General features: G+C 39.6%; 56 protein-coding genes, 1 tRNA gene, 1 riboswitch and 1 other annotated feature (2 of these 59 cut by a window edge). Of the genes, 9 read left to right on the top strand and 48 right to left on the bottom strand.

Features of this window, described 5'->3' with window-relative positions:
* Positions 1–907 carry the 5' portion of a glycosyltransferase gene (locus CD33_RS05085; protein ID WP_036198763.1) on the bottom strand. 176 nt of this gene lie to the left of the window's left edge, so the window shows 907 of its 1083 coding nt (coding positions 1–907); the start codon lies at positions 905–907; its stop codon lies off the left edge, out of view.
* 381 nt (positions 908–1288) lie between these two features.
* On the opposite strand from CD33_RS05085, the gene CD33_RS19375 reads away from it, so the two are divergent.
* Positions 1289–2155 (top strand): copper amine oxidase N-terminal domain-containing protein, encoded by an 867-nt coding sequence (locus CD33_RS19375; protein ID WP_052130005.1) that lies wholly within the window; start codon positions 1289–1291, stop codon positions 2153–2155.
* Positions 2156–2537: 382 nt separating this feature from the next.
* Here CD33_RS19375 and CD33_RS05075 read toward each other — a convergent pair.
* From CD33_RS05075 to CD33_RS05025, 11 genes are all read right to left on the bottom strand, one after another.
* Positions 2538–2611: transfer RNA gene (locus CD33_RS05075), tRNA-Arg, on the bottom strand.
* 118 nt (positions 2612–2729) lie between these two features.
* A complete protein-coding gene (locus tag CD33_RS05070; protein WP_036198762.1) occupies positions 2730–3236 on the bottom strand; it encodes a metallophosphoesterase in 507 nt (168 codons plus the stop codon).
* A 221-nt stretch (positions 3237–3457) separates the two neighbouring features.
* Positions 3458–4051, bottom strand: a complete 594-nt coding sequence (locus tag CD33_RS05065) for an XTP/dITP diphosphatase (protein ID WP_036198761.1) — start codon at positions 4049–4051, stop codon at positions 3458–3460.
* On the bottom strand, positions 4051–4809 hold the full coding sequence (gene rph, locus CD33_RS05060) for a ribonuclease PH (protein WP_036198760.1): 759 nt from the start codon (positions 4807–4809) through the stop codon (positions 4051–4053). The genes CD33_RS05065 and rph overlap by 1 nt, the downstream gene beginning before the upstream one ends.
* A gap of 239 nt (positions 4810–5048) precedes the next feature.
* Entirely contained in the window at positions 5049–5843 is a 795-nt protein-coding gene (racE, locus tag CD33_RS05055; protein ID WP_036198759.1) for a glutamate racemase, read from the bottom strand.
* Positions 5844–5862: 19 nt separating this feature from the next.
* Positions 5863–6303, bottom strand: a complete 441-nt coding sequence (locus tag CD33_RS05050) for a MarR family winged helix-turn-helix transcriptional regulator (protein WP_036198758.1) — start codon at positions 6301–6303, stop codon at positions 5863–5865.
* A gap of 143 nt (positions 6304–6446) precedes the next feature.
* Positions 6447–6668 carry a helix-turn-helix domain-containing protein gene (locus CD33_RS05045; RefSeq protein WP_036198757.1) on the bottom strand — a complete coding sequence of 74 codons (222 nt, stop codon included), beginning with the start codon at positions 6666–6668 and terminating at the stop codon, positions 6447–6449.
* Positions 6669–6740: 72 nt separating this feature from the next.
* Positions 6741–7184 carry an acyl-CoA thioesterase gene (locus CD33_RS05040; RefSeq protein ID WP_036198756.1) on the bottom strand — a complete coding sequence of 148 codons (444 nt, stop codon included), beginning with the start codon at positions 7182–7184 and terminating at the stop codon, positions 6741–6743.
* A gap of 476 nt (positions 7185–7660) precedes the next feature.
* On the bottom strand, positions 7661–8440 hold the full coding sequence (sdhB, locus tag CD33_RS05035) for a succinate dehydrogenase iron-sulfur subunit (protein ID WP_036198755.1): 780 nt from the start codon (positions 8438–8440) through the stop codon (positions 7661–7663).
* A 21-nt stretch (positions 8441–8461) separates the two neighbouring features.
* Complete coding sequence (gene sdhA / locus CD33_RS05030) at positions 8462–10207, bottom strand: succinate dehydrogenase flavoprotein subunit (protein ID WP_036198754.1); 1746 nt, start codon at positions 10205–10207, stop codon at positions 8462–8464.
* A 58-nt stretch (positions 10208–10265) separates the two neighbouring features.
* Positions 10266–10880 (bottom strand): succinate dehydrogenase cytochrome b558 subunit, encoded by a 615-nt coding sequence (locus CD33_RS05025; RefSeq protein ID WP_036198753.1) that lies wholly within the window; start codon positions 10878–10880, stop codon positions 10266–10268.
* A 269-nt stretch (positions 10881–11149) separates the two neighbouring features.
* Between CD33_RS05025 and CD33_RS05020 the strand changes: the two genes are divergently transcribed.
* On the top strand, positions 11150–11566 hold the full coding sequence (locus CD33_RS05020; protein ID WP_036198752.1) for a YslB family protein: 417 nt from the start codon (positions 11150–11152) through the stop codon (positions 11564–11566).
* Between the two features lie 116 nt (positions 11567–11682).
* Here the strand turns inward: CD33_RS05020 and CD33_RS05015 are convergent, their stop codons facing one another.
* The 13 genes from CD33_RS05015 to zapA form a co-directional block, all read right to left on the bottom strand.
* Entirely contained in the window at positions 11683–12906 is a 1224-nt protein-coding gene (locus tag CD33_RS05015) for an aspartate kinase (protein WP_036198751.1), read from the bottom strand.
* Between the two features lie 142 nt (positions 12907–13048).
* Positions 13049–13233, bottom strand: a riboswitch (Lysine riboswitch).
* 29 nt (positions 13234–13262) lie between these two features.
* Positions 13263–15053 (bottom strand): excinuclease ABC subunit UvrC, encoded by a 1791-nt coding sequence (gene uvrC, locus CD33_RS05010; protein WP_036198750.1) that lies wholly within the window; start codon positions 15051–15053, stop codon positions 13263–13265.
* Between the two features lie 371 nt (positions 15054–15424).
* Positions 15425–15739: a thioredoxin gene (trxA, locus tag CD33_RS05005; protein WP_036198749.1), complete on the bottom strand. Its 315-nt coding sequence runs from the start codon at positions 15737–15739 to the stop codon at positions 15425–15427.
* Between the two features lie 215 nt (positions 15740–15954).
* A complete protein-coding gene (locus tag CD33_RS05000) occupies positions 15955–16932 on the bottom strand; it encodes an electron transfer flavoprotein subunit alpha/FixB family protein (RefSeq protein WP_036198748.1) in 978 nt (325 codons plus the stop codon).
* A gap of 117 nt (positions 16933–17049) precedes the next feature.
* The gene (locus CD33_RS04995) at positions 17050–17823 is read right to left on the bottom strand and encodes an electron transfer flavoprotein subunit beta/FixA family protein (RefSeq protein ID WP_036198747.1); all 774 of its coding nucleotides are present in this window, start codon (positions 17821–17823) and stop codon (positions 17050–17052) included.
* Between the two features lie 79 nt (positions 17824–17902).
* Entirely contained in the window at positions 17903–18676 is a 774-nt protein-coding gene (locus CD33_RS04990; RefSeq protein WP_036198746.1) for an enoyl-CoA hydratase, read from the bottom strand.
* A gap of 171 nt (positions 18677–18847) precedes the next feature.
* On the bottom strand, positions 18848–19429 hold the full coding sequence (gene fadR, locus CD33_RS04985) for a fatty acid metabolism transcriptional regulator FadR (protein WP_036198745.1): 582 nt from the start codon (positions 19427–19429) through the stop codon (positions 18848–18850).
* Between the two features lie 175 nt (positions 19430–19604).
* On the bottom strand, positions 19605–21299 hold the full coding sequence (locus CD33_RS04980; protein ID WP_036198744.1) for a long-chain-fatty-acid--CoA ligase: 1695 nt from the start codon (positions 21297–21299) through the stop codon (positions 19605–19607).
* A 338-nt stretch (positions 21300–21637) separates the two neighbouring features.
* A complete protein-coding gene (locus CD33_RS04975) occupies positions 21638–22051 on the bottom strand; it encodes a DUF350 domain-containing protein (protein ID WP_036198743.1) in 414 nt (137 codons plus the stop codon).
* A gap of 144 nt (positions 22052–22195) precedes the next feature.
* Positions 22196–24562 (bottom strand): endonuclease MutS2, encoded by a 2367-nt coding sequence (locus CD33_RS04970; RefSeq protein WP_036198742.1) that lies wholly within the window; start codon positions 24560–24562, stop codon positions 22196–22198.
* Between the two features lie 39 nt (positions 24563–24601).
* Positions 24602–26311, bottom strand: a complete 1710-nt coding sequence (gene polX / locus CD33_RS04965; protein WP_036198741.1) for a DNA polymerase/3'-5' exonuclease PolX — start codon at positions 26309–26311, stop codon at positions 24602–24604.
* A 141-nt stretch (positions 26312–26452) separates the two neighbouring features.
* Entirely contained in the window at positions 26453–26995 is a 543-nt protein-coding gene (locus CD33_RS04960; protein WP_036198740.1) for a CvpA family protein, read from the bottom strand.
* Between the two features lie 5 nt (positions 26996–27000).
* Positions 27001–27261, bottom strand: coding sequence for a cell division protein ZapA (zapA, locus tag CD33_RS04955; protein ID WP_036198739.1), 261 nt, complete (start codon positions 27259–27261; stop codon positions 27001–27003).
* A 454-nt stretch (positions 27262–27715) separates the two neighbouring features.
* On the opposite strand from zapA, the gene rnhC reads away from it, so the two are divergent.
* On the top strand, positions 27716–28672 hold the full coding sequence (rnhC, locus tag CD33_RS04950) for a ribonuclease HIII (RefSeq protein ID WP_036198738.1): 957 nt from the start codon (positions 27716–27718) through the stop codon (positions 28670–28672).
* Between the two features lie 45 nt (positions 28673–28717).
* Here rnhC and CD33_RS04945 read toward each other — a convergent pair whose 3' ends face one another.
* Together CD33_RS04945 and CD33_RS04940 are read right to left on the bottom strand one after the other, a co-directional pair.
* Positions 28718–30151: a sodium:solute symporter family protein gene (locus CD33_RS04945; protein WP_036198737.1), complete on the bottom strand. Its 1434-nt coding sequence runs from the start codon at positions 30149–30151 to the stop codon at positions 28718–28720.
* A gap of 126 nt (positions 30152–30277) precedes the next feature.
* Positions 30278–30817, bottom strand: a complete 540-nt coding sequence (locus tag CD33_RS04940) for a hydrolase (protein WP_036198736.1) — start codon at positions 30815–30817, stop codon at positions 30278–30280.
* Positions 30818–30991: 174 nt separating this feature from the next.
* Between CD33_RS04940 and CD33_RS20125 the strand changes: the two genes are divergently transcribed.
* Positions 30992–31468, top strand: a complete 477-nt coding sequence (locus CD33_RS20125; RefSeq protein ID WP_036198735.1) for a hypothetical protein — start codon at positions 30992–30994, stop codon at positions 31466–31468.
* A gap of 33 nt (positions 31469–31501) precedes the next feature.
* Here the strand turns inward: CD33_RS20125 and pheT are convergent, their stop codons facing one another.
* The 3 genes from pheT to CD33_RS04920 all read right to left on the bottom strand — a co-directional run bounded on the left by pheT (position 31502) and on the right by CD33_RS04920 (position 36242).
* Positions 31502–33907 carry a phenylalanine--tRNA ligase subunit beta gene (gene pheT, locus CD33_RS04930; protein WP_036198734.1) on the bottom strand — a complete coding sequence of 802 codons (2406 nt, stop codon included), beginning with the start codon at positions 33905–33907 and terminating at the stop codon, positions 31502–31504.
* 12 nt (positions 33908–33919) lie between these two features.
* Positions 33920–34957, bottom strand: a complete 1038-nt coding sequence (pheS, locus tag CD33_RS04925) for a phenylalanine--tRNA ligase subunit alpha (RefSeq protein ID WP_036198733.1) — start codon at positions 34955–34957, stop codon at positions 33920–33922.
* Between the two features lie 210 nt (positions 34958–35167).
* Positions 35168–35401, bottom strand: a binding site (T-box leader).
* Between the two features lie 73 nt (positions 35402–35474).
* The gene (locus CD33_RS04920) at positions 35475–36242 is read right to left on the bottom strand and encodes a TrmH family RNA methyltransferase (RefSeq protein WP_036198732.1); all 768 of its coding nucleotides are present in this window, start codon (positions 36240–36242) and stop codon (positions 35475–35477) included.
* Between the two features lie 294 nt (positions 36243–36536).
* Here CD33_RS04920 and sspI point away from each other — a divergent pair, with 294 nt between their 5' ends.
* Positions 36537–36746, top strand: a complete 210-nt coding sequence (sspI, locus tag CD33_RS04915; protein ID WP_036198730.1) for a small acid-soluble spore protein SspI — start codon at positions 36537–36539, stop codon at positions 36744–36746.
* Between the two features lie 51 nt (positions 36747–36797).
* On the opposite strand, the gene CD33_RS04910 is transcribed toward sspI, so the two are convergent.
* Complete coding sequence (locus CD33_RS04910; RefSeq protein WP_235863384.1) at positions 36798–37250, bottom strand: MarR family winged helix-turn-helix transcriptional regulator; 453 nt, start codon at positions 37248–37250, stop codon at positions 36798–36800.
* Between the two features lie 93 nt (positions 37251–37343).
* On the opposite strand from CD33_RS04910, the gene CD33_RS04905 reads away from it, so the two are divergent.
* A complete protein-coding gene (locus CD33_RS04905) occupies positions 37344–37859 on the top strand; it encodes a CarD family transcriptional regulator (protein WP_036198728.1) in 516 nt (171 codons plus the stop codon).
* Between the two features lie 225 nt (positions 37860–38084).
* Here CD33_RS04905 and argF read toward each other — a convergent pair whose 3' ends face one another.
* From argF to CD33_RS04890, 3 genes are all read right to left on the bottom strand, one after another.
* Positions 38085–39050 (bottom strand): ornithine carbamoyltransferase, encoded by a 966-nt coding sequence (gene argF, locus CD33_RS04900; RefSeq protein ID WP_036198726.1) that lies wholly within the window; start codon positions 39048–39050, stop codon positions 38085–38087.
* 325 nt (positions 39051–39375) lie between these two features.
* A complete protein-coding gene (locus CD33_RS04895) occupies positions 39376–40464 on the bottom strand; it encodes a M42 family metallopeptidase (RefSeq protein WP_036198725.1) in 1089 nt (362 codons plus the stop codon).
* Between the two features lie 115 nt (positions 40465–40579).
* Positions 40580–41062, bottom strand: a complete 483-nt coding sequence (locus tag CD33_RS04890) for a dUTP diphosphatase (RefSeq protein ID WP_036198723.1) — start codon at positions 41060–41062, stop codon at positions 40580–40582.
* A 93-nt stretch (positions 41063–41155) separates the two neighbouring features.
* Here CD33_RS04890 and CD33_RS04885 point away from each other — a divergent pair, with 93 nt between their 5' ends.
* The gene (locus CD33_RS04885) at positions 41156–41554 is read left to right on the top strand and encodes a hypothetical protein (protein ID WP_036198721.1); all 399 of its coding nucleotides are present in this window, start codon (positions 41156–41158) and stop codon (positions 41552–41554) included.
* Between the two features lie 119 nt (positions 41555–41673).
* Here the strand turns inward: CD33_RS04885 and CD33_RS04880 are convergent, their stop codons facing one another.
* The 5 genes from CD33_RS04880 to infC form a co-directional block, all read right to left on the bottom strand.
* The gene (locus tag CD33_RS04880; RefSeq protein ID WP_036198719.1) at positions 41674–41937 is read right to left on the bottom strand and encodes a hypothetical protein; all 264 of its coding nucleotides are present in this window, start codon (positions 41935–41937) and stop codon (positions 41674–41676) included.
* A gap of 115 nt (positions 41938–42052) precedes the next feature.
* On the bottom strand, positions 42053–42322 hold the full coding sequence (locus CD33_RS04875; protein WP_036198717.1) for a DUF1294 domain-containing protein: 270 nt from the start codon (positions 42320–42322) through the stop codon (positions 42053–42055).
* Positions 42323–42583: 261 nt separating this feature from the next.
* Positions 42584–42943 (bottom strand): 50S ribosomal protein L20, encoded by a 360-nt coding sequence (rplT, locus tag CD33_RS04870; protein WP_036198715.1) that lies wholly within the window; start codon positions 42941–42943, stop codon positions 42584–42586.
* Positions 42944–43003: 60 nt separating this feature from the next.
* Positions 43004–43204: a 50S ribosomal protein L35 gene (gene rpmI, locus CD33_RS04865; RefSeq protein WP_036198714.1), complete on the bottom strand. Its 201-nt coding sequence runs from the start codon at positions 43202–43204 to the stop codon at positions 43004–43006.
* 33 nt (positions 43205–43237) lie between these two features.
* Positions 43238–43741, bottom strand: coding sequence for a translation initiation factor IF-3 (gene infC, locus CD33_RS04860; RefSeq protein WP_036198712.1), 504 nt, complete (start codon positions 43739–43741; stop codon positions 43238–43240).
* Positions 43742–44349: 608 nt separating this feature from the next.
* On the opposite strand from infC, the gene CD33_RS04855 reads away from it, so the two are divergent.
* Positions 44350–45558 carry a glycosyltransferase gene (locus tag CD33_RS04855; protein WP_052130011.1) on the top strand — a complete coding sequence of 403 codons (1209 nt, stop codon included), beginning with the start codon at positions 44350–44352 and terminating at the stop codon, positions 45556–45558.
* On the top strand, positions 45542–46273 hold the full coding sequence (locus CD33_RS04850; RefSeq protein WP_036198710.1) for an HAD-IIB family hydrolase: 732 nt from the start codon (positions 45542–45544) through the stop codon (positions 46271–46273). Before CD33_RS04855 ends, CD33_RS04850 begins: the two co-directional genes overlap by 17 nt.
* Positions 46274–46316: 43 nt before the next feature.
* On the opposite strand, the gene thrS is transcribed toward CD33_RS04850, so the two are convergent.
* The 9 genes from thrS to CD33_RS04800 form a co-directional block, all read right to left on the bottom strand.
* Entirely contained in the window at positions 46317–48248 is a 1932-nt protein-coding gene (gene thrS / locus CD33_RS04845; protein WP_036198709.1) for a threonine--tRNA ligase, read from the bottom strand.
* Between the two features lie 477 nt (positions 48249–48725).
* Positions 48726–49622, bottom strand: coding sequence for a primosomal protein DnaI (dnaI, locus tag CD33_RS04835; protein ID WP_235863381.1), 897 nt, complete (start codon positions 49620–49622; stop codon positions 48726–48728).
* 40 nt (positions 49623–49662) lie between these two features.
* Complete coding sequence (locus tag CD33_RS04830) at positions 49663–51048, bottom strand: replication initiation and membrane attachment family protein (RefSeq protein ID WP_036198704.1); 1386 nt, start codon at positions 51046–51048, stop codon at positions 49663–49665.
* Positions 51049–51066: 18 nt separating this feature from the next.
* Positions 51067–51537 (bottom strand): transcriptional regulator NrdR, encoded by a 471-nt coding sequence (gene nrdR, locus CD33_RS04825; RefSeq protein ID WP_036198703.1) that lies wholly within the window; start codon positions 51535–51537, stop codon positions 51067–51069.
* Positions 51538–51975: 438 nt separating this feature from the next.
* The gene (locus CD33_RS04820; RefSeq protein WP_036198701.1) at positions 51976–52995 is read right to left on the bottom strand and encodes a glyceraldehyde-3-phosphate dehydrogenase; all 1020 of its coding nucleotides are present in this window, start codon (positions 52993–52995) and stop codon (positions 51976–51978) included.
* A gap of 312 nt (positions 52996–53307) precedes the next feature.
* Positions 53308–53901 (bottom strand): dephospho-CoA kinase, encoded by a 594-nt coding sequence (gene coaE / locus CD33_RS04815; protein WP_036198699.1) that lies wholly within the window; start codon positions 53899–53901, stop codon positions 53308–53310.
* A 16-nt stretch (positions 53902–53917) separates the two neighbouring features.
* The gene (gene mutM, locus CD33_RS04810; protein WP_036198697.1) at positions 53918–54790 is read right to left on the bottom strand and encodes a bifunctional DNA-formamidopyrimidine glycosylase/DNA-(apurinic or apyrimidinic site) lyase; all 873 of its coding nucleotides are present in this window, start codon (positions 54788–54790) and stop codon (positions 53918–53920) included.
* A gap of 12 nt (positions 54791–54802) precedes the next feature.
* A complete protein-coding gene (gene polA, locus CD33_RS04805; protein ID WP_036198695.1) occupies positions 54803–57430 on the bottom strand; it encodes a DNA polymerase I in 2628 nt (875 codons plus the stop codon).
* Between the two features lie 176 nt (positions 57431–57606).
* On the bottom strand, positions 57607–57671 hold the end of the coding sequence (locus CD33_RS04800; RefSeq protein ID WP_036198693.1) for a hypothetical protein. 361 nt of this gene lie beyond the right edge of the window; the window shows 65 of its 426 coding nt (coding positions 362–426); the start codon falls outside the window, past its right edge; it ends in the stop codon at positions 57607–57609.

Genomic DNA, 57671 nt, shown 5'->3' with positions numbered 1-57671 from the left:
CTTGAATATTTTCGGTATTAACCTGAACAGCAAGCTGGTACCATAAAATCGCTTTATTATATAATTTTCTCTCTTTATATAAATCACCTATGCGGCATGAAACTTCTGGTCTAGGCACATCATATAAAATAGATTTTACTAATGCATCTATTTCCCTTTCAGTATCGCCCAAACTTCTATAGCAGGCAGCCATATTGATACACGCTCTAATTTTGTCTTCTTCCCATCCTTTATCTAGATCTAAAAACTTATTATAATATTGAATTGCCTTTTCAAATTGTCCATGATCTTTTAATTCATTACTATAGTAAAATATATCTCTTGGACTAAAAATTTCTCCATTACCTAACCGTTTCTCATAGATTTTTAAATTTCTGTCACTTTGTATCGTGTCATTTTTTTTATTTTTCTTTCTATGTGTTATTGCTATGTCGGATGATAATATATACCCACCAACATCAAGAAATTCATGGACTGCCCCTTTCCAGATGAACTTCCTTTCCCTTTTTACAAGTCGGTTTCTCCTAAAGCTAAAGGTAGGATTATCGTATTCATCGAACGCAATATGGTATAGCATTGATACTGCATCCACCTTAAACGTAATTTCTTCTTTTAATTTCATGAACTTTTTTCGATCTTCTTCTAATAAAACATCATCTGCGTCCATCCAAAAAATATAATCCATTGTAGCTTTATTAAACGAAAAATTTCTAGCTGCTGAAAAATCATCATTCCATTCATAATCAAATACTTTTTCAGTAAATTCTTTTGCTATATCTTTCGTTCTATCTGAAGAACCAGTATCGACAATTACAATTTCATCAACAATATCCTTTACACTGCTTAAACTATGACGTAACACTTCTTCTTCATTTTTAACAATCATACATAAACTGATTTTAAACATGTGCTAATTTCACCACCAAATTATAAATTCATATTAGTATATGTATATACCTATTTTAGTGAACTAAAAAAAGTTAAAAGGGTTAATTTATTGGCTTACCAGGTTCAGTGGTTCATTGTAGTAGATTGTTCTATTTAAAGAAGATATTATTATCAATATGAATAATGTTAGTTTACTCACTAATTCCAAACTTACAGGACTTAACAAAAGGAATTTTGTTGTGTGTAGCTTTTTGTTACTTTATGCATGTAAAAGAACATTAGAGAATAAATACATTTAAATAACTAATGGAACAGACAACTATTTTCGGTTGTCTGTTTTTTTATTATAGATTTATCCCAATAATACCAATAAAATGGAATAAAAAGGAGGTTGATAGGTTTGAAAAAAATTAAAGTTATTTTAAGTGTAGTATTATTTGCTTTTGCTTTTTCGTATTTAACAGCAAATAACGCTAACGCAGCTGGTAATATTTCTATCGACATTAACGGAGAAAAACAATCTTTTAGTAATAAAGCAATTGTTGAAAATGGCAATACATTAGTTCCGCTTAGAGGAATATTTGAAGAATTAGGGGCTACAGTATACTGGAATCCTGAAACACAAACAATTAACGCTAAAAAAGGTAATACAGATGTTTGGCTCAAGATTGGTTCAAAACAAACTAAAGTGAACGGTGTTGTTAATTATATCTCAGTACCCGCTAAAGTAAAAAATGGTTCCACATTAGTTCCTTTACGTTTCATTAGTGAATCTTTAGGTGCAACAGTTGATTGGAATCAAAAAGCTAAATCAATAAAAATCACTCAAGGCGGTTCTAACTCAAATAGTGGAAGTGGAAGTACTGTCGGTTATATTAGTTCAATTAAATCTTTAAATCCAACGGAAGTAGAGAAAAAAATCAAAACTAACGCTACGAATAAGTGGCCAAGTGATTACACGATGCAAGCTTATGTAATCGAAAACCATACGGAAGCTTACGAGGAATTAGTTAATCTAAGTATTACTTCTGATGATCAATATAACATTCTTGAGCAAGCTTTTAAAAAATGGAACTACGAGTTTGAAATGGTTCAATACACTTACGAAAACCAGTTAGAAGCTTATAAATGGATGAAAAGTCTAAATCCGAACACGGATACAAAGAAGAAAATCCTTCAAGATGCTATTTCTAAATGGGGAACAGATTATGAAATGGTCCGTTATACTTATGAAACACAACTAAAAGCATATGACAGCTTGAACTAAGTCACTCATCGGAGTGGCTTTTATTTTTGTCCAGATTCATTTGGTATTCCTAACAATCTTTCTTTTTACTTCACCCTCAGTACTCAAGGTGTAAATATTCAATCTGTTTCAAGACGTCTGGGACATGCAGACATCCAAACAACATTAGACCACTATGCACACGTATTAAAAGAAATGGAAGAACGTGATGAAAGTATATCTACCAAAGTTTTTGCCGATATGCGTATAGGGTAAAATTGTGTTGTGCAATGTCTTGTGTAGCACATCATTTAGCTCCATTTATTATGATTTCGAAAAAAATGAAGAAGTCTTAAAACCTTTATATAACAAGGTTTCAGACTTCTTCTAGGTCGGTTAAATCAAAGCAAATTTAACCTATTGACGTCCCAGGAGGGATTCGAACCCCCGACCGTACGCTTAGAAGGCGTATGCTCTATCCGGCTGAGCTACTGAGACATTTTGCAATCAAGTTAATTACCTGAAAGACAATTATTATTATAGGCTTAAAAAAAGAAAATGTCAACGATATTTATAAAAATAAATTTGTATATCTTATAAATTTTTCCGTCATACATTACTCGGTTAATTCATAAGTATTTGCAAAGATTTCCACACCCTTATCAGTATATGCTGTGACTTTCCAATTATGATTCGCATATTCCACGATGACATAACTTTTTTCGGCAATGCCACGCGGTTTTTGCAAACTTCCTGGGTTCACGAATAATATGTTGTCCACTAACTCTGCGCCCAATAGATGGGAATGTCCAAAAAACACTATATTTGCTTCGACTTCTTTTGAACGGTAAAGTAGATTCATGATTGTGGATTTTACATTTAATAAATGTCCATGGACAGCGAATACTTTGAAGCCTTCTACTTCGAACAACTCCTCATTCGGGAATCGGTCATCTTGATCGCAATTGCCTCGCACTTTTCTAACCCCTTCCAAATAGGGATGGTCATATGCAAGTTCACTGTCCCCGCAATGGATTATGACATCTGCATCATGATTCGATTCACGCACCTGTTTAATCACCTCGGCATTCCCGTGGGTGTCACTCATTACCAATAGTTTCATCCTCCACACCTCCAATAAAAAAAGTCCAGTATCTGTAAGAAAATTGGATATTAATATAGACTACCATCCTTTTCTGTCATACTGGACTGGATCAATATATAAATGTTTATGCCCGCTGTCAAATTTAAGTAAAGAGCGCTATGAAAAGTAGCTTATTAAGACCAACTTGACCGTTGTATTCCGATTACACTCTATGAAAAGCCGGGAAGCTATTAAGAGCCCTATTTCATCAATTTCGGCAACACTTCAGCCAATTTACGTATTGCATTGCCTCGGTGGGAAATGGTACCTTTTTCATCCGGCGTTAATTCGGCCATTGCACGATCTAATTGAGGCACAAAGAAGATTGGGTCGTATCCAAATCCGTTTGTCCCACGTTTCTCATGCAAAATTTCCCCTTCACATGTACCGAATACTGTATGGGTTTCCATCTCCGGACCCGCGATGGCTAATGCACAGCAAAAGCGTGCCGTACGCTCGGATTCAGGAACACCATTTAATTTTTCCAATACTTTTATGATGTTTGCTTCATCGTCGTGGTCGCCTGCATAACGGGCCGAATATACGCCTGGTTCGCCGCCAAGAGCGTCCACCGCTAGGCCACTATCATCCGCAATGACTACTTGTCCCAGTTCACGGGAAAGCGTTTCTGCCTTCAAGATGGCGTTTTCCTCAAAAGTCTTTCCTGTCTCTTCGATTTCCATATCTGGCGCCACTTCAAACATTGTCACGACTTCATAGCCTAATGGTGAAAAAAGCGCTTCGAAATCTTTTGCTTTCCCCTTATTTTTTGTTGCAATGACGACTTGTTTCATTATGCTTCCTCCTTCTCATTTCTGACCAGTGTTGCCGCTTCACCAAGCACAGATGTTTGGATAGCAATTAATTCACGGATCCCCTTTTCCCCCAAATCCAATAACTCATTTAGTTCGCTTCGGGAGAATGTTGCTTCTTCGCCTGTTCCCTGAATTTCTACAAAACGGCCGCTGCCTGTCATGACCAGATTCATGTCCACCGCTGCTGAGGAATCTTCAATATAATCCAGGTCCAGGACGGCGCCAATCTCATCCACAAAACCAACACTTGTTGCTGCCAAGTAGTCGATGATCGGGAACTTGGCAAATGGTTTGGCTTCGTGAATTTTCGCAAGTGCTTGTGTCAAGGCCACGAATGCTCCTGTAATCGAAGCTGTTCGTGTACCACCATCTGCTTGGATTACATCACAATCGATCCAGATTGTTTTTTCCCCAAGTGCCTCTAAATCGACGACAGCTCGCAAAGCCCGTCCGATTAAGCGCTGGATTTCCATCGTACGTCCATTTATTTTCCCTCGTGAAGAGTCACGTTGTGTGCGTTCTGCTGTTGCTCTCGGAAGCATAGAATATTCAGCAGTAATCCATCCTTTCCCTTGTCCACGCAGGAAGCCGGGAACGCGATCATCTACTGTAGCCGTACAAATGACCTTTGTGTTGCCCACCTGGATTAATACGGAGCCTTCAGGATGCATTAAATAATTTGGTTCAATTGAAATAGGCCGTAATTGTTCTACAGCTCGTCCATCATGTCTTGTCATTTATATCCTCCTCGTTGTTTCGCGCTACCCATCTTACCACAATTTATGACTCATTTCGAGTGTGTGCCAGGCACACAAACAACTCGAAAACAATTCAGAATATTATGAATGGTATATCGTATATTTTGTTGTTAGAAGAAGCAAGCATTAAAAAGCTCAAGAGCAGGGATGGCCTACTTTTGAGCTTTTTATAGTTTGCTTAACAATTAACAATAAGAGATATTACAGAAAAATAAACACTACAAATTGATACGCCGTATATCCAACTCTTTCGATTGCAACCAATTGTTTGCAATCATTCGAAAGATCGGTACCGAACCCGTTGTAAAGAATACATGGCGGGGATTGTTTTTAGAAGTGGAAAGCTCATGATTATATTCGAGTATATCCTTCACTTCTTTGGCTGTTTCCTCTGCAGAGGATAGAACCGTTACATGCGACCCAACAACCTTTTCGATATGATGTTGGATAATTGGATAATGCGTACAACCTAAAATCACTGTGTCAAACTTTTTGTCGGCTAGCGGCTTTAACCCTTTTGCAACTAAGTCGAATGCAAACTGTCCCTCATATTCCCCACTTTCTACAAGCGGGACAAATGTCGGACACGCAAGAGGAATTATTTTCGCCTTCGTACTTAAAGAAAGTAGAGCACTTTCATATGCTCCACTTTTTATTGTACCTTCTGTTGCAAGTACGACAATTTCATTACTTCTTGTTTTCTTCTCTGCAGCACGCGCCCCTGCATTGATCACCCCGACGACAGGAATCGACAGATGCTTCTGCAGACTATCTAGCGCAACCGCAGTTGCTGTATTACATGCCACGACGAGCATTTTAATATTCATCTTTTCCAATGCTTTGGCCATTTGCCATGTAAAGTGTAAAACTTCGCGTCTGTTGCGCGGTCCATATGGACATCTTGCTGTATCACCAATATAGTAAATCGTTTCTTCCGGTAATAATTTCATCATTTGTTTTGCAACCGTTAAGCCGCCAACACCTGAATCAATAACGCCTATAGGGGCATTCACAAAAACCGCCTCAATCCTATTACATTTGTTGATGGAGTTTATTCAGCAATCTTGACAAGCTTTCTACTTCGGCTTCATCAAAATCTACTAAAACATCTTGTAAGTAATTCTGTCTTTTTTCGATTACTTCCTCGATAATTCTTTCGCCTTCTTCAAGTAAATGAATGTGTACAACCCGGCGGTCTTGCTCATCACGAATACGCACTACCAATTCATTTTTTTCCATACGATCAACTAAATCCGTTGTCGTACTGAAAGCTAAATACATTTTATTCGATAATTCACCAATTGTCATATCGCCCGATTCATGTAACCATTGAAGCGCTACAAATTGTGGAGGTGTTATCGTATAGTTGCTTAATATCTCTCTACCTTTTTGTTTAATTAAATGTGAGATATAACGTAGTTCTTTTTCTAAATATGCTACTGTTTCGTGGCTGTGCTTTTCGTCCTTCCTCATTCTAGTGCAGTCACTCCTCAAGAATCAATTCAGTCTTTAGCGACTTTGAAATCCGCGTATACCACCCGGAACAAAATATCTGTGCTAGACACTAATATATAACTCTATTTTGAAGTGTTTTTGGCGAAATAGCAAGCATCCAATCAGTGCAATGATAATTCTTCTAGCCTCAGCAATTCAATTAAAGCTTGTGATCTACTGGATACGCCCAGTTTCTGAATCGTGTTTGAAATATGATTACGCACCGTTTTTTCGCTAATGCCCAACTTCTGCGAAATATCCTTAGTTGAATAATCTAAGATAAGTAACTGGAAAATTTCCCGTTCTCGTTTCGTCAAAAGTGAACGATGCTGCGGGCTATTCATAAGGCAACACCCTCCTATCTCCTCTTCTATGTAAAGTATGTTAAGAGTTGAAAGGCTGTGAGGGCATTTTCACTATTTCTCCTGTAATATTAATTTTTCTTTTTCATCCCAGGGAATGGCTTTACCAGTAGCTTTATCGATTTGAACAATCGTCCCTCTACCGGTAAACACAGGTTCATTTTTATCGTTTCTGGCTAGATAATGAATGTCGATTGAAGAATTTCCAATTCGTGCCGCCTTTACATAGATTCGGAGAGTCTCATCAAAGTAAACTTGTTTTAAAAAATCACATTGCAAATCGGCCACAACAGAAATTGTGTTCTTTGCTTCCGCAGAAAAATTTGTAAAACCGATATGTTTCATAAATTCGATACGTGCATATTCAAAGTAAACAAATGGTACAGTGTTGTTCAAATGGCCATACATATCCGTCTCTGAAAATCGGACGGTCACCTCGACATAGAACTTGAAATCTTCCTCCCATTTTATTGGATCTTCAATATAATTTGCCTTCATGTTCAATAACCCCTTCCCTTTTCTTCTCCCTATCCCATAATCATTTTCCGTTGCAGTTTATACATTTGCCTTTTCTTAAAGTTGCTACTGCAACAGGCTCTTGCTCCCCTTTTAATGACGCTATCATAAGGGGTAGCTCGAAAATGAATAATGGTTCATTAATTATACCAAACTTACCAGCGGAGGATAAAGGGATTGCATTACTTGGTTTGTACAGGTAGGAAGAATTCCCTCTCATAAAACAGATCGACACTGGATTGACCAGCACTGGCGTGTAAGGCTACCTCTATCCCTTTTACTTGAAGAATAGAAATTATTGTGGAAGAGCATTTGCGTCGAAAAAACATGAAGAACTTTATATCGCCCTATTTTATGCACATGACATAAAAAGGGTATCTAAAAGTCAAATAAATGACTTAGATACCCTTTTCTATAGGAAGAAACAAATCGCTTCTTATTATTAAGTTAATAATATATTAGTCAACCATGTTGTCTGAACCGAAGAAGTTACGGAACATTTGAACAGTTGTTGAACGGTTAAGAGCTGCGATTGAAGTTGTTAGTGGAATACCTTTTGGACATGCAGCTACACAGTTTTGTGAGTTACCGCAGTTCGCAAGACCACCATCTCCCATAATCTCTGCAAGACGCTCATCTTTATTCATTGCACCAGTTGGGTGTGTGTTGAATAAACGTACTTGTGATAATGGAGCTGGTCCGATAAATGAAGCACCTTCAGATACGTTTGGACATGCTTCCATACATACACCACAAGTCATACATTTAGATAATTCGTAAGCCCATTGACGTTTACGCTCAGGCATGCGTGGACCTTCACCTAGGTCGTAACTTCCATCGATTGGAACCCATGCTTTTACTTTTTTAAGTGCGTTAAACATACGGCTACGATCAACTTGTAAATCACGTACTACAGGGAAAGTTTTCATTGGCTCTAAACGTATGGGTTGTTCTAATTGGTCAATCAGTGTAGAACATGATTGACGCGGACGACCATTAATAACCATCGAACATGCGCCACATACTTCTTCAAGACAGTTCATATCCCAAGTTACTGGAGACGTTTTTTGGCCATCTGAAGTAACTGGGTTTTGTTGAATCCCCATTAAAGCCGAGATCACGTTCATACCAGGGCGATAAGGCACTTCGAATTTTTCCCAGCGAGTTGCGCCACCTTCAGTATCTTGACGAAGGATTTCCAATTTAACAGTTCTTCCAGTTTCTACTGGTGTTGTCATGATTAATGACCTCCCTTAAGTTTATGAAGAATAGTCACGTTTACGTGGCGGGATTAGGGAAACGTCTACTTCTGCATAAGAAATTTCAGGTTCACCAGTTTGTGGATTGAACTTCGCCATTGTAGTTTTTAAGAAGTTCTCATCGTCACGTTCTGGGAAATCTGGTTTGTAGTGCGCTCCACGAGACTCGTTACGTAAAAGTGCGCCTTTAGTAATTACACGAGCAAGGTATAACATATTTTTCAATTGACGAGTGAAGTGAGCACCTTGGTTACTCCATTTTTGCGTGTCATTGATATTGATGTTTTCCCAACGTTGCAGTAATTCCGTAAGTTTATTGTAAGTAGCTTCAAGTCGATCATTGTAACGTACAACCGTTACATTGTCAGTCATTAATTCACCAAGTTCTTTGTGAATTAAGTATGCGTTTTCAGTTCCATCCAACTTAAGGATTGCATCCCATTTTTCTTGTTCTTCTTTTACGCGAGCGTCGAAGATAGATTGTGGAAGGTCTTCAGCATGTTTCTTTAAACTCTTAACATATTTAACAGCGTTTGGTCCAGCTACGCTACCACCATAAATCGCTGAAAGTAGTGAATTTGCTCCTAGACGGTTTGCACCATGTTGTGAGTAATCACATTCACCTGCTGCAAATAGACCAGGAATTTCTGTCATTTGATCGTAATCTACCCATAAACCACCCATTGAGTAATGAACAGCCGGGAAGATTTTCATCGGTAATTTACGTGGGTCATCACCTACGAATTTTTCGTAGATCTCGATGATGCCGCCAAGTTTAACATCTAATTCATGTGGATCTTTGTGAGAAAGATCTAGGTATACTACGTTTTCTCCGTTTACACCTAATTTTTGGTTCACACATACGTCGAAGATTTCGCGAGTTGCGATATCACGAGGCACCAAGTTCCCATAAGCTGGGTACTTTTCTTCTAGGAAGTACCAAGGCTTACCGTCTTTGTAAGTCCAAATACGTCCACCTTCACCACGTGCAGATTCTGACATTAGACGGTTTTTGTCGTCCCCAGGAATCGCAGTTGGGTGAATTTGAATCATTTCACCGTTTGCATACGTTGCACCTTGTTGGTAAACAATAGATGCTGCAGAACCAGTGTTAATGATTGAGTTTGTAGATTTACCAAAGATAATACCAGGACCACCTGTTGCCATAATAACAGCATCAGCGCGGAATGATTTAATTTCTTCAGTTTTCATATCTTGTGCAACGATACCACGGCAATGGCCTTCGTCATCAAGAACAGCACCTAGGAATTCCCAGTGTTCGTATTTTGTAACCAAACCATCCACTTCATAACGGCGGACTTGCTCGTCCAACGCATAAAGTAATTGTTGTCCAGTTGTTGCACCAGAGAAAGCAGTACGGTGCATTAATGTACCACCGAAACGGCGGAAATCAATTAGACCTTCTGGTGTACGGTTAAACATAACCCCCATGCGGTCAAATAAGTGAATGATACCAGGAGCGGCATCACACATTGCTTTTACAGGTGGTTGGTTTGCAAGGAAATCCCCACCATATACAGTATCATCAAAGTGAATCCAAGGAGAATCCCCTTCACCTTTTGTATTTACAGCACCATTAATTCCGCCTTGCGCACATACGGAGTGTGAACGTTTTACGGGAACTAATGAGAATAATTCAACTTCAGTGCCTTCTTCGGCAGCTTTCATCGTAGCCATTAAACCGGCTAAACCGCCACCTACGACGATAATTTTGCTTTTCGCCATGATTACTTTTCACTCCTCTTTATTTGCTCTGTAATCTATTCGGATTCTACTAATGTATTTATACGAATGCTAGAATTGCAGCAACACCAACGATACTTAATAGAACGAAGAAGATCATTGTTACGTAAGTTGCAACTTTTTGAGCGCTTGAAGATTGTGTAATTCCCCAGCTCACCAGGAATGACCATAGACCGTTTGCTAAATGGAATGTAGCAGATATAATACCTACAATATAAAATGCTAACATAAATGGATTGCTAACGATTTCTTCCATCATATTAAAGTCAACGTCTGCACCAAGCGCTTTTTGAATACGTGTTTGGAAAATATGCCATGCAATGAAGATTACAAGGAATACTCCTGTAAAACGTTGCAATACGAACATCCAGTTACGGAATGTCCCAAAGCGATTCAAGTTTGGTGTAGCAGTGAATGCAATATACAGCCCGTATAATCCATGGAATAAAATTGGTATGTAAATTACAATCCACTCAACAATTAACAATAGGTAATGAGGAACATATTCCATAATACCGATTGAATTGTTGTAATTGTCTTCTCCACCTGTAGCAGTGAAGTTCAGTGATAAGTGGAACACTAAAAACAGACCTACAGGAATTACACCTAGTAGTGAATGTAAGCGTCTCCAGTAAAACTCATGATTTTTTGACAAGACTATTACCCCCCTCAGTACTTTTAAATAACCTGACAATATCGTCACCATTTTGTAAACGATCCATCATTGACTGTGTATTTCATAATGGTACAATATTATGACATGTTCATTGTACTCTCATGTAGTACAAGCGTCAAGGTGACTACAGATTTTTTATACATCCTTTTAAAGGATATTTATTCTATTTCAAGATAAAAATTTCTAGTTATAGAAAAATTTTTGTTAATTTACACTAAAACAAGAAAAATAAGAAAGAGGTATTTTTAATGACATCAAATGAGAACAAAACTGTTCCAGTATTTGGTTATGATATTTTGCGTGACTACTTGCTTCCGACGATTCTTGGAAAACATGAAAAAGATGTGCTCTACTGGGCTGGCAAAGATTTGGCTAGACAATTCCCATGCATGGATATTCAACTGATCATCTCCTTCTTCGAGGATGCGGGCTGGGGCAATTTAACTTTAACAGAGGAAGAAAAGGACGGCTATGTTTTTCAATTAACTAATGATGTCGAATTATTAAAAATTACAGAACGCTCTTTTAGAATCGAAGCGGGATTCATCGCCCAGCAAATCCAAGCCATCAATGGCTGCCTTACCGAATGCTACGACGAAAAATTTGAAAAACAACAACGTATCACATTCACGGTAAAATGGGATCGAAAAGAGAAAATGGAATAAACACTATCGATTGGATAGAAGCACTCTGAGAGCTTTGCGAAAGTCAACATATTCCATAAAATAGAAAAGCCAATTCTTGCAAGGATGTTCACTCCAAGAATTGGCTTTCATTATTGTTATTCCGTCATTTCAGCAAGATTGAATTCATTATGGAGCACGTTCGCTGCCAGAACCATTTCTTCTTGTGGAACAACAACCGATACTTTGATCTCGGAAGTGCTGACCATTTTAACCAAGATCTTCTCTTTCCGTAAACGATCAAACATTCTGGCGGCAACACCGGGATTAGACACCATACCTGCCCCAACGATGGAAACTTTCGCCAAGCCAACCTCAAAATCCGCGAAACTAAACATTAGTGCAGCTTTATTTCTCTCCAATACTTTAATGGCTTCTGCAAAATCTTCTTTAGCAATCGAGAAAGAAATAGTTGGTTTTACTCCATCAATCACTGCCTGCACAATTATATCAACATCGATTTTATGTTCCGCAAGTGTAGTAAAGATATCAGCAAGGGACGATTGTTCATAAGAATCATAACCAACCGTTAAACGAATAATGTCTGCTTCATATGCTACACCACGAACAATTAAATTTTTCTCCATGTCTACCTCTCCCTTGATCAGAGTACCTTCGAGCTTTTCTGTACCGGAACGTACAAGTAATGGCAGTTCCACAATTTTGGCCAGCTCCACCGCGCGCGGATGAATATAGGCTGAGCCGAGATTTGCCAGTTCAAGCATTTCGTCGAAAGTAATTTGCTTCAACTTTCTTGCTTGTTTAACTATAGCGGGATCTGCTGTATAAATTCCGTCATGAAATGTCAAGATTTCGATATGTTCCGCATTGATTGCCGCCCCAATTGCAACGGCTGTCGTCTCGGGGCCACCTTCACCCATCGATAAGATGTTACGTTTCCCATCGATCCCTTGTGAACCCGCAACAATTACGACTTCATCATTGTTCAGATGTTCGATGATATATTCATGTTTAATGTCCTGAATCAAAACATTCCCCTTTGATTCAACAACTTCAATTCCTGCCTGCCAGCCGTTTAAAGAAACGGCTTTCACCCCTTTTTTTACAATTGAAGTCGCCAGCAGGCTGCTCGCAACTTGGGTATTAAGTGTACTTAATGCATGATGCTCCCTCTTCGAAGGATTTCCATTTAAGACCTGGGCAAATTGAAGCAACTTTTCCTCCAGATTTTCAATAGGAGGAACAACCGCAACTATTTTGTTCCCTGCGTTTTTTTGCTCTATTAATCTAACTGCAATTTGTTCGATTTTTTCTGGCGTTGTCAGTGTTGCACTATCTATCTTTACGACGATTGTAGACATCGGTTTCTCCCCTTTTCAAAGCATTTTTTCTATTCTGAAAACTCGTTTTGCTATGAGGGCCTACATAATCCTGGTTCATAAAAAAGACAGCTTTTCACAAAGGCATGAAAAGCTGTCTTGAGAACATCCTAATGGATCGGAACGTTTAGATAGCCCTCCAGAATCCTAATCTGATTCTGACAATCTTGCATTTCTTCAATGCAAAACCAGCAAATAAACCGAGACAATGGATTTATCACTTCGGCAAGTTACCCTTTCCCTCCCCTTCAACGGTATTGTCCATCCTCCAGAAAGTCTACTATTGCAACTTGCGCCTCTATCTTGTTCTAGCAATTTAAATTAACATTATCATACAATTACTCCATTGACAATGTGTCTTTGTGGAAATGATTGTATATCGCTTTAGCAGTTGCACTCGGAATTTGGGCTTCCATCAGCTCTTCAACGGAGGATTGTTTAATTTTCTTGATGGAACCGAAATGCTTTAATAGCTGCTGCTTTCGTTTTGGTCCAACCCCTTCGATTTCGTCCAGTACCGATTGAATCGCATGTGTTTGATGTTGCTGACGTAAAAATGTAATGGCGAAACGGTGGACTTCATCCTGAATTCTTTGCAACAGATAAAATCCATCGCTTGTTCTTTTCATTTCCACCGGTACTGGAGGTTCACCATATAACAGTTGGGAAGTATTATGCTTCTCATCTTTGGCGAGCCCGGCAATTGGTATGAATAATCCAAGTTCATCCTCAATAACTTCCCTTGCCACTTCCATCTGACCTTTCCCACCGTCGATAATGATTAAATCAGGCAGAGGCAGATCGTCTTTTAACACTCTCGTATATCTACGTCGAATTACTTCCTGCATCGCTCCGTAATCATCATGCTTTGCCGTTTCCCGCAATTTATATTTCCGGTATTCTTTCTTGGCCGGTTTACCATCAATGAAAACAACCATCGCAGAAACCGCATCTGTTCCATGCATGTGACTGTTATCGAATGCTTCTATTCGAAGAGGGGCGGCTATATCCATTGCATCCCCCAGCTCCTCGCATGCACCAACAGTTCTTTCTTCTTGTCGTTCAATTAGCTGGAATTTCTCTCGTATGCCAATCTGCGCATTTTTCATCGCTAAATCGACAAGCTCCTTTTTCGACCCACGCTTCGGGATAATCACATTTACATCAAGATACTTTTCCAGCAGCGTTTTATCAATTTGCGACGGGATGAAGATTTCTTTTGGTTTTATATGTTCCGGGATATCGTAGAACCGGCCGACAAAAGTGAGGAATTCCTCTTCCGAATCTCGGTAGATCGGAAAAATCGATACATCACGTTCAATCAATTTCCCTTGCCGTACAAAGAATACTTGAACACACATCCAACCTTTTTCAACGGCATATCCAAAAACGTCCCGGTTGGATAAGTCTCCTGTAACCATTTTCTGCTTTTGCATAACCGTTTCAATATGGGTGATCTGGTCGCGGAATTCTTTCGCACGTTCGAATTCCAGATTTTCTGCTGCCTCCAGCATTTTCTTTTCAATATCCAATTTTACATCCTCAAAACCGCCATTGAGAAACTTTGTAATTTCCTCGATCATTTCACTGTATACTTTGGGCTCAATTTCTTTGACGCATGGAGCCAAGCACTGTCCGAGATGATAATAGAGACATACCCGATCGGGAAGGCGCAAACATTTTCTTAATGGATATAAACGGTCGAGGAGTTTCCTTGTTTCATTTGCTGCAAACGCATTCGGATAAGGACCGAAATATTTCGCCTTATCTTTTTTCACCTTTCGGGTTGTTAAAATACGTGGGTACTTTTCATTGGTAATTTTGATATAAGGATACGTCTTGTCATCCTTCAACATGATATTATATTTTGGATCATGCAACTTGATAAGGTTTAATTCCAATATTAACGCTTCCAAGTCACTTGAAGTAACGATATATTCAAAGTCTACAATTTCACTAACGAGTCGTTGTGTTTTCCCATCATGCGAACTATTAAAGTAGGAACGTACGCGGTTTTTTAGCACTTTCGCTTTACCCACGTAGATGATGGTCCCTTGCCGATCTTTCATTAAATAGCAACCAGGATCATCTGGAAGAACGGCCAATTTATTTTGAATCGTTTCATTCATCTATCTCACCCTTACGAGCTTTTTTTATTATTATAATGGATTTAAAAAGGTTTAAGCGATTGAAAACTAGTATTTCAGCTCAATTGCTAACAATATATATAAGGTACACATATTGTATAGTTGCATTTAGGTGCGCCTTCATAAACACACAAGCCGCAGAGCCAACTTGTAATTGACACTGCGACTTGTTCTGTGGGATTAATAGGAAAGCCTGTTTTGGCGACAATGCGAAAACATTGCATGATTGTCCATTGCGTTTGCGAAGGACCACCTACCGCATTTATCCGCAGCTTGCATCGATGCTGCGAAATCCGGTTATATAGTTAATACAAAAAATATCCCAAAAGCACTAAAACTTTTGGGACAATTTCTTATTGGTTTTCGTTGATAAACTCGATTAAAGCTTCTTTAGGTTGGAATCCAACTGTTTTCGCTTTTAGCTCACCGTCTTTGAATAAAAGTAAAGTAGGAATCGACATTACTTGGTATTCAGCAGCTGTTGCCTGATTATTGTCGACATCAAGTTTTGCGATTTTAACTTGGTCGCCGATTTCTGAATCAATTTCTTCCAGCACAGGAGCGATCATTTTACATGGTCCACACCAAGTAGCCCAAAAATCTACTAATACAACGCCTGACGCGATTTCTTCCGAAAAGTTTTGATCTGTTACATGAACAATTGCCATTTTATTGCCTCCTTAAATCTAACATCTGAATGTAGTATATCACGATAGAAATAATTGAGGTAGTAAAGTGAACTGAAATCGATACATAAAATTTACAATTCTTTTATAATCTTAATGTTTAAAAATAGAGCAAAAGAAATTAAATTTATGTCCCATTATTCACACCATACAAAAACCTCACCAATAGTATGGCGAGGTTTTTCATCCTTTATTGATTAAGAATTTACTTTTAGCGCTTTAAATTCTTCAATTAACATTGGAATTACTTCAAATAAATCACCGACAATTCCATAGTCCGCTACTTTAAAGATGTTTGCTTCCGGATCTTTATTGATCGCAACAATTACTTTCGAATTGGACATCCCAGCCAAGTGCTGGATCGCACCGGAAATTCCTGCTGCAATATACAGGTCCGGAGTTACAACTTTACCAGTTTGTCCGATTTGAAGTGAATAGTCGCAGTAATCAGCGTCACATGCGCCCCGTGATGCACCGACAGCCCCACCAAGTAGGTTGGCGAGTTCTTTTAATGGCTCGAAACCTTCCGCTGATTTGACGCCACGTCCACCGGCAACCACAATTTTTGCTTCCGATAAATCCACACCAGTTGTTGCTTTACGTACAACGTCTTTAATGATTGTACGTAAATTTTGGACATCAACTGAAATGGATGCTACATCACCAGTTCGGCTTGCATTTTTCTCCAATGGTTTAATATTGTTTGGACGGATCGTTACAAATACTATCCCATCTTTCACCTTTACTTTTTCAAACGCTTTGCCGGAATAAATTGGGCGGATGTAAACTGCCCCTTCCCCCGAGCCTTCGATTTCGGTTACATCCGAAATGAGGCCGGATGACAATCTTGAAGCTAATTTAGGCGATAAATCTTTCCCCAAAGATGTATGGCCGAAAATGATGCCTTCCGGTTTTTCCTGTTCGCATACTGCCAAAAATGCCTGGCTATAGCCATCCGATGTATATGATTTTAAATGTGGGTGTTCAACGGTTACAACTCGATCTGCACCATAAGCGATTAACTCGCTGGCCAAGTTTGCAACACTATCTCCTAGCAATACCCCTACAACTTCGCCACCGTCAGCAATTTGCTTTGCAGCAGCGATTGCTTCAAATGAAACATTACGTAATACACCCTCACGAACTTCGCCCAATACCAATACTTTGTTTGCCATATGAAAACCCCTCCGTTACCGTCTTTGTTTGCGGATGGAAAATTATAACCTAATCTATCCGCCTAAGTGCGTCTAGGTAATCGCCATAAAATTTGCGATTAGCCAGTTTTCCAATCATTAGATTACTTTTGCCTCTGAATGAAGTAAGTTCACAAGTTCCTTCACTTGTTGTGAAAGTTCACCTTCTAAAACACGACCAGCTGCTTTTTGAGGTGGCAGATAAATATCCACAACTTCAATTTTCACTTCTACATCTTCCTCATCAATATCTAAATCATCGAGTTCCAGCTCTGCAAGCGGTTTCTTTTTCGCTTTCATTATCCCTGGCAGAGATGGGTAGCGCGGTTCGTTCAACCCTTGTTGAGCTGTCACTAATAACGGTAAAGCAGTTTCGATAATCTCCGAATCCCCTTCTATATCTCGCACTATCTTTACATTTGTTCCGTCAATTTCCAAATCGGTAATGGTTGTAACATAATTGATGCCCAGTAAATCCGCAACACGTGGCCCAACTTGCCCAGTACCGCCATCAATAGCCACATTACCTGCTAAAATTAAATCAACCTCTTTATCTTTTAAATATTCCGCTAGAATATATGCGGCAGAATACTGATCTAATTTATCTAAATCGTCTTCTGTATTAATGAGGACCGCTTCGTCGGCACCCATCGCAAGGGCCGTTCTAAGCTGCTTCTCGGCGTCTTCTCCACCGATTGTCACGACTGTCACTTTTCCACCCTTTGCATCGCGGATTTGAATGGCTTCTTCGATTGCATACTCATCATAAGGGTTGATGATGAATTCAGCTCCATCATCTTGAATCTTCCCATTTGAAATAACAATTTTTTCCTCTGTGTCAAAAGTGCGCTTAACTAATACAAAAATATTCATTTACAATAACCTCCCAATGCGATTATCAGATTGCTTGTACAATCTATGTTTTATTTTGCCAAGCTATGAAACTAACAAATTATTTACCTGTAAATGTAGCCTTCCGTTTTTCAAGAAATGCTTGAATCCCCTCTTTTGCATCCTCTGATTCAAATACTGTTCCAAAACTTTCAGCTTCCGCCTTCACACCATCGTAATAGGCTTGGTGTTTTCCATATTGGAGCATTTCAATTGTTGCTTTTAAGGTAACAGGGCTTTTGAGAGCAATCTTCTTGGCGATTTCAATAGATTTTGGCAGAAGCTCTTCCGCTTCAAATGCCCGCGTTGCAAGACCTGATTGAACCGCTTCTGTTCCTGTTATCGGCTCACTGGTAAAGAGCATTTCTGCCGCTTTTGCAACACCGACATAACGCGGCAATCGCTGTGTCCCCGCAAAACCTGGAATCAACCCCAGTTGCAACTCAGGCAACCCCAATTTGGCATCATGGGAGACATACCGAATATGGCACGCCATCGCGAGCTCTAAGCCGCCACCTAAAGCAGCTCCATGAATGGCCGCGATCACCGGTTTCGTGAAACTCTCCAATCGCTCAAACACCTTCTGGCCACTGGTAGACAATTGGGTGAATTCCTCACCCGAAGAAACTTCTGTAAATTCTTTTATGTCCGCCCCGGCAGAGAAGAATCGCCCCTCACCATGAAGAACTATTACACGAATAGCATCATCATTTTCTGCAGCATTCAGCATTTCATCAACTTCCAAAATCAAGCCACGTGATAATGCATTGGCAGGAGGACGTTGAATTGTTACAATTGCTACCCCTTCTTCAACTTTCCAACTTAGAAATTCCATTCTCCCACTCCCTTTAAATAAACCGGCCAATCGCTATCCCTTATTAGTGATTAGCCTTCATTTCGCTATCCAGTCAGATGATTGGATTATCTAAAAAGTCATTGCCCCTTATTGTATCTATAGTCGATTACAAGACCCGCAAAACGATCTCCCCGATACGCTTGGAGCTTGTTAACCCTTAAGACCGTTTAACAAGATATGTCTGACTTTCGGTGCGGTTTCCATTAAATCGTATCGAAACTCATTCATGACCCAACTTGTAATCGTTTCATCAATTGTTCCAAATACCATTTGACGGGCAATTCTAACATCCATAGCTGAATTGAATTCCCCTTTGAACATCCCCTCGATAAGAATCTCATCAAGCAGCTTCAAATATTCTTTTAAGATGGAGTTGATTTTCAACCTGATTTCTTTGTTAGACTGCCTTAACTCCAATTGCGTTACAGTTGCAAGGTGGCGATCATTTGCTAAAACATTAAAATGGTTATCAATCATTTTTGATAATTTATCGGAAGATGATTCACCATTTGAAATGATTTCCTGTAGAGATTCTACGAAGACACCCATTTTTTCTTGAAAGACGGAAATGAGAATATCCTCTTTATTTTTGAAATATAAATAAATGGTTCCGTCTGCAACACCCGCCTGCTTTGCAATCTTGGAAATTTGCGCTTGATGATAGCCGTTTTCCGCTATTGCAATCACAGCCGCATCAATGATTTGTTTATATTTGGGTTTATCCCGTTTCATGCTGTTCACCGCCATTAATAACTCGGCTATAATCACACTTTTTGTGATGTGTTAAAGCCTTCGCTCTATTTCTTTAGACGAATTGTGGCCTAAAAAAATACGAAAATATGAATGACTATTCATTCATATTTTCATATTATAATTTAATAAAGATTCTGTCAATCTTTGAGTTAAATTATTTTGCTTGCACTGCATTCATTTTTTGTTTTTCCTCTTCCACCAAGGCACGTCTTAAAATCTTTCCGACCGCTGTCTTCGGCAATTCTTTACGGAACTCATATTGACGAGGAACTTTATATGCTGCAAGATTTTCACGGCAATATTTATTCAATTCATCTTCGGTTACGGATTTACCTTCTTTCAGTACAACATATGCCTTAACAGTTTCCCCGCGATAAGGATCCGGTATACCCGCCACTACACACTCGGAAATAGCTTCATGCTCATAAAGCACCTCTTCGACTTCACGCGGATAAATATTGAAGCCCCCCGCAATGATCATATCCTTTTTGCGATCCACTACATAAAAATAACCGTCTTTGTCCATATATCCTAAATCACCAGTTAAAAACCATCCATTCACAAAAGTCATCGCCGTATCTTCCGGTCGATTCCAGTAACCTTTCATCACTTGCGGGCCCTTTACGGCGATTTCCCCCACCTCACCTTCGGGTAGTATCTCACCATCCGATGACCTGATAATTGCTGCATCCGTATCGGGCCACGGCACCCCTATCGACCCGGCTACTCGATTTTCCCAGATGAAGTTGGCGTGAGTGACAGGTGATGTCTCTGTTAGTCCATAACCTTCCACAAGTTTGCCGCCCGTCACTGCTTCGAATTTTTGCTGAACTTCTACAGGCAACGGCGAGGATCCGCTTAAGCAGGCTTTAATGGACGATAAATTATAATTGCCTATCTCTGGATGATTTAATAACCCGATATACATCGTGGGCGCGCCCGGGAAAAGTGTAGGTTTTTGTTTTTCGATCGTTTTCAGTACAAGCTCCACATCAAATTTAGGGAGCAAAACCATTTTAGAGCCTTGCATAACCGACAAGAGCAGGACCGTAGTCATTCCGTACACATGGAAAAATGGCAATACACCCAAAAGGATCTCTTCTCCTTTTTTGCACTGGTACATCCAAGCATCACACATTTTTGTATTGGCTATTAAGTTTTTATGTGAAAGCATTACTCCTTTTGGCGAGCCTGTCGTTCCCCCCGTATATTGCAGGAGCGCTATTTCACTTTCTATATCCATTGATTCTGAAGCAATTGGTGTCGGTTGGCTGCGGCGCAAAACTTCGGTAAATAAATGCGTCCCCCCTTTATGCTCCACCTTAACGCTAAAACCGTACTGTTTTTTCTGAATGAATGGATAGACAAGATTTTTAGGGAATGGTAAATAATCCTTGATGCCTGTAATGATAACGTTTTCAATTTTTGTGTCCTTTAAAACTTTTGTAATTCGTGGATATAAGATATCCATTGCCAGGATGACTTTTACCCCTGCGTCTGCCATTTGGTACTGAAGTTCACGTTCGGTATACAAAGGATTCGTTTGGACGACAATGCCTCCCGCATATAATGTACCGAAATAGGCAATTACGGACTGCGGGCAGTTTGGAAGCATGATTGCCACACGGTCCCCCTTTTCAATCCCGAGCCTTGTTAAATAGTCCGCAAATTTCAATGCCGATTCATACAATTCTTTATACTTTACATCTCTCCCCATAAAATGTATTGCTACTTTGTTTGGATAATGATTATAGGCCTTTGTCAGAAAGCTTTGAACAGGAACATTCTCGTAGGTAATACTGTGAGGTATTTCTTCGGGATATTGGGAAAGCCAAACCTTCTCAGTCATTTACAACTCCCCTTCGCTCAACATTTCAAATATTCTTACAATTTATTATAATGGAAAAAGAATAACCCTTCAATCTATTTTTATTAAACTATCATATTTTAGCTATTAAATGCACTTTTTTTCTACTTAACGATACACCGTGAAATGTGTATCCCTCATATCACCGGCTTTGCTGAAGCCGCGTGCGGATATAAAAAAGACAAGCAGATTCAATTATCTACTTGCCCCGGACACACCTAAGCCTTTTTTATAAAGTTGTTAAATAATAAATTCCTACTAATACAAATAATATGCATACCACGATCAAAACTTTTGCTAATTTTTCCATTTATTTTCTCCTACGAAATACTTGCTCCTATTACAAAAGAAAGTCCTACCGAGATTGTAAATGAAATGAAGCCCACGGAACGATTTTCATTTTCAATCTCTTCATCTACTTTAAAGCGAGGGGTTAGAAATTCAAATAAAATATAGGCAAAGATTAGTAGGGTAAATCCGAACAAACCCCAACCAAGCATCTCCAGCAAAGTTGAATGTCTTTCAATCGAATACCTGAAAATGTTGCATATCCCCAATATTTTGCCTCCGGTTGCAAGAGATACCGCTACATTGCCTTTTTTTATCTCTTCCCAATTTTTATACTTCGTCACCAATTCGAAAATAACCATTGATACAACTAAACAAAGAACTACAACACTAAAGTAACCGGCCGTTTCGACTAAAGGATGTTGCCAAAACCTCGAATCTAGCATGAAAGTCAACTCCCTTTTCACTTTTGAAATGTGATGCAAAATCTTACCCGAAATCTAGTCGGGCAAGATTGTTATTCATAATTTGCATGATCACCAGGAAGAAAAACATATTTGGGTTAATCTTCACCTGGATGAAAGATGGATTTATTTTAACTCGATTACAGTTACTCCAAATCCACCTTCTCCAGCCTCACCGTATCGGAATGACTTTACGCGTTTATGCCCTTTTAGATAGTTTTGGATTCCTTGTCTCAACGCTCCGGTTCCTTTGCCATGAATAATCGAGACACGTGGATAATTTGCCAATAGAGCATCATCAATATATTTTTCTGTTCTTAAAATTGCCTCTTCATAGCGTTCGCCACGTAAATCCAGTTCCAATTTAACATGGCCGTTGCGATTTTTCACATTCGTCATCACAACTGTCTGCTTTTCTTTTTCAGGTTTCACGTACTGTAAATCTGATTCTTCCAACTTCATTTTCAGAATGCCAATTTGGACGATCCATTCCGTATTTGATACTTTTTCGACCAACGTTCCTTTTTGACCATAACTTAATACTTTTACTTCATCACCAAGTTTTAAGTTTTGTGCCCGTTCCCGAATTTGAGCCTGTTTTTTCAGTACTTGATTTTCCTGCGGAGCCGCTGCATCCAGTTTTTTCTTCGCCTCAATCAATTCATGCTCTTTTACCACTTTACTAGCATTTACACGCATTTCACGAAGCTCCGCAATTACCTTCTCGGATTCCTTTTTCGCTTCATCGACAATTTTACGGGCTTTTTCTTTTGCTTTTTTCTCTAATACATCTTTCTTTTCATCATATGTCCTTAGCCGCTCTTCTAATTGTTCATGCAGTTGCTGGGCTTCTTCTAATAATGCATGCGCTTCATCCGCTTCACGTTCCGAACGGCGCCTGCTTTCCTCCAATGAGGCAATCATTGATTCAACTTCATGGCGATCAGAGCCTGTAAAGCTCCGTGCCTGTTCAATAATGGATTCCTTTAGGCCTAGCCGCTTGGAAATTTCAAAAGCATTTGAACGGCCAGGCACACCAATTAGAAGTCGATAGGTGGGGCTTAACGTCTCGATATCAAACTCTACACTTGCATTGACAACCCCTGGACGATTATAACCATATGCTTTTAATTCCGGGTAATGGGTTGTCGCCATTACTCGGGCTCCCCGCCCTACGACTTCGTCCAATATGGAAATTGCCAAGGCTGCCCCTTCTTGTGGGTCAGTCCCCGCTCCCAATTCATCGAATAGTACAAGAGAACGCGCATCGAACTTTCCTAATATATCTACAATATTGACCATATGGGAAGAGAAGGTCGATAGAGATTGTTCAATTGATTGTTCATCGCCAATATCTGCAAATAATTGATCGAAGACTGCCAATTCCGAACCGTCCAATGCCGGCACAGGTAACCCTGCCTGCGCCATTAATGTACATAGGCCCACTGTTTTCAATGTAACTGTTTTACCGCCTGTGTTTGGGCCGGTAATAACAATCGCAGTAATATCTTGACCAAAATCAATCGTGTTCGGGACCGCTTCTTCCATTGAAATCAACGGATGTCTTGCTCTGACAAGCCGGATGTACCCTTCTTGATTCATCTTCGGTTTTGTACATTTATTCGCTTGGCCATACTTACCTTTTGCAAGGATTACATCAATATCCCCCAGAATCTGCACCAAGACAAATAAGTCATGTGCTACTTCCTGCACTTTTGCCGATAATTCTAACAGGATCCGCTCGATCTCCGCTTTTTCCTTCACTTTCAGACGTTGTATTTCGTTATTAGCTTGTACAACAGATTCCGGCTCGATAAATAGCGTCTGACCTGAGGATGACTGGTCATGGACGATTCCACCGTAATGTCCACGGTATTCTTGTTTAACCGGAATAACAAAACGATCGTTCCGTATTGTGACGATGGCATCCGACAGCATTTTTGTAGCGTTTGACCCACGCGTCAAGCTTTCAAGTTTTTGTCTCACCTTTGCTTCTTCTGCACGGAGAGATTGGCGAATTGAACGCAATGTGGTACTTGCGGAGTCCAGAACCGCTCCATTATCATCAATACAATCATTGATTTCATGCTGTAATGCCGTTAAGATAGGCATTTGTTCTTTTCTCTCGATAAAATGTGGAATCGCAATATCTTCTTCCTGTTCGATGTCCTCTATGAAGTTGCGGAGAATTCTACTCGCTCGAATCGTACTTGCTATCTCCATCAGTTCGATGGGACTTAACATCCCGCCAATCTGCGCTCGCTTCGATTGCGGACGTACATCAAAAATACCGCCCATTGGTACATTTCCTTTTACTCGTAAAATGGAAAGTCCCTCATCCATTTCTTCCAATAGTTCGACTACTGTATCAAAATCAGTTTCGGGAATAAGTTGCTCGATTGCACTTTTCCCTAATGATGAGGTACAAAAATTAGCAACTTGCTCACGTACTTTATCATACTCCAATGTTTTCAATGCGCGTTCAGCGATCACTCCTGAACACCTCCTGCCTTTTCAAATCATCCAATAACCTTACTTGTTTTTGTTTATAAAAGTTTCAAATTGTTCTAATGACCATGTATTTACGATCAATTCTTTTTTCAGCCATGCTTTCTGGGCATACTTTGTACCGATTTCCATCACATCCAGCTGTTCAATCGCATGGGCATCCGTGTTGATGGCGATAGGCACATTTTGCTCCATAGCCAATATTAAATGTTCGATACGTAAATCTAGCCGGTATGGGCTCGCGTTCAGTTCAAGGATTTTGCCATATTGGGCTGCCCATTCGATTAATTGCGGGATGTCCGGGTTATAGCCTTCACGCTGCCCAATAATGCGGCCGGTTGGATGGGCAATCATATGAACGTTTGGATTTTGAATTGCTGTAAATAGCCTTTCCATGATTGTTTCTTGCGGTTGCGAGAAACTTGAATGGATCGATGCAATGACAAAATCCAGTTCCATTAAAACGTCATCTTCAAAGTCTAAAGAACCATCCGGCAATATATCCATTTCTGTTCCTGCGAATAAACGGAATTGTGGATGAGCCTCATTAAATTCAATTATTTCTATTCGTTGTTTTTTTAATCTTTCAGGAGTAAGACCATTCGCCACTTTTAAATATTGTGAATGGTCCGTGATTACACCATGCGTATAGCCCCGCCCGATCAAAGCCTCCCCCATCTCTTTTACGGTATGGGCTCCATCGGACCATGTTGTATGCATATGCAGATCAGAAACGATCTGCTCTAAGCTGACAAGACCATCCAGTTCACTTATACGTTCCAACTCTTTTCCAGACTCGCGTACTGTCGGTGGAATAAAAGGTAATCCGAGATGGTCAAAAAACGCTTCCTCAGAAGTAAAGGTCATAATCGAGCCATCTGGTTGTTCGACTCCGTATTCACTGATTTTCTTCCCTTGTTCTTTGGCTAGCTGACGCATCCGAACATTATGATCTTTTGAACCAGTGAAATGGTGAAGAGCCGTTGCATATTCCTTTGGTGCCACGAGGCGGAAATCGACACTTACAGGATCTTCCGACTCCAATATAACAGATACTTTCGTGTCTCCGGCTGCTACTACTTCCTTCACAGCGAGATTTTTCAGTAATTGGTCTTTTACCATTCCTGGCTGTTCAGTCGCCACAATAAAGTCGACATCTTTGCTCATTTCACTGACGCGGCGGAAACTTCCTGCAACAGAAAAGTTTTGGATGGCTTCAATTGATTGCAATAATTCATTTATTTCTTCAACAATTTCTCGTAAATACCAAATCGGTAATCTTTCACTGCGTTCCCCGAAGTGCTCGAGTTCTTTAAGTATCTTTTCTTCCGACTTTGGCCCGAAACCGGCAAGTTTTTGTATTTTATTCGATTCACAAGCCTCTTTTAAGCTTTCTGCACTATCAACACCCAGTTCACTATACAGTTTCGCTAATTTTTTCCCGCCTAAACCAGGCAATTTTAATAAGGGAATCAATCCTTTAGGGACTGCCTGCTCGAGTTCTTTTAGTTGGGAAGATGCACCTGTTTCAATTAGTTCATGAATGACAGCCGCCGTACCTTTTCCAATTCCTTTTAGTTTCGTAATATCTTCAATTTCATTTAAACTACGCTCGTCCAATTCCAGTGCATTGGCCGCTTTACGGAATGCAGAAACCTTAAACGGATTCTCCCCTTGAAGTTCCATAAGCAGCGCAATTTTCTCAAGTGTTTTAATGACAATCTTTTTATTCATGATATACCCCCTATAAGAAATACTGAATGGTCCACCATTCCTTCATTGTTCGCGGAAAAAGGAAATGCCCCAAAAAGTCGCTTTGGGACATTTCCTTAAAATCGATTATCTACGACTGACGATAATCCTCATCTCATATGTCTATTGCTCTTTATAGATATACCACCAATCTTGCACCATGTTTGTAAAAATTGGCGTATGCTCCAGCATGAGCTTTGCAATGATGGAACCATCCATAATATTTTGAATGGACCCTACCGGCAGCAGTGCAATCACATACATGGCAATAAATAATATTAAATAAAACTCAACAAAACAGAGAATTGCACCCAGCAGACGGTTCACTGAATTCAGTATTGGCAAATAAGTCAAAAAATCAAAGATGGAGCCAAGAATTTGCAAGGCGATTTTTACTCCAAAGAAAATCACTGCAAAGGCAATGATTCGATAAAATGTTTGATCCACATTCAGCGAATCAAGAACAAGCATCATTGAAGAATCGTCTGTAATGCCCGGGTACGGAATCCATAAAACAAATTTTTCCGCAAGCGGTTTATAATAAATATACGCTACAATAAGTGCAACAAAAAAGCTAACAAGATGGATGGCCTGAACGATGAAGCCACGTTTAAGCCCTACTAGGATACTAGCAGCAAATATAATAAGTAATATAATATCTAGCATTCAATTCAACCCTTTAATTTTTTCAATTCTTCCTCAAGCTTTTCAACTTGTTCTTTTAATTTTAGTAATTCATGTACGGTATTGACAGCAGTTAACACGGCAAGCTTCGAACTATCCAGTGAAGGATTATGTACACGTATTTCTCGCATTTTATCATCTACTATAGAAGCAACTAATCTCATATGCCCCGTAGACTCCGTTCCTACCATTTTATAGGAATGGCCATAAATTTCTACGGATATTCGATTTTTCTCTTGGTCAGCCATGCAATACCTCCTAAAACTTTAGCAAAAAACATTTGATCATGAAATTTCTCATCTTATAATTCAATCCAGTTATTTGGATGATATATAGATTTGATTATTTTTACTTCAGTAGAATATACCAATAAAATTTATAATACATATCATACCATCTTTACTTTGCACAGTACAACTACATTAAGGTTACAAAACCAATACCATCAATACTTTTGGTCGTTCAAATAAATTTATGGCTGTCAAAATTGATGGATAACCATGGAAGAAATCAAAAAGAAATTCAGTCATTTCCAACCGAACTGATCAGGGATTTTTCTATTGCCGCAAATGAAAACACGTTATAATGACACTATAATATATGGTACTTCCCAAAGATACGCCATCATCATTTTGTAGGAATTTAGAACAGAAGATACTGTTTTGTTGTCTGTGTACCTCAAAGGAAGAAAGGACCGAAATAATGACAAATATTGTGTTGCAGCTTTCAAGTGAAGTACAAAATCAGGTGAAATCCTATTATGCTTCATCCAAAATCGAACGAAATGCTCCCGGAGTTATTTTTGCGGCCAAGCTCTCTGATACCGCCATAACGGTCTATAAATCGGGGAAAGTGATGTTTCAGGGCAGCGGTGCTGTAAGAGAAGCCGGCCGCTGGGGTGAAATAGGTATTTCCTCTTCCGAGAAGGCCTCTCTATCCAATTCAGGGAAATTGTTGAATACGAAAGGGGATGCACTGCCGGAGAACTTCGCTGCTATGTCCGTATTGGGATCGGATGAAACCGGAACCGGTGATTACTTCGGGCCAGTCACAGTGGCAGCAGTGTATGTACCAAAGGATAAAATCGCACTCATCCATGAGCTCGGGGTGAAGGACTCCAAAATGTTGAATGACAAGTTGATGTTAAAAATTGCTCCAGACATTATGGCTGTTTGTCCCCATAGCATCCTTACACTCCGCAATGATAAATATAATGCCATTCAAGCCAAAGGATATTCCCAAGGTAAAATCAAGGCAATTTTGCATAACCAAGCCTTGAAGCACGTCTTGACGAAGATGGAGCCTATAAAACCAGAATATATTTTGATCGATCAATTTGCAGAGCGAAATATTTATTATAATCATATAAAAAATGAGAAAGAAATTATCCGGGAAAAGGTACTATTCTCAACAAAAGCAGAACAGCTTCACACTGCTGTTGCTGCTGCATCCATTCTTGCCCGTTATGCCTTCTTGAAAGAAATGGACCGGATATCAAAAATAGTAGGTATGAGTCTGCAAAAAGGGGCGAGCGGCAAAGTAGATGAAATGGCTGCACGGATTTGGCTGGAATATGGCGAGGATACATTGAAGTCGATCTCCAAATGGCATTTTGCCAACACGGAAAAGGCTAGAAAGTTAATGAATAAGAAAAAGTAAAATCAAAAAAGAGAAACGCTTCAAGCATATGGCGTTTCTCTTTTTTTATGCTTTTTCCACTTCCATTGTTCTTTTTAAATCTGCATTATTTGGTAGAATTAGAGAAACAATGATCGTTAGAATTGCAGAAATCAATACCCCCCAAAGGATTCCAAACAATACGGAGAAAAGCGCACCTGAAAGCAAGCCGATTCTGCCTCCCCAAACCGAAACCCGGCTATTCTGCGAGCCCATCTCAAAGTTCTCTACTTTCCGTTTTTTCCATAAAAGACCCACAATCAATACCGGTACGACCCCGCCACCTGTTAATGTATAGGCAAAAGAGAAAAGGTTAATGATGGATTCCGAAAAATTCGCGGCCAGCGTTGAGAAGATCCCGACCATCACGACAAGCCATTTAGAAAGGACAATTAACTTTCCATCTTTTAGTTCCTTCGAAAAAGGGATGACAAGATCATTCACAATGACAATGGCTGCAGAGTGCAATAATGAGGAGGCACTCGAAATGGCTGCTAAGAAGATAAGTATGAAAAAGACAAGTGCGGTCGATTGCGTCATCTCGTTTAAAATTAACCATGGAATTGCATTTGCAGAATCAATATCCGGGTTTAATGCTCTTACAATCATGCCCGAGACAGAGGCCAGGATGGTAAAGATGATAGCCCCGATTCCACTGTACAACATTGCCCGGCTCGCCGATTTCGGATTTTGTGCAGCAAAGCATCGTTGCCAGTACACCTGGGCTGCCAGTACTCCAAAGCATCCTGTAACAAAGAGTGTCACCACTTCCCAACCAGATATATGAAGTTGCGTTAAGTGGCTTGCATTGACTTCAGCCAGCATCGTTTTTAAATTTGAATAACTAAAATCAATTTTTGCGAAAACCTTGATATAAAACCAAATGGCGATGCCTAACAATAAGACACCCTGTATAAAATCGGTCCAAACGACGGATAGCATTCCACCTACTGTTGTATAGATGATAAACACCGCCGAGAAGAAGAAAATTAACGGAAGCGGATCTGCTCCTGTGAATACGGAGAAAAGTTGCCCCATCCCCTTTGCCTGGCCGCCGATCCAGGCAATCATGATCGCGGAAGTCAGTATTCCCACAATCGCTCTCGAGATTTTATCTCTCAAGATTAAGTCGTCTAATAGTTCCGCAATACTTTTATAAGTAAATTTTGCGGCAAATCCTGCAAATAACAAAGCAAAGAGTATTTTTGCACCTTGCTCCCCAATAATGAAAGGGATATTGGCGATTCCGGTTTCAAACCCTTTTGAAGAGTGCCCAACAAAGTTCCCCACTCCCATAATTGTCGCTAAATCGGTAAATAGTAGCAGGAAAAATGGCAGCGTACCTCCAGCAATTGCAAATTGCATAAAGCTTTCTTTCGACTTTTTTCTAAATCTCAAAGACATGCCAATAAAAAATAGACTCAATACCACTGTCACAATCCAGGTCCAGGCAGCGAGCATCAGTTTCCCCCCTTGAATCAGAAATATTCCATACCTGATTCTCTACCCGTCTTATGCAAATAAAAAACCATACCGACCGCCTGTCAATATAAGCGGTCATTGTATGGTTTCACTAAGTCTATTTTATTATTTTACTAGTTTGCTAATTGCTTTGAATTGATCGCCCTTTGCAATTTGCAGCATTTCAAATAAAGCCATTTCAACGGTTGTCACCTTGACACCAAGCTGCATCATTTTTTGGAGGCCAATCTGATGGCTTTTTTCTGTACGAGAAGAAACACAGTCTGCAAGCACTTCAACTTCATATCCATTGTGTATCAGATGTGCCGCTGTTTGATAGACACAAATATGTGTTTCGATTCCTGCAAGCAAGACTTTTTTACGCCCTGTCGCCTCTAATTGTTCAACAAATTCAGGCGTATCATATGCACTGAACGTGATTTTTTCAATCGGCTTTTGATTAGGCAACGACTTTGTAATCTTTTCAACAGTCGGTCCAAGCCCCTTTGGATATTGTTCCAGCCATAATACAGGCAAACCCAATATTTGCGCACCTTCCGCGGATTTTACGATATTGGATATTACAAATTCGCTGTCATGAACAATTTCCGCCAGTCTCCCTTGAATATCGATTAAGACCAATACTGTATCTTCCTTAGTAAGCATCTCCATTTCCCCTTTGTCCAAATATTCTACTTTACTTATTATATATCATTCGTTTAAGATATAAAATTCTCCAAACTTGGCTGTTTCTAAATCTATCCTTTCCCCCTACCCATTTGAAACATAATGGAGGGACATGTATAGTACTATTAGGAATACTAGAAAGGAGGACATTTTTTGATACGATTGAGCTGGCTAATCAGCCTTGGGATCTCGCTTCTCGGCTTCTTGATAATAGGGCACTTCTTTACAATACAACCAGATGAAACCGTCAGTCAGGGAAGTTTGGGCTTTATCGGGATTATATTTGTTTTACCATTTTTGCTGCTAAGTATCTTTATAACTTTTCGATATATTTTAATGTTGACTAGAAGTACAACGGATCCTTTAATAAAGACCTTCTCCATAGTTGGAGGGTTTATAATGATCGGCGTACTCGTGTACTTCTCTTTGGATTATAAAAATGATATTTTAGCTACATTGGATGGGGCGGATGCAGCGGGTGGATATAACCTGCCCAGCCTGAATGAATATACATATACAATCTATTTCAACTTTTATACTTTTGCATTGATTCACGCCTTTGTTGGCATCATCGCTGCAGTGGTTGGAGTAGTGAAGCCGGAAGCGAAAAAAGAAGAGTTGCCCGAGTAATCTCGTGCGACTCTTCTTCATTTTTCATGCTACTTATCTTAATTCTGCACCAGCTTCAGTTAAAGCTTTTAATACCTTGTTGTGTGCACTTACCACTTCTTCATCCGTCAATGTGCGCTCAGGATCGAAGTAAGTTAGGGAGAAGGCAACGGATTTTTTTCCCGCTTCCATTTTATCTCCTTCATATACATCAAACACCTTTACTTCTTTCAACAATTTTGTTCCAGCATTGCGAATGATTTCGATAATTTCACCAGCAGGTTTTGAGCGATCAAGTTCCAGTGCAATATCACGTGTGATTGCCGGGAAGCGTGGAACAGACACGTAAACCAATTCCTCTACTTGTGCCGCCAGTACTGCATTCAAGTTTAATTCCGCAACAAATGTCTCTTTTAGATCATATCTTTTGCGTTCAGTCGGATGCAAGCCACCGATGAGACCAACCTTTTCTCCATCAAGCAGGATGGCAGCTGTTTGGCCAGGGTGAAGTCCATCTACACTTGCTTTTTCAAATGATACTCGATCTGTTAAACCGAGTTTTTCGAACAAGCTTTCTATAATTCCTTTTGCAATGAAGAAATCAACAGACAACTTTTCTCCTTGCCATGCATGATCCACCCACTTACCCGAAACAATCAATGCAAGATGCTCCTCTTCAAACGGAAGCTCTTCTTCTGTTTTTCCAAGGAATACTGAACCAATTTCATAAAGGGCAACAGAATCTGCTTTACGTGCTATGTTATAGCTAGCTGCTTCTACTAAATGCGGAAGCAAGCTTTGACGCAACGTTGAACGTTCCTCACTCATCGGCATCAACAATCTTGTCGTATCTTCTGCTTTTAGGGTAAATTTCTGGGCAAGCTCATCCGATGTTAATGAATAAGTGACAGCCTGTAAAAGTCCGGCACCTTCCATCACGTTACGGGCGATTCGACGTTTTTCCTGGTAAGGAGTTAATCCGCCAATCTGCTCATTGCCTTCCGGTAAGGTCATCGGGATTTCATCATATCCATACAGCCTTGCAATTTCTTCAACAATATCTTCTTCGATTTTAATATCTTGACGGCGTGTTGGCGCATCGATAATTAATAGTCCATTTGCTGCCTCTACATCAAATTGCAGGCGGTTTAAAATCGATAACATTTCTTCCAAGGAAATTTTCATCCCTAGACGGTTATTAATAAAGTCAGGCGATACGACTACGCGTGCAGGCGATTTATCTAAATCATCCACCGCTACAGTCCCTTCCAAAACTTCTCCACCCGCAAGCTCCGCCAAAAGTTGTGCCGCACGTTCTCCTGCTATAAGGACCCGGTTCGGATCCACACCCTTTTCAAAGCGGGCAGATGAATCGGATCGTAAGCCTAATTCTTTGGATGTGCGTCGGACAGAAAAACCATCGAAATAAGCGGCTTCAATGACAACCGTAGTTGTGTCGGTTGTGACCTCCGAGTTCGCCCCACCCATTACTCCGGCAATCGCAACTGGTTCTTGGCCATTTGTAATGACTAGGTTATGGGCTTTCAAAGTACGTTCCTGATCATCCAACGTAACAATTGTCTCGCCTTCTGATGCCAAACGAACAAGGATCTCATTTGTTTTCAGCGCATCATAGTCGAATGCATGCAGTGGTTGGCCATATTCCATCAAAATATAGTTCGTAATATCGACCACATTGTTGTGTGGACGCACTCCCGCAGCCATCAAATATTGCTGGAGCCAAAGTGGCGATTCGGCAATCTTTACATTTTTGACAACCTTTGCTGCGTATAAAGGATTTTCTTTCGCTTCAACGCGAACTTTAATATAATCTTCTGCTTTTTCGGAAATTGTATTGTACGCAATTTCAGGTAGTTTTACTTCTTTAGATAAAATCGCTGCCACTTCATAGGCAACCCCAAGCATTGACAGTGCATCCGAACGATTTGGCGTTAAACCAAGTTCCAAGACAGTGTCACGCAATCCGATTAGTTCCAATGCGTCACTGCCAGGAACCGTGTCTTCAGGCAATACGTAAATGCCTTCAGCATATTTTTTTGGAACAACGCGTCCTTCCACACCCAGTTCTTGCAGCGAACAAATCATGCCGTTAGATTCTTGGCCACGCATTTTCGCTTTTTTTATTTTCACTCCACCTGGAAGACGTGCACCAGGTAAAGCGACGATTACTTTTTGCCCAGCTGCCACATTTGGAGCTCCGCAAATAATTTGACGGATGTCTCCCTCTCCTACTTCCACTTGGCAAACGTTCAATTTATCTGCGTCCGGATGTTTTTCTTTCGAGACCACATGCCCAACCACAACATTTGTCATGCCTTTTGAACGATCAATTACCGCATCTACTTCAATGCCGGAACGTGTAATTTTTTCGGCCAGTTCTTCTGCTGCGATGCCATCTATATCAACATATTGTTTTAACCAATTTAATGAAACCAACATAGTAATACCCCCTTACCTTTCTGTTCTATGGAATTGTGATAAGAAACGACTGTCATTTGTATAGAAATGACGAATATCATCCACTCCGTATTTCAACATAGCGATACGCTCCGCCCCAATACCAAATGCAAAGCCTGAAACTTTCTTCGAATCATAGCCAGCCATTTCCAATACATTCGGGTGGACCATACCCGCACCTAAAATTTCAATCCAGCCTGTATGCTTGCAGACGTTGCAGCCGTTCCCCCCACATTTAAAGCAAGAGATATCCATTTCTACAGAAGGCTCGGTGAATGGGAAGAAACTTGGGCGCAAACGAATTTCACGATCGTCACCGAACATTTTTTTCGCCAAAGCATCGAGTGTTCCTTTCAGATCACTCATGCGAATGTTTTCGCCAATCACAAGCCCTTCAATTTGCATGAATTGGTGTGAATGTGTCGCATCATCATTATCGCGGCGGAATACTTTCCCTGGGCAAATAATACGGATCGGTTCACCTTTTTTAAGCTCCATTGTACGTGCCTGAACCGGTGAAGTGTGCGTCCGTAAAAGTGTTTCTTCCGTAATATAGAACGTATCCTGCATATCGCGGGCCGGGTGACCTTTTGGTAAATTCAATGCTTCGAAATTGTAGTAATCTTTCTCAACCTCAGGACCTTCTGCAATCTCATAGCCCATCGAAACAAATAAATCTTCAATCTCTTCAATAACACGAGTTAAAGGATGGCGATTTCCTTGACGGACTTTACGACCCGGTAAAGTGAGATCGATCGACTCTTTCTCCAATTGCTCATAAATCGCTTGCTCCTCCAGTACAGCCACTTTTTCTTCCAGCTGAGCTGTGACATTTTCCCTCACTGTGTTTACAAGCGCCCCCATTTTCGGACGTTCTTCAGGAGATAATTTCCCCATTCCTTTTAACAAGTCCGTAATCGGCCCTTTCTTTCCTAAATACGCAACACGAACGTCATTTAACTCTTTTAAGTTAGAAGCCGCTTGCAGCTTTGCTAACGCTTCTTGTTCTAATTGCTTTAATTGTTGTTCCACGTGTATACCCTCCTTATTGGAAATCGCTTTGGTTTTTTGGTTTTGTTTAAGTTCTGTTCGTTTACGGGCATTTTTTGTCACTTTACGGGCGCATTGTTACTCTTTATGGGCGAAATCCTCTTGTTTACGAGCGGATTTCACCTATTTATGAGCGAACCGATTCCCATAAACCTCCCACCTTTTTTGAAACACAAAAAACCTCGCCCCTATAAAAGGGACGAGGACTAGTTTCGCGGTACCACCCTAGTTATTGCAGTCAAAAATTGCAATCACTTCATTGACATAACGACTCGATTGGCCGGCATTCCTTTCACAAAACTGCTCCCGGAAGCTGCTTGCGGGGTGAACTTCGATATTTTCGACCATACATAAGCTTTCAGTCTATGGCTTATGCTCCCTGAAAAGTCTTTCACTATCTACTCTTCCCGCTATTAACGCATTTAAATAGTTATTTGATTAATTAATTCTCCATTATTTTACGGCAAAACAGAAAACGTTTCAAGTATTGCAATGTTTTTTATGTTCTTCTAGCGAATTGATACAGTAATATCCCCGTTGCTACAGCTACATTTAAAGATTCAGCTTGTCCCATAATCGGGATAATAACATTTTGATCCGTCTTATCCAATAACTGTGGATGAATGCCGCTTCCTTCATTCCCTACAATCAAAGCAAAACTTCCGGAAGTTTCAACTTCTGTATACACGACCGCCTCTTGTAGGGCAGTTCCGTAGACTTTCACATCACGTTCTTTTAACTCTTCGATCCAGTCGATTAAGTCACCACGAACGATTGGGATATGGAAATGGGAACCTTGAGCAGACCTCAATGTCTTTGGATTGTATGCATCCGCACAGCCTTTCCCCAAAACCACTGCGTCAATACCAGCAGCATCTGCCGTACGGATCATTGTCCCTATATTTCCAGGGTCCTGCACTGCATCGACAAGCAATAATTTTCTCCAGCTCGAAGCAGCATCTGCTCCCTTTTCCGATTGCTTGCAGTGCGCAAAAACGCCTTGGGAGTTTTCCGTTTCCGCTAGTTCCGTCGCAATCGAACCCGTTATTTCTACCATCGCCACATTATCGATATCCCAAAGCAATGGTAAATCCACACCTTCTCGAACGATAATTTGCACGATTTGTTCTTTATTCTTTAGTGCTTCCTCGACTAAATGAAAGCCCTCTACAATAAACTCTCCTGATTTTTCTCTTTCTTTCCTAGTCGTAACAAGCTTTTTCCAATGCTTGACCAACGCATTCTGTGCTGATTCGATTCGTTTCATAATAGTACGTTTACCGCCTTTTCTTATCATTCTATTGCCTAATTTTACATGAAAAGTCGGTCAGTGTAAAAAATGATCTTCAGCTGATGACTATTTCAAACTTAACAGTTCGGTAAAATGTTTGTGATCCCTTCCACGATGGATAGTTGGGAATTTAAGTGGTTATATGCACTTTTTCTAACAATCAATAGAGGTGTCTCGACCAGAGGCACCTCTTTTTTGCATCTTATTCTTTATTTACTATGTATACTTTACGCTTTGTGTAGCAGACTAGTCATTAAGGAGGCGATTGTAGTGAATTTTCAAATTAGACAAGCCATTACATCAAATGTTCAAGGTGATAGTGCTGCAGAATTCCGTGATACGGTAGAGGATGCAATTGAGCGCGGAGACGAGCACTTATTGCCTGGTCTTGGTGTATTTCTAGAAAAATGGTGGAATACATCCTCACCAGATGAACAGCAGCAATTTACTGAAAAACTTTCAAAAGCTTTTCAAAACTAAGGAAATGTCGATAAGGCTGGCTTGATTATCATGTCTTGGCAGCCTTCTACATTAAATTCCCCAATCACTTTTCAATATCGTTTTTAATTGTTCAATGTCTATCTTTTCGGATATTTTCGATTCGATCGTTCTTTTTAGCACAATATATTTATCGACACATATTTGTCCAAGGTTCGTTAATTGAATGCATTTATCGCGGTTATTACTACCTGGTACGACTTCGACCAGCCCCTTTGATTCTAATTTTTTTATAAACTTATGGGCGGCTTGCCGTGATATTTGTACATTTTTGGCAACCATTGATATTGTCGGTTGATTCTTATTCACCTTTGACATAATATACCATTCGGAATTTGAAATGGATATATCGCTCATCTCATTCCATTTTTCTTCTAGCATTCTTCTGATCGTACCGTGCCGCTCACTAATAAGATCAAACAAATCTAATTGTTCCATTTCAACCATTCCTTGTTTCACATTTTCGTCAATAATATACTCAAACATGCATCATTTGTCAACTAAGTTGACATTTTTCCTTTAGTAAAGTATAATAAAGTAGTCAACCTAGTTGACAAAAAAGTACATGGGGGCGAAACAATGTTCAATATTGGAGATACAATTATTTATTCTTCTCATGGATTATGCCAAATAGATGCCATCAGTGAAAAAACTTTTTCTGGTGTGACGAAAACGTACTATGTACTGCATCCGCTCAATAACGAAAAATTAGAAATCAGTACTCCTGTTGATAATAAAACGATTTCAACACTTATGGCTAAAGAAGAAGCTGAAGAAATTTTAAATTTGTTTACACAACCCGGGATTGAATGGATCGAAAAAGGCAATCAACGTAGCCAAGGCTATTCACTGATTGCAAAAAAAGGCGACCGGAAAGAAATAGCCACTGTGGTTAATTCGCTTCTTGTGAAAAAGAATGAGTTGGAAAATGGCGGGAAGAAATTTCCTGAACAGGACCGCAAACTTTTAATATCAATGCAAAGTATCTTATTTTCGGAACTTGCCCTCTCTTTAAATACCACTACAGAGGCAATATCTGATAAAATCGCTCACCTTTTGGATATTGACGAAGAAGTGATCGTTATAAATGAATAGCTACAATATCAACAAGCAGCTTCTTAAAATATCGATTATTTAAGAGCTGTTTTCTTTTTATCCAATACAAAAAAGCAACCCAGCATCTTCCAGGTTACTTTTCCTATGTAGCGATGTCTCATCCCATCATGGACTCCGCATCACCCGAAATCTCCACAGCGAGTCCCCCGTAGCAGATTTCCATATTTACAAGCAAAAATATACCACCCGTATAATTTTCACTTTTTAAGCTAAAATCGAGACCAATACCGCTTTCTGCGCATGAAGTCTATTCTCTGCTTGCTCGAAGATGTATGAGTTCGGACCGTCAATTACGGACGTGGCTACCTCTTCTTCACGGTGTGCGGGCAAGCAGTGTAAAAACATATAGTCAGGTTTGGCATGGGCAACTAATTCATCATTAATCTGATAGCCTTCGAAATCGACCAAGCGTTTCGCAGTCTCTTCTTCTTGACCCATACTAGTCCATACATCCGCATATACCGCATCGGCATCTTTGACAGCAGTGACAGGATCATTTGTTACTGTCACAAGGCTGCCATTTTCTTTTGCAATTTTTTGTGCCATTGCAATGACCGCTTCATTTGGTTCATAACCAGATGGTGTTGCAACAACTACATCCATTCCCACATGAGCTGCTGCTGCAACTAAAGAATGCGCCACGTTATTTCCGTCTCCAACGTAAGCAATTTTCAGCCCTTTCAGCTCCCCTTTATTTTCGGCAATGGTTTCCAAATCCGCTAACGCCTGGCATGGATGGTAGAGATCCGTTAACCCATTGATAACTGGAACAGAAGCGTGCTCAGCCAATTCCTTCACCATTTCATGGGAGTTGGCACGTATCATAATGGCATCAAGATAGCCGGATAAAACATGCCCTGTATCTGAAATCGGTTCACCGCGCCCTATTTGCAAATCACGGGAATGCATAAACATCGCTTTTCCGCCAAGTTGGTTCATGCCCACTTCAAAAGAAATACGAGTACGCGTTGATTGTTTTTCAAAAATCATGCCTAATGTTTTGCCTTCCAGCAGTCTCGGACATTTTCCTGCTTTCGTAATCGTTTTTAGTTGTGTCGCTAATTTGATTAAGTCCTGCACCTCTTCACTAGTATAGTCCAATAATGTCAGCAGGTCCTTCCCTTTAAGGCTTGACACTAATTTAAGCTGTACCTCTTCCAATAATTTCATTTAAGCTTTCGCCCCCAACTTCCAATTGATGTTGAACTCATTATACATATGTATATTTATTTAATCAAGTGTATTTTTATTAAATTTCTATATTTTTATTTTTTTAAATTATACAATTGAATAGTATAATCAAATTGATTTATTAGGCACTTTCCCAATCAATATTCATTTACACTAATAAAAATTCAAATAGATTTTCAAGAACATTAATATATATATGCATATTTCCCTATTTGGACACCGTTATGTTAAAAAGAGGCGAACTTTGCCCTGTCAGCAAATAAAAAAGGAACAGAATTCATTCTGTTCCCCGGATCTTTCATAATTAATCAAAAATAATTTTATTTACTGTTTCACGATCCAATTTTTTCACAAGCTCGACAATTAGTTTTACTGTATTCTCATAATCATCACGGTGTAAAATCGCGGCATGGGAATGGATATAACGTGATGCCACACCAATAGCCATTGCCGGGACACCGTTTGCAGTTAAGTGAATTGAACCGGCATCGGTTCCCCCACCAGGTGTGGAGTCGAATTGATATGGTATATTATTTTCCTCAGCTACATCGACTACAAAATCACGAAGACCTTTATGTCCAACCATTGAAGCATCGAAGATAATAATCTGCGGGCCATCACCTAACTTTGAAGTCGATTCTTTTGGTGTAATCCCCGGTGTGTCACCCGCGACTCCTACATCAACTGCAAAACCGATATCCGGTTGGATCTTGAATGTCGCCGTTTTTGCACCACGAAGACCAACTTCTTCTTGGACATTCCCCACCCCATAGACAATATTTGGATGTTTTGTATCCTTCAAAGCTTTTAGGACATCGATGGCGATCGCACAGCCGATACGGTTATCCCATGCTTTTGCCAAGAGCATTTTTTCATTTTTCATCACATTAAATTCGAAGTAAGGAGTAATCATGTCACCAGGGCGAATTCCCCATTCCGCGACTTCTTCTTTTGAACTAGCTCCGATGTCGATGAATAATTCCTTCATATCCACAACTTTTTTGCGTTGATCGGCTGGGAGGATATGAGGTGGTTTTGAACCGATAACTCCAATGATTTCTTCACCTGAACGAGTAGTGATCGTTACACGTTGCGAAAGCATCACATGGCTCCACCAGCCACCAACTGTTTGGAACTTTACGAATCCTTTTTCATCGATTTGCGAGACCATGAATCCAATTTCGTCTAAGTGGCCGGCAATCATGATTTTTGGCCCGTTTTCGTCGCCAACCTTTTTGGCGATTAAACTACCTAAATTATCCTGTTCAATTTCATCTGCAAAAGGCTCAATATACTTGCGCATCACCGCACGCGGAGCTCTTTCATTGCCTGGTATACCATTTGCATCAGTTAGTTCTTTTAACATTTTCAATGTATCATCTAATTGCACCATCATTTTCCCTCCTAAATAGGTTCTTCCTAATTATACCGCTATTATTTCGGTTATTGAAATAATTTTCGCTCTTTTCTACTTTTTCATTTCACTAAGTACGTCGTGATAAAATCTCTTAGTAGCCATTTCTTTGGCGTTCATAGTTTTTTTCATTTTTTGCAAAGTATGCTTGAATAATATCATCTAATGTAAAGTCTAAATTGAAAGCCAATACCCCATAATATTGCCAAACATCACGATAAGTATTCGCGGAAGGATTTTGGATAAATGTTAAAATTGCTTCTTGTGTTTGCAAAAACCAATCTGTTAAATCCACTTTATTTTTCACTTCCGGCCACTCCTCCAAAGACAAGCCCTTGGCATTTCCTAGTGAAAGTAAAAAGTGAATCGAATCCACGAACTCCTCCAGTATCACTTCACGCTCGGAAGGACCTTTTGTACTCCAAAATTTGAAGCATCTTGTTTCGTTTGCCAACTCTGCCAATTCAATCATTAATGCAAGTCCTTTTTCTTTAAATACATCACGGTTGATATTTTGCGTTTTTTCGATAAAAACGTCCAATTCTCTTTGCATCTCGAATAGTTCTAAAAATTTCATAAAAAAATCCCTCAATTTCTAAATAAAAGTGAAACTTAATGTCCCCCTTAATCGTAAAGGAATCTACAATGTATTTACAAGGGGGAACTTAACTTGGCTCTTCTACTTTTCCGTTTGCTAATTATCGTATTAGTCGTTTACATATTTTACAAGGGTGTCCGTTACCTCACAGACCCTAAGCGGAAGCTAGATGAAGCATTCGAAAAAGGGGAATATTATTTTTATGATGATGTGAAAAATGTTCGTAAAAACTTTTTTATTTCTTATAAAGGTGCCATTTTCGAAGGTGAGAAATATTTAGGTACTACGGAAAATGCTTTTGAAGTAGTATCTATTTTCGTTTGGGTCCATGATACGATGAAGCTTCAAGGATTAACTAAAGATGATTTTTACTATTTGGAGAATGAAATAAAAATGAGTTATCCTTTGGCCAATATCAACTGGAAAAACCCGATTGAACAACTGATGAAGGACCAAATGAACTCGAATTAATTTTTTTCATACTGAAAAGCTTAGCAACACACATCGTATAAAGACTAACTTGTACAGGAAATAAGATTGTCGAACATTACCTGAATTATGTATGTTCGACAATCCTTTTTTGAAGAAAACTATAAACTTCGAGTAGATTCTTCCATCAATTTCGCTAGTTCCTCTTCTATTAATTCACATTCAAACGTTCGTACAAAGGTTTTGCATACTTCACTTTTTTCATCCAAATTGCATTCATTCGACCATACATCATCTTTTCTATCAAGCATGTCTTTTATTTTATCTGTTGCAAATGGCAAAAATGGCTGCAAAATTAGCGCAAGATTTTGAATGATCAACACACATGTGCTTATTGTTCGTTTGCGCTGTTCCCTTTCTTCCACAATTTAAAGCCATGGCTTATCCACCAATGATGCACACAATCTTCAAGCGTGTTATTTCCTTTTCACAATAAAAAAAGCCGTTCATCCTAATATGAACCGGCAGTTTTATATGAATCTAGAATATGTTAAAAATTCTTACGACAACGAAAATCTGAAGGGCTGCAATGATCGGAAAACCAAATGCGAAGGAGTTATGTTTGGTTTTGTGGCGGAATAAATACATTCCTAACACACCTCCACAAGCCCCTCCAAGGATAGCCAGGGTAAATAAAGATTTTTCAGAAATGCGCCATTCGTGCTTTCTTGCCCGTGATTTATCGATATACATAAAAACGCAGAGCACGACTGACATTACGCCAACATATGTTAAAAATGCTAATTCCATAGAAAATGCCTTCTTTCTATAGTAGAAAACACGATTTTCAAAAAATCGCTGTCCAATTTCGTATTAATTAAAACCCATTTTTAAATAAAAAGGCTGATAGGAAGTCCTACCAGCCTTTTTATTTATATGTTCACTTTACATCTGATTATGTAAATGTGATGTTGTACTTTTTGCACCTGTCGCTAAGCTTTCGGTGCAGAATTTAACTTTGCAACTTCCGCTATGCTTTCGGTGCACACCCACAAAATTGTGGAAAGTTAATTATTTCGCTACAGCTGCTTTAGCTGCATCTGCTAATTGAGCAAATGCTTGAGCGTCAGTTACAGCAAGATCAGCCAACATTTTACGGTTAACTTCGATTCCTGCTACTTTTAAACCGTGCATTAAACGGCTGTAAGAAAGACCATTTAAACGTGCAGCTGCATTGATACGAGTGATCCATAATTTACGGAAATCACGTTTCTTTTGACGACGGTCACGATATGCATATTGACCTGACTTCATTACTGCTTGGTTAGCAACTTTGTATAATGTATGTTTTGAACCATAATAACCTTTTGCTAATTTTAAAACCTTTTTACGACGCTTGCGCGTTACTGTTCCGCCTTTTACGCGTGGCATACTAATTACCTCCTGCTAATTCTTTCGAATGTTTAATTTACGTTCATTTATACATAAAAATTATTTCATGTAAGTTAATAAAGATTTGATGCGTTTGAAATCCCCAGATGAAGCAACTTTCGCTTTACGTAGGTGACGTTTTGCTTTTGTAGATTTGTTTGCGAATAAGTGACTTCCGTACGCACGGTCAAATTTCAATTTTCCTTTGCCCGTTTTTTTGAAACGCTTCGCAGCGCCACGGTGAGTTTTCATTTTTGGCATTTCGAATTTCCTCCTAAACTATTCAAGGGTTTACTATTTCTCGTTCTTTGGTTGAAGAACTAAGAACATGCTTCTGCCTTCCATCTTCGGTTTTTGTTCAACCGTTGCGACTTCGGTACAAGCTTCAGCAAAGCGATCTAGAACGCGTTGACCAATTTCCTTGTGAGTAATGGCACGACCTTTAAAACGTATAGAACATTTTACTTTGTCGCCCTTTTCCAGGAATTTAATGGCATTACGCAATTTCGTTTGGAAATCATGTTCATCAATTGTAGGGCTTAAACGTACTTCCTTCATATTGATAACTTTTGAATTTTTACGAATTTCACGATCTTTCTTTTGCTGTTCAAACTTAAACTTACCATAGTCCATAATACGTGCGACTGGTGGCTTAGCTTGAGGGGCCACAAGGACAAGATCCAAGTTTACACGAGCGGCGATTTCTAACGCTTCGTTACGAGATTTAACTCCTAGCTGATCACCATTATGATCGATTAGACGAAGTTCACGCGCGCGAATACCTTCGTTTACATACATGTCTTTGCTAATACGAATCCACCTCCAGGTTTGTGTCGGGAATACATGAGTTAAGAGCAAATATGCCCGGTTGAACGGTACACTTCCTAAGTATGTCCATAAAAAAAGGACGGACATTTCTGAAGAAGATGTCCGCCCGCTATATATTCATACGCTCATTAGTCAGCGCAAAAAAATTCAACGTGTCAATACCTGTTAACTGCAATAGCGTCATTCAGGTGAGAAGCGGGCAGCCTCTACTTTAACTATAAAATGTATTCATAACCATATCTATGATAACAATCATTCACCTTAAAGTCAAGAGATTTTAAGATCTTGCTTTAAAAGAGTTGTCATTGATATTTAGCAACAATTTATTTAAACACATTTTATTTTAAAAAGCAACTAGTATTCATTTTTTTATTTATCATCGTTCTATGGGTTTTAAGATTTTGTAAATTTCTAATTTAATTTGTCAAAAAATGTTTAACGAAACGTTTGAAGGGAAGAAAATTTACAACCTCTCTTCTCTTTTTATGAAAAGGATGGATGGACATAGGGGAGCGTTTCAAAGTAACTTTGAAAATTCAAATTCATCAAATGACAACAAAACGGAGGTAGGTATGAGTATGCTTCAAAAAAAAGTACTATTTATCTCGGATCATGGTGATCCCTTAGCTCCACTCGGCAGCAAGCAGGCGGGTGGCCAAAATAATTACGTTCGTCAATTGGCATTATCTTTGGAAGATATGGGATATGCAGTAGATGTGGTAACACATTGGTGCCTGGAAAATGCTCCCCAAATCGAACAATTCGGGAAAAATAGCCGGGTTATCCGATTAGCTGCAGGAAAAAAAGGATATGTCGATAAAAATGAATTGTTTAATCTGCTACCCAGCTTTTATAAAGAAATGAAAAACAAGATTGATATATCGGAGTACGAGCTGCTCCATACCCATTATTGGTTATCAGGTGTCATTGGCTTACAAGTGAAAAAAGAGTTTGGCTTGCCTTGGTTCCACACGAATCACTCTTTAGGAATTGCAAAGCAATTAGGCACAGGAGTGAAGGACAATAGACGCCTTTATTATGAGGACAAGATCCTGTCAGAGGTAGATCAAATTATCGCCACAACCCCAAATGAAAAACAATTGATTCTTGAGACCGTTGAATCACCCGCAACTATTCATATTGTACCAATAGGTGTTTCAGATACTTACCACAGCTTATATAAAAGACCTTTTGAGTTCGGAAACTATTTCCTGTTTGTAGGACGTTTGGAAGAATCAAAAGGGATTTTTGTATTAATTCAATCATTCCGTGAACTGGTTGAGAAAAAGAAAATTCCTAAGAACATAAAACTGCTTATTGCAGGCGGTACAGCACAAAGTGTGAATGTAAATAAATTCTATCCAAACGACCCTAAAATGAGGCAAGAAATCAAAGGACTGGAAGATCGAATCAAATTTTTGGGCCCACGCAACGAAGATGAACTTGCAGATCTTTTCAAAAATGCAGTGGCAACCGTAGTCCCATCCTATTACGAATCATTCGGTATGGTGGCTGCTGAAGCACAGGCATGCGGATGCCCTGTCATTGCTTCGGAAGTGGGAGGTTTAAAGGATATTGTCATCCCTGGCAAAACAGGGTTGCATGTCACTAAAGGCAATATTGCGAAATTAACGGAATCGATGTACCAATTGCTTTCTAGACCGCAATTTGTAAAAGAATTGAAAAACAATGCCCGTAAATTCGCACAAAGAGAATTTAAATGGCAACAAATCGCCAAAAAGATTAATCACCTTTATGAGGAGACAATTTATGAAACTGCTAGGTAACGAAATATTAGCAACAGATCTAGATAATACATTAGTCGGACACAAGGAAAAGTCCGAACAACTATGGTCATACTTCAAAGAACACAAAATACCTATCTCTTTAATCTATCTAACAGGGAGACATTATTCATCGGCCCTGGAACTAATCGAGGAACAGCAACTGCCGAAACCTGATATTTTAATCTGTGATGTGGGAGCTTCAATGTACATCGGCCCTGAATTGAAAGAAGATGAGCAGTGGCGTTTGATTACATCAGCCGACTGGAATCCAGATCTCATTTTAAGTGTCACAAAGCAGTACGATAAATTACAACGCCAACCGTTGCCAAACGACTATCGATTATCATTTACTATTCCGGACGATCCAGGGTATGTTAAGGAAGTTGAAGAAATGCTGAAACTCTACTGTATAGCTTTCTATTTAATGTATAGCTCGAACAGGGATGTCGACATTTTACCTTCTCATACGAATAAGGGGGAAGCCTTAAAATATGCACTGCAAAAGTTTGCACCCGAACATTTCAGAATACTGGTGGCTGGGGATTCCGGAAACGATGTTGACATGTTGAGATTAGGATTGCCTTCAGTGATTGTCGGCAACTGCCAAGATGAAATCAAACGTTATCGATATTTGCCGAATGTATATTTTGCAAAAGATACATTCGCTTCCGGTATACAAGAAGGCTGGAGCTACTTTTATCAATCGGCTTATTAAAAAAGCTTGGATGAAAATCACTTTTCATCCAAGTTTTTAATTTTTATTTATTTGCTTCTGCTTTTATCATTTCCAAGAAGCTATCCAAAGAGATAGTTTCTGAATCTTTTGAGCCGTAACGACGGATGTTCACATCCCCAGCTTCCATTTCTTTATCCCCTAATACAAGCATGTAAGGGATTTTCTTCATTTGCGCTTCACGGATTTTATAGCCCAGTTTTTCTTCGCGATAATCCATTTCCACACGAATTCCTGCTGCCACTAGTTTTTCTTCCACTTGTTTTGCATAATCGAAGTGAACTTCGTTTGATACAGGGATGATTTCAACTTGTACCGGTGCCAACCAAGTCGGGAATGCCCCTTTGTATTCTTCAATCAAGAAGGCAATGAAGCGTTCCATTGTTGAAACGACACCACGGTGAATCACAACAGGTCTATGTGGTTTTCCGTCTTCGCCTACATACGATAAATCAAAACGTTCCGGCAGCAAGAAGTCAAGTTGAACTGTAGATAAAGTCTCTTCCTTACCGATTGCCGTTTTTACTTGAACATCCAATTTCGGACCATAGAATGCTGCTTCGCCCTCTGCTTCGAAATAATCCAAGCCCAGGTCATCCATCGCTTCTTTCAGCATGCTTTGGGCTTTTTCCCACATAGCATCATCATCGAAGTATTTCTCTGTATCTTGAGGATCACGGTATGAAAGACGGAATTTATAGTCTGTTAACTCGAAATCTTTGTAAACATCCAATACCAATTCCACTGTACGTTTAAATTCTTCCTTGATTTGGTCAGGACGAACGAAGATATGTGCATCATTCAGAGTCATGCCTCGAACACGTTGTAAACCAGATAAACCACCGGAAGATTCATAACGGTGCATTGTGCCAAGCTCTGCGATACGAATCGGCAGCTCACGGTAAGAGTGCATGCTGCTAGCATAAACCATCATATGGTGTGGACAGTTCATTGGGCGAAGAACCAATGTTTCGTTATCCATTTCCATTGGCGGGAACATATCTTCTTGGTAGTGTTCCCAGTGCCCTGAAGTCTCGTATAAACGTTTTGAGCCAAGCACAGGTGTGTAAACATGTTTGTAGCCTAAGCGCAATTCTTTATCGACAATATAGCGCTCAACCGTACGACGGATTGTTGCACCATTTGGCAACCAAAGCGGCAACCCTTGGCCAACAGTTTGCGAAAGTGTGAATAATTCCAGTTCTTTTCCGATTTTGCGGTGATCGCGCTCTTTAGCTTCTTCAAGCATTTGAAGATGATGTTTTAAATCATCTTTAGTAAAGAAGGCTGTCCCATAAATACGTTGCAGCATTTTATTGTCGGAGTTTCCTCTCCAATAAGCACCTGCTAAAGAAAGCAATTTAAATTCTTTCAGTTTACCTGTTGATGGCACGTGGATCCCTCGGCAAAGGTCGAAGAAGTCGCCTTGGTAATAAATTGAAACTTGCTCATCCGCCGGGATGGCTTCTAGAAGCTCCAATTTATATTCATCGTTAATTTCTTCATAGATTTTTTGAGCGTCATCTCTTGAAACGTCTCTACGCTCAATTTCAATATTTTCAGCAATAATTTTTTTCATTTCTTTTTCGATTTTTGGGAAATCGTCAGCCGAAATCGGTTCCGATGCATCCACATCATAGTAGAAACCACCTTCAATTACCGGGCCGATACCCAATTTAATGCCAGGGTATAAACGTTTTAAAGCTTGCGCAGTTAAGTGCGCTGTGGAGTGACGAAGGATTTCCAACGCTTCCTCTGATTTTGGTGTAATGATTTCAATGTTGCCATTTTCTTCAATCGGTGTTTTCAAATCGATTAGCGTACCGTTCAATTTACCCGCCAATGCTTGTTTTTTTAGTCCAGGGCTGATTGATCCTGCAACATCGGCAGTTGAAATGCCACGCTCAAATTCTTTGATGGCACCGTCCGGGAAAGTTAATTGAATGATTTCTGACATGTGTATTACTCCTTTTCCAAAAATATTCTTATGCATTTGAACAAGCCTTTATTTTATTGATTGGCTGCGGCGTCTAGATTCTCGATTCACTCCATCTTTCCAAGAGGCAAAAGTCCCTATGGAGTGAATCTCTGTTTCCATCAACAGCAAGCTTTTCCCAATAAAAAAAGCGCCATCCCTATGAAAGGGACGACGCGTATGCTCGTGGTTCCACCCTTCTTCCTTCCGATAACATGTTATCAGACGAAGCTCAAGGTCGGTTAACGTACCGAATAACGTCAGCGGATTGTCCCCGCCGATGCTCAAAGGTAGTAAAGCAAGTGTTCGTACTCGGAAGCTTCCAGCCAAGGCTTCCTTCTCTTATAGAGTCGGTTACACAAACTTGTTGTCCTTATCAAAGCATTTAAATATTGATTAATTACAATGTAGTATACGCTCGAACTTTTAAAATTGCAACATTCAATTCAATTTTTTTATTTAAAGCCTGCGATTTGTACCTTCCAGTTGAATCGGGGCAGTAGTTGCCTTAATACGTTCCATAATCCGGGCGGCCTTCACAACCTCAACGCCGCCTTTTTGCGAATTGGCCAAGTGATTTTCCAAACCGTCATAATCGAAATTGGAAGTAATAAATGTCGGTAGTTCTTCCGCCATCCGATAGTGTAGAATTGTTCCCAAGATTTCATCGCGGGTCCAAGTGGACAACGTCTCGGCACCAAGATCATCCAGCATTAAAACCGGCGCTTTTTTTACAAAATCAACTTTTTCCTGAAGCGAGTTATCAGAAATTGCTTGCTTCATTTCACTTAAAAATTCAGGGACAAATACAACAACCGAGCGGATTTTTAAACTAGCCAGTTCATTCGCAATTGCACCAAGCACAAAGGATTTCCCTACACCGAATGGACCATAGATAAATAGACCCTTTGAAGGCAATTTACCTGTTTCTTTCACTCTTTGAATGAATTTCGTGGCTAATTCCGCTACATCCATTTGCGAATCATTATTCAGTAAATCTTTCACTCTAGCTCTTAAAACATCTTTTGGCATGTACATGCTTGAGATCATCTTCGCCGATTCGCGTCTTTCTTCCTCGATCAGTTTTTGTTCACATTTATAGTATTCAATTTCAATGGAATTGCGAATAATTGAAAGCTTTGGAACAAATCCATTCAAGTTGTTTGTGCAGTGATCGGTGTTATCGCAGCCGCAGCAAGAATGGCTTTGGGAAATATACTCATGTAATGTTGTCAAGCTCCGCTCAACCATCTCTTTATTGACAAGCGTGTCGTTTTCTTCCAAAAACTTTTGCACTTGTGCATTTTCCAAAATTTCTCGTCTCATTTTTTCATACCGTTCTTGAAAAGATGGCATATTTATCACTCTATTCAGCGCTTTATTTATAGGTTCGATTTTAATTCACCTCTCCATCTGATTGACCCAACGCTTCCAAAATCTTTTTACGTCGTTCCTCGGTTGACTTCTGTTTTTCAATATCGGGCTGTTGCTTCGCTTCGTCTTGTTTATTGCGTTTATAAAACCACTCAGGGATTATTTCTTTACTCTGTCTCGCTTGGTTTTTATAGCCCGTGTTATTTCGTTTAGTTCCTTGTGCCTTATTGTCGTTTTCATTTTTCCACTTTGTATACTGATCTCTTTCAGTTCGTGCCAAATCCATTGCTTCTTTGGCAGTTTTCAAATTTTTCCTCATCCAATGATCGGCAATTCTTTCCACATATTTACGTGGGAGTTTCATATCTGTTGTGAGCATGACATATTCCAAAAGAACATTTACTACACCTATCGGCATTCCATGCTTCATTATTAAATCTTCAGCAAGTTCAACCGATGATGGCAATGGCTCTTTTCCGTTATTTATATCTTTCAACACTTGAAGGGGTGGCGTTGTTTCAAGATAAATCTGAAGTTCCTGCTCTTTGGTTGCCTTACTGGCAGTTTGAGGCTGTTCGCTTTGGACAAAGGTTTTTTCCATTTTTGGAGCATCCTTGGAAACCGTCAACTTATAATAATCCGCGGCCGCTTTTTTTAATCGGTCGTTCGAAATCTGCATGTTATCATCCAGCGCCAAAATAACAACCTTTTGCATATCCAAAGGAGACAGGTGATAAAGAAAGGCAAGCTTTGCTATAATTTCCTTCACTTCAGCTGTAATACTGCTTGAAGGAATCAAGTTTTCCGATAACCCTGACAGCAGCAAATTAAAATCAAACTGTTCGAAATAAAATGGGTAATCCTGTTTCCTTCCTTCGTTCATCTCCGCAAAATCCTTCGGTACATTCATATGTACTGGTTTATACACATCAATAAATGAACGGGAAACCTCTTTAAACGTGTCTTTATTGATCGTTTTCGTAAAACGTCTTCGTAATTTCCGGTATGCTTGCTCACCAATCTTCGAGAATAAGAACATCGATAGCAAAGGATCTTGAAAAAATGCCGCTGCTTCTAGCGGACGGATTAATTCATAAATAAACCGGCGACTATCCTCTTCATCCTTTCGCCATGTTCGAAGTAAACCAATTGCCTCTAGGGCAATTCGTGCCTCAAAAATCTTCCCGATCGGCATACTCAAAACGTTCATTAAATAGTAATGGGTCATAGAATGATTATGTAAATCTTCCCCTTCAGCCCAAAGAGTTAAGTATAAACTGATTGGTTCGGGGCCTGTTAAGGGTTGATAGAACAATGTTAGCAATTGGCGTTCATTTGTTGAAAGAAAATGAGGGAGACTTATTTCAAAATGATCCGTAGGCTGCACTTCTTTATACAAATGAACCATTTAATTCCCTCCAAAACTTTATTTTTTCATATCCGATTGACGTTGAAGCAGTTCCTTCATTTCTGCAATAAACACATTGATATCTTTGAATTGCCGATAAACGGAAGCGAAACGAACATAGGCCACTTCATCTTCTTTTGCCAATAAGTTCATAACTTTTTCTCCGACATCGTCAGAACGCACTTCCGAGTTGCCAATTCTTCTTAAATCTTTTTCCACGGACAGAGCAATTCCTTCCAAAGTGTCCAAAGATACTGGGCGCTTTTCACATGCACGAATCAGTCCACGCAACACTTTTTCCCGGCTGAATTCTTCCCTCGAACCATCCTTTTTAACAACGATCAAAGGCGTTTCTTCAATCTTTTCAAATGTAGTAAAACGAACACCACAGGACTCACATTCCCGTCGGCGTCGAATTTCTTTATTATCATCAACAGGTCTTGAATCCACAACACGTGTTCCATTATATTGACAAGCTGGACATCTCATAGTATTTCTCCCGTCTCACTCTTTTTAGACAAATAAGATAGAATGCAACATTCTTATCCGTATAAATCCAACTAAAGCTGATCGCCAAAAGCTAGGGGCGAAAAACCAAGTTCTTTGATACTCTCATTATAACAAATCTTATTTATATAGAAAAATAGCAGTTATTTTGTGTTCGTAATAGTAAATTCTAATATATTTTGCAATAGAAAACACTTATTTTTAAACTTTTTCTTCTCAAAATGTCTGTGAGACTGCTCCCTATTGCGTTGAATGCTCATGACGATTATCTCTTGCGCCTCCAAAAGACAAACCCCGGGACAATCAAAACTTCACTGCGTGTTCCATTTGTGTAAATATAATAAAACGTTACATCAATCTAACATCTCAAAATAAAAAAGATAGAAGTATCCACTTCTACCTTTTGTGTACTGTTGCACATTATGCTGTAACTTTTTCAAGTTCTTTCACAATTTTCTTTGTCAAGTCCACTACTCGTGCGGAATATCCCCACTCATTGTCATACCAAGCAAGCACTTTCACTTTGCGGGAGCCCATAACCATTGTCAGCTGGCCGTCGATTGTAGAGGAATATGTTGTTGAATTATAATCTGTTGAAACTAATGGCTCCATTGTAAAGTTTAAAATTCCTTTTAACGGGCCTTCGCTAGCAGCTTTAAAAGCTTCATTTACTTCTTCAACCGTAACATCTTTTTGAAGGTCCACTACAAGGTCAACCAATGATACATTCGAAGTTGGGACACGTAGGGCCATTCCATGCAATTTACCTTTTAATTCAGGCAATACAAGCGATAATGCTTTTGCAGCGCCTGTTGAAGTCGGGATGATGCTATCTGCACATGCACGAGCACGACGCAGATCCTTGTGTGGATTGTCGAGATTCTTTTGATCATTTGTATAGGCATGAACTGTTGTCATTAAACCATTTTCAATGCCAAATGTATCATTCAATACTTTTGCTACAGGTGCCAGACAGTTTGTAGTACAAGAAGCATTTGAAATGACATCATGCTTATCAATATCCAATAACTCGTCATTCACACCCATCACTAGTGTTATATCTTCATTTTTACCCGGAGCAGTTAAAATAACTTTCTTGGCACCAGCTTCTAAATGCATTGCTGCTTTTTCACGATCATTAAATTTACCTGTTGCTTCAATTACGATATCTACACCTAATTGTTTCCATGGCAATTGTAATGGATCACGTTCACTTATTAGTTGAATGCGCTTACCATTGACGATTAAAGCATTTTCTTCCGTTTCAACTGTTCCGTCAAATCGGCCATGATTTGTGTCATACTTAATTAAATGTGCTAACGTTTCTGATGGATAACTAGCATTTATCGCAACAATATTTAATTCATCTTGAGCAATTGCTTGGCGGAAAACCATGCGTCCGATACGGCCAAACCCATTAATAGCAATAGAAACTGTCATTATTTGAAAATCCTCCTGTATTTGCGGTTAGTAATATTTTATCCAATCTCTTGCAATTAGTATAACACATTTACCTAAAAGGTGAACACATTTTATTCAGATTTAAAAAGTTTCTATTTTCTGAAAAAATACGCTGTGTATAAAGGAAATTGAAAATTATCTTGCAATCTTTCGTCTACTGTATCGTTACCCACTTTCTTGCCTAGATTAACTATTTTTAAAAAATAAAAAGGCCGACTTTACAAAGTCGACCAATTGTATAACATATTAGGCTAGGTTCTGTGACTAAAGTACAAGAAAATGTACTATTTGCTAAATAACTTCCCATTTACGCAATATATTTTCTAATTGCCGGGCTGTTTGCTCAATCGTTCCATTGTTATCAATCACTGCATCCGCCCCTTGTTCTTTTTCGCTAAGAGGCAACTGTGATGCAATACGTGCTTTGGCTTCCTCCTCCGTCAATTGGTTCCGCTCCATTAACCGGTTCAATTGTGTTTCTTCGGATACCGACACAACGATTATCTTCTCTACAAAATGCTGCAATTTGCTTTCAAATAATAAAGGTATATCCATCACTACCGTGTTAGCGCCATTCCCAAAGTGCTCGTCGCGTTGACGGAGCATTTCTTGCCGTATGGCTGGATGAATGATGCCGTTCAACTGTTTTCTTTTTTCTTCATTATTAAAAATGATGGAGCCGATTTTCTGGCGATCCATTGCACCTTCATCTGTTAACGCTTCCTCTCCAAATGCCTCTACAATTTTTCGCAAGGTTGGTGTACCCGGCTCCACTACTAGCCGGGCCACTATATCTGCATCGACAATTGGCAGACCGTAATTTTTCAGCATATTGGCAACGGTACTTTTACCGCTCGCAATGCTGCCTGTTAACCCAATAATCATTCCACTAAACACCCTTTTAATGCTGACATTTTGGACAATATACCGAAGTACGTCCCCCTATAATTAACGATTTTGTAGCTGTATCACACTCAGGGCAAGTTTTCTTGCCATACATTTTCAAACGGTTCTGCATTCCTCCTGCTTCCCCGTTTATATTCCGATAGTCCGAAATTGTTGACCCGCCCATCTCGATGCTTTCTTGTAAAATTGTACGTATCGCTTCAAACAGCTCGATTTTTCGTTTTTTACTGATACGATTCGTTTTCCTCGCTGGATGAATACCCATTCTAAAAAGAGCTTCCGTTGCATAGATATTGCCGCATCCCGAGATGACTTGCCCGTCCATAATTACTTCTTTAATGGGCTTGTGTTGATATTTCGGCAACTCACACTTTTCCAAAAAGAAATCACATGCGCGACTCTCGAACGGTTCCGGTGCCATTAGAAGAAGGGGGGGATGCTCTTCCATTTTTTTTATAAAGCGAAGCTCGCCAAATCGCCGTATATCTGAATATACTAGAAGTTCCCCTGATTGCAGGCTAAATATTGCATGCACATGCTTTCGAAACTTCTCTTCCGTAATATCATCCAAAGATTGAACTACAAACCACGCCCCGGTCATTCCTAAATGATTTACAAAAAGAAATCTCTCTTTGTTTTTCTCCAAATGAAAATAAATATATTTGGAACGACGGGTGATTTTTTTGATCTCCATCCCTTGCATCGCTTCTACAAATAGGTTCGGTGCCATATTTTTAACAATGCATTGCTTGCCAAGCCCAAATGACGTGTATATAGTTTCCGAGAGTTCCACTTTCATAATGGTCTTCCCTTCAACTGAAGGCACAAGTGCCCGAACAACACCTTCTACCTCTGGTAATTCAGGCATAATTCCACTTCCTTATTTCGCATCATACCAAGTTTGACCATAGTTGAAATCCACTTTTAACGGAACTGCCAATTCAATGGCATGTTCCATGACTTCCGGTACAATTCGCTCTAAAATTTCAATTTCCTCTTTTGGTGCTTCAAAAATTAATTCATCGTGTACTTGCAACAGTAGTGTTGATTTAAGTCCTTCTTCTTTCAAGCGTGCATCCATATCGATCATCGCTTTTTTAATAATATCCGCCGCACTGCCTTGAATCGGCGTATTCATCGCCGTACGCTCGGCAAAACTTCGCAGATTAAAGTTCCTGCTCGTAATATCGGGCAAATAACGCCGACGATTTAAAATCGTTGTCACATATCCCTTAAGTTTTGCTTCCTGCACGATTGTATCCATATATTGTTTAACACCAGGGAAGCTTTCCAAATATTTCTCGATAAAATCCCCTGCTTCTTTCCGTGTAATATTCAAGCTTTGGGACAGTCCATAATCACTAATACCATAAACAATACCGAAGTTAACGGCTTTTGCCGCACGGCGCATATTGGAAGTCACTTCATCTTCCGAGACATGGAATACGTCCATTGCTGTACGAGTATGAATATCCATTCCTTCTTTAAATGCTTCCACTAAATTTTCATCATTGGACATATGTGCCAAAACACGTAATTCGATTTGTGAGTAATCCGCTGCGAATAAGACCCATCCTTCTTCTGAAGGGACAAACGCCTGTCGAATTTTTCGACCTTCTTCCAGACGAATCGGGATATTCTGAAGGTTCGGATCAGTGGAGCTTAGTCGACCCGTGGAAGTTAAAGCTTGCTGGAACCGCGTATGCACCTTGCTATCCTCGCAATGCACTTCCTTCATAAGCCCTTCAATATAGGTGGATTGCAATTTCGCAAGCTGTCGGTAATCAAGAATATATTGAACGACTTTATGTTCATTTTGCAACTTCTCTAGAACATCGGCAGCTGTTGAATAACCTGTTTTCGTTTTCTTCACTACCGGAAGGCCCAATTTCTCAAATAAAATCACTCCTAATTGCTTAGGGGAGTTAATATTGAACTTCTCTCCTGCAAGTTCATAAATCTCTTTTTCAAGTGAGCTAATTTTCTGTTCGAGATCCTCACCCATCTTTTCAAGTGTCGGAATATCAACTTTAATGCCTTTACTTTCCATAGAACCGAGGATAGAGGCAAGAGGAAGCTCAAGATCGTAATACAGCTCGAACTGTTCATTTTCCTTTAGCTTGCCTTCAACAATGGGCTGGAGCGTCCAAATGGCGAAAGCTTTGCGGCTGACATGCTCAGCCAGAACCTTCTCTGCCGGAACCGTCCATTTTGCCCCTTTTCCATATATCGTTTCATTCGCTTGGATATCTGTATAACCAAACTCTTTTGCAAGAGTGGCGATATCATCGCCGGAAATGGCTGGATTCACAATATAGGCCGCCAACAACATATCGAATTCCACACCATGCAGATTGATTCCCACACGATTCAAAATCGCTTGCGCTGCTTTACTATCCGACATATATTTTTTCTTCGTTTCATCTTCCAGCCAATTTTTAATCACTTCGTTTTGTTGCATCGCTTCAAAAGAAAGATAGAATGTCTTTACACCATCTGTAAAGGCAAAACCTAAAACCCGGCATGTATGATAATGTTCGTTTTCAATTTCAACATGAACAGCCATGACATCCCCGAGCATCTCCTCCGTCACTTCCTGCACAATGTCAAAATCCAATTCAGCCGTTTCTATTTCTTCAGCCTGGAAATCGCTTTTCTCAATCAAAGACTTAAACGAAAGTTCCTGCCATACGTTTAAAAGTTCTTCTTCATTCGGTCCTGGGTAGCTCAAATCCCCAAGGGTGATATCGATAGGCGCTTCAGTGAAGATGGTCGCCAACTTTTTGGATAGTTTCGCTTGCTCTTCATTCTCCACTAGCTTTTCTTTCATTTTCGACTTTTTCATGTCTTCGATTTGTTCATACAAAGCTTCAACAGACCCATATTCTTTTAGTAATTTAATGGCCGTTTTTTCCCCAACCCCCGGTACGCCCGGAATATTATCCGAAGGATCGCCCATGAGCCCCTTCATATCGATAATTTGAAGCGGCGTCAGCCCGTACTTCTCTTCTATATGCGCAGGCGTATATTTTTCAATATCCGTCATTCCTTTACGAGTGATATAAACCGTCACTTGATCGGTGGCAAGCTGGGTTAAATCTTTATCGCCCGACACAACGATTACATCCATATTTTCGTTTTCGGCTTGCTTCGCGAGGGTACCGATAATATCATCCGCTTCGTAAAGTTCCTTTTCATAACGTTTAATTTGATAGGCATCTATCAGCTTTCGCAAATAAGGAAATTGTTCAGATAACTCTGGTGGGGTTTTTTGGCGTCCACCCTTATACTCCCCGTAAGATTCGTGGCGGAAGGTTGTTTTCCCTGCATCGAAAGCAACAAGCATTTTTGTCGGTTTCTCTTCTTCTACTATTTTTTGAAGCATGGTTGTAAATCCATATACTGCATTTGTATGGATTCCACTGTCGTTGGCAAGCAGCGGCAACGCAAAAAATGCTCGATAAGCCAAACTATTTCCGTCCAGCAACAATAATTTATCTCTACTCATTTAACGCTCTCCTTCATCAATCTTCATCAATGGCAACTAGTCTTTGTCTTAAATAATGTGTCTCTATTAACTTTATCCTTTCAACACGCTTTTTTCCATTATAAAACACGTACCAGCCGAAAATACGACCAATACGTGCAGGAATGAACCTTATTTACTTCAACTAAACGAAAGTTTCAGGAGTAAGATTTTTTTGAAATTTTTGGGTAGAAGATTTCTTCATAAATAACAGTAAGCAAAA

The sequence above is a fragment of the Ureibacillus sinduriensis BLB-1 = JCM 15800 genome (assembly GCF_000772955.1).
Classification (GTDB): domain Bacteria; phylum Bacillota; class Bacilli; order Bacillales_A; family Planococcaceae; genus Ureibacillus; species Ureibacillus sinduriensis.
The sequence above is the reverse complement of the archived record's forward strand: the minus strand, read 5'-3'. Positions and strand labels throughout refer to the sequence as shown.

Bases quoted from the DNA above. Each gene is read 5' to 3' on its own strand.
- polA (WP_036198695.1), bottom strand. From the start codon at position 57,430: ATGAGTAGAGATAAATTATTGTTGCTGGACGGAAATAGTTTGGCTTAT.
- CD33_RS05050 (WP_036198758.1), bottom strand. From the start codon at position 6,303: ATGAGGAAGGACGAAAAGCACAGCCACGAAACAGTAGCATATTTAGAA.
- CD33_RS05070 (WP_036198762.1), bottom strand. From the start codon at position 3,236: ATGAAACTATTGGTAATGAGTGACACCCACGGGAATGCCGAGGTGATT.
- CD33_RS04975 (WP_036198743.1), bottom strand. From the start codon at position 22,051: ATGCTAGATTCGAGGTTTTGGCAACATCCTTTAGTCGAAACGGCCGGT.
- CD33_RS05020 (WP_036198752.1), top strand. From the start codon at position 11,150: ATGACATCAAATGAGAACAAAACTGTTCCAGTATTTGGTTATGATATT.
- CD33_RS04830 (WP_036198704.1), bottom strand. From the start codon at position 51,048: ATGGTTCATTTGTATAAAGAAGTGCAGCCTACGGATCATTTTGAAATA.
- uvrC (WP_036198750.1), bottom strand. From the start codon at position 15,053: ATGAATGAAACGATTCAAAATAAATTGGCCGTTCTTCCAGATGATCCT.
- rnhC (WP_036198738.1), top strand. From the start codon at position 27,716: ATGACAAATATTGTGTTGCAGCTTTCAAGTGAAGTACAAAATCAGGTG.
- coaE (WP_036198699.1), bottom strand. From the start codon at position 53,901: ATGATTATTGGGTTAACAGGCAGCATTGCGAGCGGTAAAAGTACCGTT.
- pheT (WP_036198734.1), bottom strand. From the start codon at position 33,907: ATGTTGGTTTCATTAAATTGGTTAAAACAATATGTTGATATAGATGGC.
- CD33_RS04990 (WP_036198746.1), bottom strand. From the start codon at position 18,676: ATGGAATTTCTAAGTTGGAAAGTTGAAGAAGGGGTAGCAATTGTAACA.
- rplT (WP_036198715.1), bottom strand. From the start codon at position 42,943: ATGCCACGCGTAAAAGGCGGAACAGTAACGCGCAAGCGTCGTAAAAAG.
- CD33_RS04875 (WP_036198717.1), bottom strand. From the start codon at position 42,322: ATGGAATTAGCATTTTTAACATATGTTGGCGTAATGTCAGTCGTGCTC.
- CD33_RS04820 (WP_036198701.1), bottom strand. From the start codon at position 52,995: ATGACAGTTTCTATTGCTATTAATGGGTTTGGCCGTATCGGACGCATG.
- zapA (WP_036198739.1), bottom strand. From the start codon at position 27,261: ATGGCTGACCAAGAGAAAAATCGAATATCCGTAGAAATTTATGGCCAT.
- trxA (WP_036198749.1), bottom strand. From the start codon at position 15,739: ATGGCAATTGTTCATGTAACAGATCAAAACTTTTCGGAAGAAATCGCG.
- rph (WP_036198760.1), bottom strand. From the start codon at position 4,809: ATGACAAGACATGATGGACGAGCTGTAGAACAATTACGGCCTATTTCA.
- CD33_RS05040 (WP_036198756.1), bottom strand. From the start codon at position 7,184: ATGAAGGCAAATTATATTGAAGATCCAATAAAATGGGAGGAAGATTTC.
- rpmI (WP_036198714.1), bottom strand. From the start codon at position 43,204: ATGCCAAAAATGAAAACTCACCGTGGCGCTGCGAAGCGTTTCAAAAAA.
- CD33_RS04910 (WP_235863384.1), bottom strand. From the start codon at position 37,250: ATGTTTGAGTATATTATTGACGAAAATGTGAAACAAGGAATGGTTGAA.
- CD33_RS04945 (WP_036198737.1), bottom strand. From the start codon at position 30,151: ATGCTCGCTGCCTGGACCTGGATTGTGACAGTGGTATTGAGTCTATTT.
- CD33_RS05045 (WP_036198757.1), bottom strand. From the start codon at position 6,668: ATGAATAGCCCGCAGCATCGTTCACTTTTGACGAAACGAGAACGGGAA.
- fadR (WP_036198745.1), bottom strand. From the start codon at position 19,429: ATGAAACGGGATAAACCCAAATATAAACAAATCATTGATGCGGCTGTG.
- CD33_RS04890 (WP_036198723.1), bottom strand. From the start codon at position 41,062: ATGAAATTTTTAGAACTATTCGAGATGCAAAGAGAATTGGACGTTTTT.
- sdhA (WP_036198754.1), bottom strand. From the start codon at position 10,207: ATGGCGAAAAGCAAAATTATCGTCGTAGGTGGCGGTTTAGCCGGTTTA.
- sdhB (WP_036198755.1), bottom strand. From the start codon at position 8,440: ATGACAACACCAGTAGAAACTGGAAGAACTGTTAAATTGGAAATCCTT.
- CD33_RS04855 (WP_052130011.1), top strand. From the start codon at position 44,350: ATGCTTCAAAAAAAAGTACTATTTATCTCGGATCATGGTGATCCCTTA.
- CD33_RS04850 (WP_036198710.1), top strand. From the start codon at position 45,542: ATGAAACTGCTAGGTAACGAAATATTAGCAACAGATCTAGATAATACA.
- CD33_RS04920 (WP_036198732.1), bottom strand. From the start codon at position 36,242: ATGAAACGAATCGAATCAGCACAGAATGCGTTGGTCAAGCATTGGAAA.
- CD33_RS04905 (WP_036198728.1), top strand. From the start codon at position 37,344: ATGTTCAATATTGGAGATACAATTATTTATTCTTCTCATGGATTATGC.
- CD33_RS04960 (WP_036198740.1), bottom strand. From the start codon at position 26,995: ATGCTAGATATTATATTACTTATTATATTTGCTGCTAGTATCCTAGTA.
- thrS (WP_036198709.1), bottom strand. From the start codon at position 48,248: ATGTCAGAAATCATTCAATTAACTTTCCCGGACGGTGCCATCAAAGAA.
- polX (WP_036198741.1), bottom strand. From the start codon at position 26,311: ATGAATAAAAAGATTGTCATTAAAACACTTGAGAAAATTGCGCTGCTT.
- infC (WP_036198712.1), bottom strand. From the start codon at position 43,741: ATGTATGTAAACGAAGGTATTCGCGCGCGTGAACTTCGTCTAATCGAT.
- CD33_RS04995 (WP_036198747.1), bottom strand. From the start codon at position 17,823: ATGAATATTTTTGTATTAGTTAAGCGCACTTTTGACACAGAGGAAAAA.
- CD33_RS04895 (WP_036198725.1), bottom strand. From the start codon at position 40,464: ATGGTGCAATTAGATGATACATTGAAAATGTTAAAAGAACTAACTGAT.
- dnaI (WP_235863381.1), bottom strand. From the start codon at position 49,622: ATGCCATCTTTTCAAGAACGGTATGAAAAAATGAGACGAGAAATTTTG.
- nrdR (WP_036198703.1), bottom strand. From the start codon at position 51,537: ATGAGATGTCCAGCTTGTCAATATAATGGAACACGTGTTGTGGATTCA.
- CD33_RS05015 (WP_036198751.1), bottom strand. From the start codon at position 12,906: ATGTCTACAATCGTCGTAAAGATAGATAGTGCAACACTGACAACGCCA.
- argF (WP_036198726.1), bottom strand. From the start codon at position 39,050: ATGAAATTATTGGAAGAGGTACAGCTTAAATTAGTGTCAAGCCTTAAA.
- CD33_RS05065 (WP_036198761.1), bottom strand. From the start codon at position 4,051: ATGAAACAAGTCGTCATTGCAACAAAAAATAAGGGGAAAGCAAAAGAT.
- CD33_RS04980 (WP_036198744.1), bottom strand. From the start codon at position 21,299: ATGACTGAGAAGGTTTGGCTTTCCCAATATCCCGAAGAAATACCTCAC.
- mutM (WP_036198697.1), bottom strand. From the start codon at position 54,790: ATGCCTGAATTACCAGAGGTAGAAGGTGTTGTTCGGGCACTTGTGCCT.
- CD33_RS05000 (WP_036198748.1), bottom strand. From the start codon at position 16,932: ATGGCAAACAAAGTATTGGTATTGGGCGAAGTTCGTGAGGGTGTATTA.
- CD33_RS04940 (WP_036198736.1), bottom strand. From the start codon at position 30,817: ATGCTTACTAAGGAAGATACAGTATTGGTCTTAATCGATATTCAAGGG.